The following is a 53,127-nucleotide window of genomic DNA, read 5'->3' on the forward strand; positions in this document are numbered from 1 at the left end:
TGGCCATCGTGGTGAACGTGGTGGTCCGCGTCGTCGTCGCACCCGAGTCGCCGGTCGCCGTGGGGGGCTACTTCTTGCCGGTGGGTTTGGCGTCGCCGGAGTCGGAGGAGAGGGCGGCGATGAAGGCCTCCTGGGGCACCTCGACGCGGCCGACCATCTTCATCCGCTTCTTGCCTTCCTTCTGCTTCTCCAGCAGCTTGCGCTTACGGCTGATGTCACCGCCGTAGCACTTGGCGAGCACGTCCTTGCGGATGGCGCGGATGGTCTCCCGGGCGATCACCCGGCTGCCGATGGCCGCCTGGATGGGCACCTCGAACTGCTGGCGCGGGATGAGCGTACGGAGCTTCGCGGCGATGGTGACGCCGTAGTTGTACGCCTTGTCCTTGTGCACGATGGCGCTGAACGCGTCCACCGGCTCGCCGTGCAGCAGGATGTCCACCTTCACCAGGTCGGACGCCTGCTCGCCGGAGGGCTCGTAGTCCAGCGAGGCGTACCCCTTGGTACGACTCTTCAACTGGTCGAAGAAGTCGTAGATGATCTCGGCGAGGGGCAGCGTGTAGCGCAGCTCCACCCGGTCGGCGGAGAGGTAGTCCATGCCGAGCAGGCTGCCGCGCCGGCCCTGGCACAGCTCCATGACCGCGCCCACGTAGTCGTTGGGCGTCAGCACGGTGGCCCGCACCACCGGCTCGTACACCTCGGCGATCTTGCCGGTCGGGTACTCGCTCGGGTTGGTGACGACGATCTCCTCGCCGTCGTCCGTGATCGCCCGGTAGACGACGTTGGGCGCGGTGGAGATGAGGTCGAGGTTGTACTCGCGCTCCAACCGCTCCCGGATGATCTCCAGGTGGAGCAGGCCGAGGAAGCCGCAGCGGAAGCCGAAGCCGAGCGCGCCGGAGGTCTCCGGCTCGTAGTCCAGGGCGGCGTCGTTGAGCTTGAGCTTGTCCAGGGCCTCACGCAGGTTCGGGTAGTCGGACCCGTCGATCGGGTAGAGGCCGGAGTAGACCATCGGCTTCGGGTCCTTGTAGCCACCCAGCGGCTCGGCCGCCGGCCGGGCGTTGATGGTGACCGTGTCACCGACCCGGGACTGCCGGACGTCCTTCACACCGGTGATCAGGTAGCCGACCTCGCCGACCCCGAGCGCCTCGGCCTTGACCATCTCGGGTGAGATGACGCCGATCTCGAGCAGCTCGTGCACGGCGCCGGTGGACATCATCTTGATCCGGTCGCGGGCGCTGATCCGGCCGTCGATGACCCGGACGTACGTGACGACGCCGCGGTACACGTCGTACACCGAATCGAAGATCATCGCCCGGGCGGGCGATTCGGCCTCGCCGACCGGCGGGACGAACTGCCGGACGATCTCGTCGAGCAGGTGCGGTACGCCCTCGCCGGTCTTGCCGGAGACTCGGATGCAGTCGGCGGGGTCACCGCCGATGAGGTGGGCCAGCTCCTCGGCGTACTTCTCCGGCTGGGCGGCCGGCAGGTCGATCTTGTTGAGCACCGGGATGATGCGCAGGTCGTTCTCGAGGGCCAGGTAGAGGTTGGCCAGGGTCTGCGCCTCGATGCCCTGGGCGGCGTCGACCAGCAGCACGGCGCCCTCGCAGGCGGCCAGCGACCGGGACACCTCGTACGTGAAGTCGACGTGCCCCGGGGTGTCGATCATGTTGAGCACGGCCTGCTCGCCGGTCCGCTCGCCCTCGCGGATGGTCCACGGCATGCGCACGGCCTGGCTCTTGATGGTGATGCCGCGTTCGCGCTCGATGTCCATCCGGTCCAGGTACTGCGCGCGCATCTGCCGGGGGTCGACCACGCCGGTGAGCTGCAACATCCGGTCGGCCAGGGTCGACTTCCCGTGGTCGATGTGGGCGATGATGCCGAAGTTCCGGATGCGACCGGGGTCGGTGGCACCAGGGGCGTTCGCGCCGGGATCGAGCTTCGGTGGCACAGCGGTCCGTTCTGGTCGGCTGACGTGAACAGGCCGGCGCGCCGCCGACCCCCTCCATGTTCCCACGCCGCCGGGGTACGCCCACTGCGCGGGCGACGGATCGGCCCCCGGGACGCCTCACTCCATCGGCGGCTCCACGAAGAGCGCGGCCAGCCGGGGCAGCCGGCGGCGGGCCTCGGACTCGTCGTCGAAGTCCCAGAAGTCGTTGAGGTCCGGCGTCCGGACCGGCTCGCGGTCCGTCGGCAGCTCCGACGCGGTGGCCCTGCGGTACGCGTCCCACGGCACCGCCAGCATCTGCTCGGCGGAGAACTCCTCCCCGCTGAGCGACGCGGCCCGCACCTGGGGCAGCTCGGCCAGCGAGTCGGGGTCGCCGACCGCGCGGGCGAACACCGCCCGACCCTGGGTCATCAGCCAGCCCCGGAAGTGCTCGAAACCCTCCGCCGACGCCCCACCGTTGATCAGGTACGCCGCGCCCCACAGGTCCGCCTTGTGCGAGGCGGCCAGCACTCTGACCTGGTGTTGGGCGTACCCGACGATGTCCTGCGGATCGCGCTCGGCGAGCAGCGCCACGGCCCGCGCGGCGACCGGCCCGGGCTCACCCCCACCCCCGGCGCGGGCCTGGTCGATCAGCTGCCAGAAGTCCTCGGTCCTCATGGCTTGGCAGTCTGGCAGTGTCGCCGCGCGCCGCGCACGTACCCCGGGGCAGCATGGTGGGGTGTCCTCCCCACTGCCGCCGGTGCCGTACCACGCGAGCGCGTCGCGCCCGTCGTGGCCGGAGCTGCCGGCGGCGCTGCGGGCCGCGATCGCCGACCGGCTCGGTACGCCGGTGGTCACCGCCCAGGTTGCCACCGCCGGCTTCACCCGGGGCTTCGCCGCCGTGCTGCACACCGCCGACGGCGGTCGGGCTTTCGTCAAGGCGGCACCCGCCGCCGTGCAGCCGGGCCTGGTTCAGGGGTACGCCCGGGAGGCGGCGATCCTCGACCGGCTGCCGACCGACCTGCCCGCGCCCCGCCTGCGGTGGACGCTGGACGAGGCCGGCTGGTTCGTGCTCTGCGCCGAAGCGGTCGACGGCCACCTCCCACGCCTGCCCTGGGCGCGGGCCGAGCTGGACGCCACCCTCGCCGCGTACGCCGAGGTCGCCGCCGTGCTCGCCGATCCACCGACCGGCCTGACCGCGCTCGGCCTCCCCCGCCTGGCCGACCTGGCCCGCTCGGACATCCTCTGGTGGGAGGAGGTCGCCGCGGGCCGGGAGCCGCTCCCCGCGCTGCCCGCCGCCGCCCGGGGCAGACTCCCCGAGCTGGTGGCGCTGGAGTCCCGCCTCCCCGCGTACGCGGACGGGGCGACCGGCGTGATCCACGGCGACCTGCGGGTGGACAACGTGCTCATCGGCCGGGACGGCCGGGCCTGGATCTGCGACTGGACCTGGGCCTGCACCGGACCGGCCTGGTTCGACCTGGTCACGCTGCTGCTCACCGCATCCGACGGCGGCCTGGACGTCGATCGGATCTTCGCCGCGCACCCGGCGAGCGCGGGCGCTCCCCCGGACGCGCTGGACGCCACCCTCGCCGCGTTGGCCGGCTACTACCTCACCGGGGCGGACGCGACATCGGTGACGGCCTCACCGCACCGGTCCACGCACCAGCGGTCCAGCGGAAGACAGGCCCTCGACTGGCTCGCCCGCCGGCAGGGCTGGCGGTGACCGCGCCGGCGTCCTCGCGCGGGCCGTCCCGTGGTCCACCCCGGCTTTCCGGAAATCGGGCGGTCAGCGGCCGGCGGATACCCTGGTTCGCAGGAAGCCGGGTGGACCACGGGACGGCTCCCGCACCCACTGGGCGCGGGAGTCGAGCAGGCGCGGTCGGGTGGAGCCGTTTTGGCTTGTCCCCGGGCGACCTGGTAACCTGGCTTTTCGCGCGGCGATGACTCATGTCGTCATGCCGTGCGCAAGCTGACCAACCCGAGCTATCAAGACGAGGCTGTCGCGTGGCGAACATCAAGTCCCAGATCAAGCGCAACCGGCAGAACGAGAAGGCCCGGCTGCGCAACAAGTCGGTCAAGTCGTCGCTGAAGACCGCCGTCCGGAAGTTCCACGAGGCCGCCGAGGCCGGTGACGTCGAGAAGGCCACCGCTCTCATGCAGGATGCCTCGCGCAAGCTGGACAAGGCCGTCAGCAAGGGCGTGATCCACGCCAACCAGGCCGCGAACCGCAAGTCGGCGATCGCGAAGCGCGTGGTGACGCTCTCCGCCTGACGCTTCGTCGTCAGACTGATTCGGAAAGCCCCGGACCGAGGTCCGGGGCTTCCGTGTGTCCACGAACCGGCGCGCGCCTGCGCTTCGGCGGCCGTCAGTCCAGCGGGTCCCTGCGGCGTCTGGGCCGCACCGGGTCGGGTCGGACCACCACCGGAGTCACGGCGCTCCACTCGACCCGGGCCCGGCCGACCACCGGCTCCATCTGCCGGCGGAAGCGGTCCCGCTCCTGTTCGGGTACGAGCGCGGCGGAACGGACCACCACCGCGGCCACCATGTCGTTGAGCTTGACCATCGCCGCCACCACCACGGGTAGCACCAGCACCGCCCACCAGGTGACCAGCTCCGCGAGGGCGAGCAGCACGGCCAGGGCGATGGCGCCCTCGAAGAACAGGAAGCAGAGCACCCCACCGGGGTTGACGAACCGCAGGCCGAGGAGCCGGGCGTAGAGCGGCCGGTACCGCTCCTCGTCGGCGGACACGGTGGCCCACGCCGTACGGTTCGGCCCCGTCACCGGCTGCTGCCCTGCCGGGCCGCCGCCACCGAGAAGACCGCCCGTTCCAGGGCGTACGCCCGGTCGTCCGAGCCGCCCTTGACGGCCGCGTTGCACTCCGCGGCGACCTGCATGGCGCGGACCAGTCCTTCCGGGGTCCAGCCGCGCCCCTGTCGCTGCGCCCGTTCGATCTTCCACGCCGGCATGCCGAGGCTGCTGGCGAGCTGGTAAGCGTTGCCCCGTCCGGCCGACGCCACCCGGGCCACCGTCCGCACCCCGTCGGCCAGGGCGTCGGCGATGGGCACCGGGTCGACACCGACGTGCAGGGCCCAGCGCAGCGCTTCCAGGGCGGCCGGCACGTCGCCGACCATGGTGGCGTCCGCCACGGTGAAGCCGGTCACCTCGACCCGTCCCCGGTAGTAGCGGGATACCGTCTCGGCGCTGATCCGCCCGTCGGTGTCGGCCATGAGCTGGGAACAGGCGGCGGCCAGTTCGCGCAGGTCGTTGCCGACCGCCGCGATCAGCGCCTCGGCGGCGTCGTCGGGGCACCGGCCGCCGGCCCGGCGGATCTCGTCGCGGACGAAGGCGACCCGGTCGCGGTGGCCCTTGAGCTTGGCCGCCGGAACCACCGTCGCGCCGGCCGACCGCAGCCCGTCGGCGAACGCCTTGCCCTTGGCGCCGCCCAGGTGCAGCACCAGGAGCTGCACCTCCGGGTCGGGATTCTTCGCGTACGCCAGCAGCGCGGCGACCAGGTCCTTGCGGGCGTCCTGGCCGGAGCGCAGGACGAGCAGCCGCCGGCCGCCGAACAGCGACGGGCTGAGCATCTCGGCTATCTCGCCGACGGTGAGCGCACCCGCCTGGTACTCGCGGACGTCCACCTCGGGGTCCGTGGCGCGGGCCCGTTCGACAGCTTCGGAGACCGCGCGCGTGGCGAGCAGCTCCTCGTCGCCGAGGACGAGCACAATGGGGGCGAGGCTGGCGGGGGTCACGTCGCCCATATTCGCACGGCCCACGGCGGGTACGGGCCTGCTCAATCGCCACCCGGTCGGCGCAGCCCGCACTTAGCGCAAATCCAGACATTTATCTCGGTTCACCACCTAATCCGCAAATGGCCGGGATTCTGGGTCGAGTGCGCGCAATTTCCACGCGACCGGCGGTCCCCCTCACGGTGGCCGTCCCGGCGGTACCCCTCGACGGGCCACCGCCAGGCCGTCGGCAGTCCGGATCGCCGCCACGTCGCCGTCGGTGTCGGTCCGCAGGACCCGGGCGCCGTGCCGGCTCAACCGGGACAGGAGCGCCGGGTTCGGATGCCCGTACGTGTTGCCCGTGCCCACCGGCACCAGCGCCACGGCCGGCCGCACGGCGGCGAGGAAGCTCTCGTCCTGGTACGCCGAGCCGTGGTGCGCGACCTTCAGCACGTCCGCCCGTAGCTGGCCGGGCGGCGTCCGGACCAGGACGGCGTGCTGCTCCTCGGTCTCGGCGTCGCCGGGCAGCAGGACCGAGACGCCGGCGACCGTGGCGCGCAGCACCAGCGAGTTGTTGTTCGGGTCCGAGCGGGTGCCGGCCAGCGGATACGGCGGTCCGAGCACCAGCAGCTCGACACCGCCGACCCGGTGACATGCCCCGGCGGTGGTGTCCCGCATCGTGGCCCGGCCGCCGGTCGCCGCCGCGCGGACGGCCGCCCGACCGCTCGCCGGGTCCGTCGACGGCGGGGTCAGCACGGCGGCCACCCGTCGCCCCCGGAACACCCCGGCCACCCCGCCCACGTGGTCGAGATGGAAGTGGCTGACCACCAGCAGCGACACCTCCCGGATGCCGAGCCGTCGCAGACACGCGTCCACCGCGCCCGGCTCCGGCCCGGTGTCGACCAGCACCGCCCGGCCGGGCGCGACGCGCAGCACGAGGGCGTCCCCCTGCCCCACGGCGCAGGCCACCACCACCCAGCCGGGCGGCGGCCAGCCGCTGGCGAGCAACCGGACCCCGAGAGCGCCCACCAGGACGGCGACCGCGACCACCGCCACCAACCGGCGCACCAGCGGGCGGCGCGCGGCCACCAGAAACGCGACGGTCAGCCCGGCCAGCAGCAGGGCACCGGCCGCCCCACCCGGCCACGCCAGGGTGCCGGCCGGCAGGCGGGCGCCGTGGCGGGCGATGACGACCAGCCACCAGGCCGGCCAGCTCGCCAGCCACGCGACGAACCCGGCCCCGGCCGGCCAGACCGGCGACAGCAGCGCGGCCGTCACCCCCAGCACCGTCGCCGGCGCGATGGCCGGCACCGCCAGCAGGTTGGCCGGCACCGCCACCAGGCTGACCGTGCCGGAGATTCCGGCGACGACCGGCCCGCAGGCCACCTGGGCGGCCGCCGGTACCGCCAACGCCTCGGCCAACCCGGCCGGTACGCCCCGACGGCGCAGCCCGTCGCGCCAACGCGGCGCGAGCAGCAGCAGACCCCCGGTGGCCAGTACGGACAGCGCGAACCCGGCGTCGCCCGCCAACTCGGGGTCGACGAGCACCAGCACGGTGACGGCGGCGGCCAGCGCGGGCAGCGCGGCCCGGGGTCGACCGGCGGCCAGCGCGACAAGCCCGATCGCCCCCATCGTGGCGGCCCGTACGACGCTCGGTGACGGACGCACCAGGATGACGAAGCCCACCAGCGCCACCCCACAGAGCACCCCGGCGAGCCACGGACCGGCGCGTGCCCAGCGCGCCACCAGCAGCACCGCACCCACCACGATCGCGACGTTGCTGCCCGAGACGGCATTGAGGTGCGTCATGCCGGTCGCCCGGAAGTCCTCCTCGACGGCGGGCGGCAGGCGGCTGGTGTCCCCCACCACCAGTCCCGGCAGCAGACCACCCGGGTCGTCGGGCAGCGGCGCGCAGGCCCGTTGCAGACCCGCGCGCAGGGTGCCGGCGGCGCGCTGCGCCCACGACGGCGTACCGCGCCGCTGGGGTGGACCGGTGGTCGCGAGGACCGCCGCGGTGAGGTCACCGCCGCGCGGCAGGCCGAGCCGCCCGTCGGCGGTCAGCCGCTGCCCCGGCAACAGCCCTCGCCAGCCGGGGTCGGTGGCGAGGACCAGCACCCGTACCGACGCTCGGAGCGGCTGGCCGTCGGGACCGGTCAGCCGGATCAGCTCGCCCGACACCAGCAGCATGCCGGGACGCCCGGCGGAGCGGATGGGGCGCGGATCGTCCCGCACGACGAGGTCGGCGGTGACCGGGGCGCGCTTCTCGGCAAGGGCGCGGACCGGCGGCGCGTCCCGCACGACCAGCCGGGCCGAGGTCGCCGCCGCGCCGCAGAGGACGCCGAGACCGACCGCGACGACGATCCAGCCGAAACGGCGGGCGAGAGCCCCTGGGCGACCGAGCCGACCGAGCAGGTGCAGGGTGCTCAGCGCGGTCGACACGGCTGCTCCGCCGGCCACCAGCAGCAGCGGTCGGGGGCCGAGGTGCAGTCCGGCGAGCGCGGTGAGCCAGGCGGCCACGGCCAGCCCGGCGAGCCGGAGGTCCGGTGGCGGCGGGTCGCCGACGACGGGTGCGACGTTCACACTGTCACCAGGTCCTTGAGCTGCTCATAGCGCGCGTCGCCGATGCCCTCGACCTGGCGCAGGTCACCGACGGCCGTGAACCCGCCGTGCTGGTCCCGGTAGGCGAGGATGCGCTGGGCCAGCACCGGCCCCACCCCGGGCAGCGCGTCGAGCTGGGCAGGTGTCGCGGTGTTCAGGTTCAGCGCCGCGCCGGGGGCCGGCGCACCGGCGGGGGCCGGACCGGCGGCGGGTCCGGGTGCCGGCGGGGGCGTAACCCCGACGACGATCAACTCACCGTCGGCCAGCTTGCGAGCGGGATTGAGCAGCGCCACGTCGACGCCGGGCAGCGGGCCACCGGCCTCGGAGAGGGCGTCGGCGAGTCGGGCCCCGGCCGGAACCCGCACCAGCCCGGGTTTGCGCACCTTGCCCGCGACCGTCACCACCAGCTCGCCGGACGCCGACGCGCTGGCCTGCCCGGCCACGACGGCCGAGGGGGCCTCGCCCACCGGTGGGGTGACCGGTTCCGCGTGTGGTCGGGACCGCCAGGCCCAACCGGCCGCGGCCAGCACCACCACGAGGGCCACGGCGGCCAGCGCCCGTACTCCGCGCCTGCCCGGGTCGAACGCTCCGGGGCCGGGCAGCCGCGCCATACCGCCGGGCTGATCGCCATCTGGAAGACATCCCCGCTGTGGGTCGGCGGGCACGTCCGTTGCCGACGCGTCGGCCCCCGACGGAAGCGGCGCCGCGTCGCCCGTCGCGGCGGTCAACCGGCGCAGACGCTGACGTACCGCTGTCTCCTCGTCCTCTGCCACGCCGCGACGCTAGGACGCCGGACGCCCCGACGGCCGCCTCGCTGGCCCGACCTGTGGACAACCGGGGCCTCTGTGGACAACGCCCTGATCATGCTCGCGTCTGCTACGGGAGCACGGGCCACCGACCGCCCGGAGGTAGCGCGCGTTCATGGATGAGGATTAATGTTAACGCTATCATCACCCCCCACCACCACCGCCACCTGAGGGGAACCATGGACGTGAAGAGAAGGCTGCACCGCCTGCTGGCCGCAGCGGGGACCCTGCTGGTCCTCGTCGCCGGGGCCGGCGTCTACCTGGTCACGGAGACGCCCGGCGTCGCCCGGGCGGCCGGCACCGGCCCGTGCGACATCTACGCCTCCGGCGGGACGCCGTGCGTCGCCGCGCACAGCACCACCCGGGCCCTGTACGGCGCGTACAACGGAGCGCTCTACCAGGTGCGCAGATCATCGGACAACACCACCCGCGACGTCGGCGTGCTCAGCGCCGGTGGCGTCGCCAACGCCGCCACCCAGGACACGTTCTGCGCCAACACGAGCTGCGTGATCACGATCATCTACGACCAGTCCGGCCGCAACAACCGGCTCACGCAGGCGCCTCCCGGCGGCTTCACCGGCCCGGCCCCCGGCGGGTACGACAACCTCGCCGACGCCAAGGCGGCACCGGTCACCATCGGCGGCCAGAAGGCGTACGGCGTCTACATCGCCCCCGGCACCGGCTACCGCAACAACAACACCAACGGCGTCGCGACCGGCGACCAGCCCGAGGGCATCTACGCCGTCGTCGACGGCACGCACTACAACCAGTGGTGCTGCTTCGACTACGGCAACGCGCAGACCAACGTCCAGGCCGACGAGCGCGCGATCATGGAGACGGTCTACTTCGGCGCGAACAAGCAGTGGGGCTACGGAGCGGGCGCGGGTCCCTGGATCATGGCCGACCTGGAGTGGGGCCTGTTCTCCGGGGTGAACGCGGGGTACAACAACATCGCGTCCATCAACCACCGCTTCGTCACGGCCATGGTCAAGGGCGAGCCGAACCACTGGGCGATCCGCGGCGGGAACTCGCAGTCGGGTGGCCTGACCACCTACTTCGACGGTCGGCGGCCCAACGGCTACAACCCGATGAAGAAGGAGGGGGCCATCCTCCTGGGCATCGGTGGTGACAACAGCATCACCGGTCGCGGCACCTTCTTCGAGGGCGTGCTGACCTCCGGCTACCCGACGGCCGCCACCGAGGACGCCGTGCAGGCGAACATCGCCGCTGCCGCCTACACCCCCGCGAGCGGCGGCAACCCGCAGCAGAACGCCCAGATCGTGGGCGCGCAGTCCGGTCGCTGCGTCGACGTGCCGAACGGCGCCACCACCAACGGCACCCAGGTGCAACTGTGGGACTGCATCAGCAACAGCGCCGCGCAACGCTGGACCTACACGGCCGGCAAACAGATCCAGGTGTACGGCAACAAGTGCCTCGACGCCAACGGCCAGGGCACCGCGAACGGCACCCAGGTGATCATCTGGGACTGCCACGGCGGCGCGAACCAGCAGTGGAACGTCAACGCCAACGGCACCCTCACCGGCGTCCAGTCCGGGCTCTGCCTGGACGCCAACGGCGCCGCCACCGCCAACGGCACCAAACTGATCCTCTGGGCCTGCAACGGTGGACAGAACCAGCAGTGGTCCCTGCGAAGCTGAGCGGACAGCAGTCGGGCCGTCTCCGGAGGGAGGCGGCCCGAGTGCACCGGATCAGCGGGCCTCCGGGTCGAGGCCGAGCACCGCCCGTCCCCCGTCCACCGGCAGGGTCACCCCGTTGACGAAGCTGGCGGCCGGCGACAGCAGGAACGCGACCACCTCGGCCACCTCGTCGACACGCCCGATCCGGCCCACCGGGTGCAGCCGGGTCAACTCGGCGTCGATCCACTCGGCCCGGGTGGGCTCCTGCGCGGCGAGGTACTCGGCGTGCCGCTCGGTGGCGATCGAGCCGAGCGCGACGGCGTTGGCGCGGATGCCGTGCCGTCCGTACTCGACGGCCAGCGCCCGGGTCAGCCCCTCCACGGCGGCCTTCGCCGTGGCGTACGGCAGAGCGCCCGGCACCGGCCGGCGGGCCTGGTGCGACGAGACATTCACGATCGCGCCGCCCGTGCCGGCGGCCAGGAAGCGGCGCACCGCCACGGCGGCGCCCACCACGGCCGGACGCAGGTTCAGCCCGATCAGGTCCAGCACGATGTCGGCCGACGCCGTGTGCAGGGCGGCGTCCCGGGAGATCGCCGCGTTGTTCACCCAGCCGGTCAGCGGGGCGACGCGTTCGGCCACCTCGGCGGCGTGTTCGGCCACCCGCTCGTCACCGGCGTCGCCGACCACCGCGAGCAGGCGATCGGCGGCCGGGTGCCCGGCGAGCCAGTCCACCGCCTCGGCGTCGCGCTCCACGACGACGACGGTCACGCCGGCAGTCACCAGCCGTCGCGTCACGGCCCGACCGACGCCACGGCCACCACCGGTCACCACGCACGTGCCGGCCACGATCTCAGCTCCCGGGCCGACGGTGCACGACGACACAGGCCAGACCCGGCCCGGCGTGTGCGGCGACCACCGCGCCCGCCTCGGAGACGTACGTGTCGTGCACCCGTTCGCCCAGGCGCGCGGTGAGCGCGGCGAGCAGCGCCTCGGCGCGCTGCGGCGCGGCCAGGTGGTGTACGCCCAGGTCGACGTCGTCGTCGCCGGCCGCCTCGACGGCCAGGTCGACGAGCCGGGCGACTCCCCGACTGGCGGTACGCACCTTCTCCCGCAGCACGATCGCGCCGTCCGGCATGTGCATGATCGGCTTGACCGACAGGGCGGTGCCGAGCAGCGCCTCGGCGGCGTTGATCCGGCCGCCCCGGCGGAGGAACTCCAACGTGTCGACGTAGAACCAGACGGTGGTCCGGGCCACCGCGGCGAGCGCCGCGTCGCGTACGCCGGCCAGGTCCGCTCCGGCTTCGGCGGCGATGGCGGCGGCGATGGCCGGGAAGCCGAGGCCCATGCCGGCGGAGCGGCTGTCGACGACCTCGACCCGACCGCCGAGGTCGACGGCGGCCAGGCGGGCGGCCTCGACGGTGCCGGACAGGCCGGCGGAGATGTGCACCGAGACGACGCCGTCGGCGCCGTCGTCGAGGAGACGGCGGTACGTCCGGGCGAACTGTTCGGGCGCCGGCCGGGACGTGCTGGCCGACACCCGCCGCTCACCCAGCGCGCGGGTGGCGTCGGCGGGTTGGGTCTCCACCCCCTCCAATCCCTCCGCGCCGTTGAGCACGACGGTCAGCGGGACGACGGTCAGCCGGTGCCGCAGCACCAGCTCGGGTGGGAGGTAGGCGGTGGAGTCGATGACGACCGCGACGGGCATGCCCGGCACGCTAGCCGATCACGACCCGCCGCGCCGAGGTGCGAGCGCCGACCCGGGCCGGATCGGCGCTCAGACCGCGTCGACGACGGCCGGGGCGGTGACGAGGCCGACGTTGTGGCCACGGAGCTGCCAGCCCCGGACGTCGTCGTGTCGCAGCTCGGTCCAGTGGCAGTTGGCCAGGGAGCCGATGGTGCGCAGCACCTCGGGAGGCCAGCCGAGCAGGTGGCCAACGCCCTGGCGGGAGGCGCCGCCGTGGGTGGCGAGGACCACCGTCCCGCCGGGCGTCGCGTCGGCCGCCGTCAGGAACGCGGCGGCGACCCGCTCACCGAGTTCGTGCAGCGGCTCCAGATCCGCGCCCGGCGCCGGGTCGCCGGCCCGCCAGCGCGCGTACTCGCCGGGGAAGCGCTCGGCGACCTCGGTGAGGTGCAGGCCCTGCCACCGGCCGAAGTGCCGCTCGCGCAGCCGGGCGTCGGTGCGTACCCCGAGGCCGGTGAGCGCGGCCAGCGCCGCGGCGGTCTCCGCGGCGCGGCCCAGGTCGCTGGAGACGATGGCGTCCGGACGCAGCGACGCGAGCAGCGGCGCGGCGGCGCGGGCCTGGTCGCGGCCCAGCTCGTTGAGGGGTACGTCGGTCTGCCCCTGGACGCGGTTGGCGGCGTTCCAGTCGGTGTTGCCGTGCCGCCAGACGATCAGCCGGGTCATTCGGCCGCGGCGGACCCGCTGGCGTCGGCCTCGACCAGGTCGCGGTCGACGAACGGGATGGTGGGGCAGTCCTTCCAGAGGCGGTCGAGCCCGTAGAACTCGCGCTCCTCGGTGTGCTGGACGTGTACCACGATGTCGACGTAGTCGAGCAGCACCCAGCGGCCACCCCGCTCGCCTTCGCGCCGGATCGGCTTGGCCTTCTCCGGAAGCTCCAGCAGGCGCTCCTCGATGGCGTCGACGATGGCGAGCACCTGGCGCTCGTTGGGGGCGGCGGCGAGCAGGAACGCGTCCGTGATGGCGAGCTGGTCGCCGACGTCGATGATCGCGATGTCCTGCGCCTTCTTGTCGGCGGCTGCCTGGGCGGCGGCGATCGCCAGCTCGTGCGCGCGTTCGGAAACTGTCACCGTTCTCCTTCGATCAGGCGTGCGATCCTCCAAGCGTCTCACACCCGGCGAGGTCCCGACCCGTCAGTTCTGGTCGGTTAGACGCACCAACCAGCACATACCGGACGCGATCAGGACTGATAGAGGCGTCGCTTGGCGATGTACTGCACCACACCGTCAGGCACCAGGTACCAGACCGGCTCACCCCGGGCGACCCGGGCACGACAGTCGGTCGACGAGATGGACATCGCGGGCACCTGGATCAGGCTGACCGTGTCCGCCGGGAGGTGCTTGTCGGTCAGCGCGAAACCGGGCCGGGTCACACCGACGAAGTGGGCCAGCTCGAAGATCTCGTCCAGGTCCTTCCAGGACAGGATGCGTTGCAGCGCGTCCGCTCCGGTGATGAAGAAGAGCTGGACCTTGGCGCCGTACTCGGCCTGGAGGTCGCGCAACGTGTCGACCGTGTAGGTCGGGCCGCTGCGGTCGATGTCGACGCGACTGACCTGGAAGCGGGGGTTGGAGGCGGTGGCGATGACCGTCATGAGGTACCGGTCCTCGGCGGGGCTGACCGGCTCGTCGGCCTTCTGCCACGGCTGCCCGGTGGGGACGAAGACCACCTCGTCCAGGCCGAACCGGTCCGCCACCTCGCTGGCCGCGACGAGGTGCCCGTGGTGGATCGGGTCGAAGGTGCCACCCATGATCCCGATCCGCCGGATATCTTCCTCCACCCGTTGATCGTAGGCCGGGCGTCGGAACCGCCCGTATCGGCCCGAGGGACTGGCGACACGGATACTCGCGTGCGTATACTCGTCCACGAGTATTTGGGAGGTGCGTCATGCCGAAGCGGCGCAAGGTCGGCAACCTGCTGGCGCTGGCCGTGCTCTCCGCCCTCGTCCAGCGGCCCATGCACCCCTACGAGATGGCCAGCACGCTGCGCGCCTGGGGCAAGGACCAGGACATGGAGTTCAAGTGGGGCTCCTTCTACACGGTGATCCGCAACCTGGACAAACACCAGTTGATCGCCGCCGTGGAGAGCGTGCGCGAGGGCCGACGCCCGGAACGCACCGTCTACCGGATCACCGACGCGGGCCGGGCCGAGCTGGTCGACTGGGCGCGGGAGCTGGTCGGCATGCCCATGGCGGAGCATCCCCGCTTCCGGGCCGGCCTCTCCGTGCTCGCCGCCCTGCACCCCGACGAGGCGATCGACCTGCTCCGGCAGCGACTCGACCGACTGGACGACGCGCTCCGCCGGGACCGCGAGACGCTCGACGCCCACCTGCGGGACGTCCCGCGACTGTTCCTGGTCGAGAACGAGTACGACCTCGCCATCCGGGACGCCGAGGCCACCTGGCTGCGGGCCCTGCTGGCGGAGTTGACCTCGGGAAGCTACCCGGGGCTGGACACCTGGCGGGCCTTCCACGAGACCGGCGAGATGCCGGCCGAGCTGGCCGAGCTGGCCGCAAGGACCAGCAGCGACCCCGACACCGCCGACTGACAAGACAGCTCCGGCGGGGTGCGCCAACACCCCGCCGGAGCCCTACCCCGAACCGACACCTGAGCAGGCACCCGGCCCGAAGCGGCAACCACGAGGATAACCGGGTCCCCTCCCAGGACGGTTCGTCCGCACCCACGCGACGACACCAGGGAGAAAGAGCATGACAACGGTACGAACCGCACTCGTCATCGGCGGCGGCATCGCGGGGCCCGTGGCGGCCCTCGCCCTCCACCGCGCCGGCATCACCGCCACCGTCGCCGAGGCGTACCCGGCGACCGCCAGCGGAGCCGGTGGCATCGGTGGCACCCTCGCGCTCGCGCCCAACGGCGTGGCAGCCCTGCGGGCCGTCGGCGCGGACGAGGCGGTGACGGCGATCGCCACCGGGATCCACCGCAGCGTCATGGCCGTTGGCGCCCGACGGATCGACCTGCCGATGCTGGCCGGAGTGCCGCCGCTGCGCGTGGTACACCGGGCCGAGCTGCATCGGGTGCTGCACGACCGGGCCGTCGCCGAGGGCATCACCTTCGCGTACGGCAGGCGACTGGTCGACGTCACGCAGACCGACGACGGCGTGACCGCGCGTTTCGAGGACGGCACCACGGCGACCGCCGACGTCCTGGTCGGCGCGGACGGCATCCGTTCCACGGTCCGTGACCTCATCGACCCGGCCGCGCCCGGCCCCCGATTCACCGGACTGCTCGGCTTAGAGGCGGTCGCCCGGCACGAGGTGGACGCCGAGGCGGGCACGATGACGTTCGCCTTCGGACGGCGCGGCTACTACCTGTACTGGCCCGAGCCGGGTGGCGGCACCCGCTGGGGGGCCAACCTGCCGGGGCAGCGGCCGATGAGCCTCGTCGAGGCCCGTACGGTGCCCGCGCGGCAGTGGCTGGACACGTTGCGCGCCACCTACGGCGACGACGACCCGGGCCGGGAGCTGATGGCCACCAGCTCCGCCGACGACCTCCAGGTGGCCGGCGCGTTGCAGATCATGCCGCCCGTGCCGCACTGGCACCGGGGTCGCCTGGTGCTGGTCGGCGACGCCGCGCACGCGCCGTCGAACAGCTCCGGGCAGGGCGCCTCGCTCGCCATCGAGAGCGCGGTGCAGCTCGCCCGCTGCCTGCGGGACCTACCCGACGTGACGTCGGCCTTCGAGGCGTACGTGCGGCTGCGTCGCACCCGGGTCGAGAAGGTCGCCGCCCGCGCCGCGCGGATCAACCACACGAAGGCGCCCGGCCCGGTCGCCCGGACGCTGATGCCGCTGCTCATACCGCTGCTGGTGCGCACGGCGATGGACCCGGAACGCACCATCGCCCACGAGCAGCGCTACGTCATCGACTTCGACGCCCCGGTCACGGCCGAACCCGCCCTGCGCTGAGCACGGGCGCGGGGTGGCCGCTCGGGCCACCCCGCGCTCCGACCATCGCAACCCGGGCCGCCCACCACGGCGGCCGGCCGACCTCAGGCCGAGGCGGCGGCCACCGCCGTGCGCGCCACGAGCGCCCGCCGCAGGTCGTCGTCGGCGTCGGTGACGACCCGCCGCAGGCCCGCCGTCAGGTCGTCGCGGGCCAGCAACGCCGCGGCCGCCTCCCGGGTCGGCTGCGCCACGGCGTAGCGGGGAAACGCCAGCTTCGCCACCCGGTCGGCCGTCCAGGGGGTACGACGACGAGCGGCGGCCGGCATCTCGGCGAAGTACCGCCCGACGTACGCGGCGGTCAGCTCGGGCTGCTCGGGCTGCCAGAACCCCTCCGCCGTGGCCTCGAGCAGCCGGTTGGACAGCTCGGTGTTCCGCATGAGGATCTCCCATGCCGCCTGCTTCGCCGCCGGGTCGGGCCGGGCGGCCCGGCAGTACGCGGCCTGTTCCGCGCCGGCGGAGCTGACGTCGGCCCGCGCCTCCTCGGCGATCTCCGCCTCGCCCGCCGCGCCCAGCACCACGAGCCGGCGCAGCACCGCCCACCGCAGCTCCGCGTCGACGGCCAGCCCGGCCGGTACGTCCCGGCCGGCGAGCCAGCCGACGAGCAGGTCGCTGTCGGTGGTCGCGGCGATCCAGCCCCGGGCGGCGGCGAGCTGCAACGACTCCCCCGCCGGCGCGCCATCGAGCAGACGCCGGCACGCCTCGGCGACCCGGGCCAGCGCCGCCGAACGGGCCAGCGGGTCGAGGTAACGGTCCACCAGCGACCGGCTGATGACGAGCACGTCCTCCGCGATGATCACCTCGGTCTCGACGGGCAGCGCCGCGACCATCAGGTCGACCAGGCCGGCGACGGGCCGTTCGCCGTCGGTCGCCGCGTCCAGCGCCTCGCCCCAGAGCACCGCCCGGGCAAGCGGATCGGTCAGAGAAGGCAGCACCACCGCGACCGCGTCCGCCGACGCCTCGTCGAGGCGTACCTTGGCGAAGGTCAGGTCACCGTCGTTGAGCAGCAGCACCTGGGCCGCCGGCTCGCCCGTCAACGCGCCGAGCACGGTACGACCGCCGTCGACGGCCGGATCGAGATCCACCTCCGCGCGCTGGACGACGCCGTCCGCCGCGTACCGACCCACCCCGATGCGGTGCGGACGCAGCACGGGGTGCGACGCGGGGGCGGTCTGCACCACGGCGACCTCGGTGTAACGCCCGTCGGCGTCGACGTGGACCTCGGCGCGCAACGTGTTGACCTGCGGCCGGCGCAACCACAGCTCGGCCCAACCGGACAGGTCCCGGCCGCTGGCGGCGGAGAGGCTGGTGAGCAGGTCGGCGAGGGTGGCGTTGCCGAAGCGGTGCGCGGCGAAGTGCGCGTTCAGGCCGGCGAGGAAGGCCTCGTCGCCGAGCCACGCGACCAGTTGCCGCAGCACGGCCGCGCCCTTGGCGTACGAGATGCCGTCGAAGTTGAGCAGACCCTCGTCGGCGTCGGCCACCTCCGGCGGCGCGACCGGGTGGGTGGAGGGACGTTGGTCGGCCGCGTATCCCCAGGCCTTGCGGCGCATGGCGAACGTCGTCCACGCCTGGTCGAAGCGGGTGGCCTCGGCGGTGACCCGGGTGCCCAGGTACTCGGCGAAGGACTCGTTGAGCCACAGGTCGTCCCACCAGCGCATAGTGACCAGGTCACCGAACCACATGTGCGCCATCTCGTGGGCGATGGTGGTGGCCCGAACCTCGCGCTGGGTGTCGGTGACCGCCGAACGGAACACGTAGTCGTCGCGGAAGGTGACGATGCCCGGATTCTCCATCGCGCCGGCGTTGAACTCGGGCACGAACGCCTGGTCGTACTTGCCGAACGGGTAGCGCTCGGCGAAGAGCTGGTGGAACCGGTCCAGGCACCGCCCGGTGATGTCGAAGATCTCCTCGGCGTCGGCGTCCAGGTGCTCGGCGAGCGAGCGTCGACAGTAGATCGCCAGCGGTATGCCGTCGTGCTCGGCACGGCGGACGTGGTACGGCCCCGCGATCAGCGAGAAGAAGTACGTCGCCAGCGGCGCGGTCGGGGCGAACTCCCAGCGCCCCGGGGCCGGGGTGGCGACCACCTCGGCGTTGCCGGAGACCGTCCACCGCGGCGGCGCGGTGACCGAGAGGGTGAACGGGGCCTTGAGGTCGGGCTGGTCGAACGCGGCGAAGATGCGCTGGGCATTGTCGAGGAACGACATCGCGTAGAGGTAGGTCTCGCCGTCCGCCGGATCGACGAAGCGGTGCAGCCCCTCCCCGGCGTTGGAGTACGTCATCTCCGCCTCGACGACGAGGGTGTTCGTCGTGTCGAGATCGACCAGCGGCAGCCGGTTGTCGGTCAGCGTGGCGGGGTCGACGGCCCGGTCGTTGAGGCGTACCGCGAGGAGGTTCGCCGGCCTGACCTCGGCGAAGGTCGCGGCCCCGGCGGTCGCCCGGAACCGGATCTCGACGCGGGACCGGAACAGATCGCCGTCGCCGGTCAGGTCGAGGTCCACCTGATAGGACTCGACAGTAATCGCCGCGCCACGCGCGGTCGCCTCTACACGGGTCAGGCTCGGCATCCGCTTATCCTGCCCGATGGGGATCGGCAGGCGGTCCCCACCTGGCCCCCTGCAGTGGAGGAAAGAACCATGGCGCAGCACCCCAAGGGCGATTTCGACCTCTCCCGCGCGGTCTGGCAACGGGCCGAGGGGGACACCTCCGAGAGCGCTGTCGAGGTCGCCTTCGTCGACGACCTGATCGGGATGCGCAACTCCGCCGAGCCGCAGGGCCCGGTGCTGGTCTTCACCCAGGCCGAGTGGGACGCGTTCGTGGCCGGCGCGCAGGACGGCGAGTTCGACCTCGACTGATCCGCCGTGGCACGTGCCGGTGTCCTCTTCGAGGGGGACACCGGCACCGGTCGCGCGGTGGGGGTTTCTCAGCAGGGTTAGGGCGGGTGTCAAAGCCCGTGGCTAGTCGCCGTCGCCCCAGCCCAGACCGCCCGGGCCCGGCGCGTGGTGGAAGCCGGGATGGTCGGCGACGTCGACGCAGCGCTCCCCGTCCGGGCCGACCGCGCCGCAGAACAGCCGTTCGGCCCGGTGCCAGGCATCGGCCGGCGACAGGGCCGCCGCACCGAGCGCCAACTCCGGGCGGAGCAGGCTCAGCGCCTCCGCGTACGCCACCGCCTGTTCGAGCGCGTCGGCCGCGCCCGGCGCGGTGAAGCCCAGGTGCACGGTGAAGAACCGGCGCGGTCGGGCCGGCCGGCCCGGCGGGCCGATCAGCGGCCGCCCGGCCCGGCCCGCACCCAGCGTCTCGACCGCCCGCCGCTGCCGCCAGCGCGGCGGCCTGTTGTCGTTCATACGTCCTCCCCGTGGTCGTGGACACCTCGGCCCGACGGGGTCGTCACCGTCGTCCGACGATGCCGGCCGACGACGGCCCCACCGGCAAGCCAACCAGGTTCCGCCGCCCGTGGGAGGGGCCAGCGGACGCGCTGTCGACGCGGGGATTGCGCGGCGGCCACGAGGGTAGACGTGCCCCGGCGGCGACGCGGGCCGCCGCCGGAACCTCGAGGAGGCCCGATGGCGACCATGCCGGCCGACCGCGGCCCGGACAGCACCCTCGCCCTGCTGCGCGCCGGCTACCGGTTCATCGGAGAACGCTGCGACCGCCTGGGCAGCGACGTCTTCTCAACCCGGATCCTGCTCACGCCGACCATCTGCCTGCGGGGTCGACCAGCCGCCACCCTGTTCTACGACAACGAGCGCTTCCAGCGCGAGAGCGCCATGCCGCTGCGGATTCAGCGGACCCTCACCGGTCGGGGCGGCGTGCAGGGGCTGGACGGCGCCGCGCACACCGACCGCAAGGCCATGTTCATGTCGATCATGACGCCGACGGCGATCGCGCGACTCGGGCACCTCTTCGACGCCGAGTGGCGGGCCCGGATTCCCGCCTGGGAGGCGGCCGGCGCGGTGCCGCTCTACGACGAGCTGGGCCGGCTGCTGACCCGGGTGGTCTGCGCCTGGGCCGGCGTGCCGCTGGCCACGTCGCAGGTCGACCGCCGCGCCGTCGACCTGCACGCCATGATCGAGGGCCCGGCGGTCGTCGGCCCACGGCACTGGCGGGGCCTGCTCGCCCGCCGCCGCGCCGAACGCTGGATCGGCGACCTCGTCGAACGGACCCGGGTCGGCATCCACCCGGCCCCGGCCGACAGCCCGCTACGGGTCGTCGCCGAGCACCGCGACATGCGCGGGGCGCTGCTCCCCCGCCGGATCGCCGCCGTCGAACTGCTCAACCTGCTGCGTCCGACAGTCGCCGTGGACCGGTACATCGTCTTCGCCGCGCTCGCCCTGCGCGACCACCCCGCGTGGCGACAGCGGGTCCACGGCGACGACGGGGCCACCGAGCAGTTCGTCCAGGAGGTACGCCGTTACTACCCGTTCTTCCCGATGGCCGCGGCCCGGGTCCGGCGCTCCTTCGACTGGCAGGGCCACCACTTCCCCCAGGGGCGGCGGGTGCTGCTCGACCTCTACGGCACGAACCACCACCCGGCGCTATGGCCCGAACCGGAACTGTTCCGCCCCGAGCGGTTCGCCGACCGGCGCGTGGACCCGTTCGCGCTGATCGCGCAGGGCGGCGGCGACCACAGCACCGGACACCGCTGCGCCGGCGAGTGGATCACCATCGACCTCATGAAGCGGGCGGTCACCCACCTGACCGGCGGCATGCGCTACGACGTGCCGCCGCAGGATCTGCGCCTGGACCTGCACCGGATGCCCGTCCTGCCACCCGGCCGCATGACCGTCACCAACGTCCGCCGCGCCTGAGGTCGTCGTTGTCCCGGGGGTCGGTGCTTCGCACCGGTTTGGGCGGCCGCCGTGCGGGCAGGCGCAGCGGGCGGCACACCCGCCGCGCAGCACCGCCCAGGAGGCGCGATGCCCTCTCCGGCCACCGGTGACGCCCGGCGCGCCGCGCGTCACGACACCGGCGGAACGGCCCTGCCGATGGCGTACGTCCTGCCGCTGCGCTGGCACACCGACGCCGGCCTGGACGAGCTGACCGGCTACCTGCGCCGGCTGAGCGGTCTCGTCGACGTGATCGTGGTCGACGGGTCGCCTCCGGAGCTGTTCGCCCGGCACGCGGCGGCCTGGCGGCCGCTGGTGCGGCACCTGCCGCCCGACCGGGCCCGGCGCGGGCTCAACGGCAAGGTGGTGGGGGTGCACACCGGCGTCGGCGCGGCACGCCACGAGCACGTGGTGATCGCCGACGACGACGTCCGGTACGACGAGGCCGGGCTCCACGCGGTGCACCGACTGCTGGACCGGGTCGACCTGGTCCGGCCGCAGAACTACTTCGACCCCCTGCCCTGGCACGCCTGGTGGGACACCGGGCGGACGCTGCTCAACCGCGCTCTCGGAAACGACTACCCCGGCACCCTCGCGGTACGCCGCAGCACGTTCCTCGCCATGGGCGGGTACGACCCCGACGTGCTCTTCGAGAACCTGGAGCTGATCCGTACGGTGCGGGCCCACGGCGGCGTCGAGGTCGCGCCGCCCTGGCTGTACGTACGGCGGCTGCCGCCGGACGCGGCGCACTTCCGGGGCCAGCGGGTCCGCCAGGCGTACGACGACCTGGCCCAGCCGGTCCGCCTGCTGACCGCGCTCGCGGTCGTGCCCGCGCTGGCCGCGGCGGTCGCGTCCCGCCGGCCCCGGCTGCTGCTCGGCATGACGGCCAGCGTCGTCGCCCTGGCCGAGGCGGGTCGCCGCCGCGCCGCCGGTGCCACCGTCTTCCCACCGACCACCACGCTGGCCGCCCCGCTCTGGCTGCTCGAACGCGGCATCTGCAGCTGGCTTGCGATAACCCAGCGCCTGCTGAAAGGCGGCGTCAGCTACGGCGACACCAGAATCCGCACCCCAGCCCACCGCCACGAAGTCCCCGCGATCTTGCACTTTCTGCTGGGACAGAAGCCGCGTTAGCCGACAGGTCAGCAACAGGAAGTGCAAGATCGCGGGGAGATACGGCGACGGCTCGCAGCCACCGGGGTGGCCGCGAGCCGTCGTAGACGTCGGTGACTTCAGGAACTGACCTGCTGGCGGGCCTGCTGTGCCTGGTCCTTGACGTCCTGGGCGGCCGAGCGGCCGTCGTCCTTGACCGCGTGCACCGCGTCCTGGGCGGTGGACCTCACCGACTCGGCGGCGTGCTGGGCCGGCTCACGCAGCTCGTCCTTGAGTTCGCTGGCAACCTCGCCCAGCTTCTCCTTGACGACTGCGCTGTGCTCGCCGACCTTCTCCTTGACCTGCGCGGCCGCCTGCTGCTCCCGGCGGGACGCCGGAATCAGCGAGGAGGCCAGCCAGCCCACGCCGAAGGCGATCAGACCGGCGGCGAGCGGGTTGCCCTGCGACTTCTCCCGGATCACGCGGGGCGCGCTGTGGGCCGCGTCGCTCACCGAGGAGGCCGCCGACTGCGCGGCGTCGCTGACGCTGGACGCCGCCGACGACGCGCGGTCACCCACCGAGTGGGCGGCGTGGCCGGTGCCGTGGCCGAGGTCGGAAGCGGTTCCCATGACCTTGTCCCTCACATTCTGCAGCGCGGAGCGGGCCCGCTGCTTACGGTCGTCGACGATGCGGCTGGGGCTGACCTTGTACGCCAACGCGTCCACGTCGGAGCTGAGGCTGTTGCGGGTGGCTTCGATCTCCCGGCGGATCTGGTCGGGGTCGGTGCTCATCGGGTGACTCCCTCCGGGTGGGGCTTGAGCGCGTCGGGGATCCGCTGCACGCTGTCGTTGGTCTGCTTGAGCCCGCGTACGTGCTGGGCGTTCTTCTTCGCCGCCGAGTAGAGGACGGCGGCGACCACGGCCCAGACCACGGCCACGATCAGCGCGGCGAGCCCGGAGTCCATGACGTTGTCCAGGAACTGCCAGATGGCGATCGAAACGAAGAGGGCCACCATGTAGCCGCCGAAGCCGGCACCGCCGAAGAGGCCCGCGGCCTTGCCGGCCTTCTTGCCCTCCTGACGGATCTCGGCCTTGGCCAGCTCGACCTCCTGGCGCATCAGCGTCGACAGGTCGGTGGTGACCTGACGCATCAGGTCACCGAGCGAACTGCCCTTCACCTCGGCCGCGGTGTGCGGGGCACCCGCGTCGGGGTGGTAACCGGAATCCAGTCCGGACCCCTGCGTCGGCATGCTCATGCCGCCGCCTCCCTTCGGATGACTCGGCGCCTCACGGGCGGGGGCTGCCGCTGGACGGCACGCCCGGCAGCGGGTCGGTCTGGGTCACCGGCGGCAGCGGCTGACCGGTGCTCGCCGGCTCGGTGTAGCCGCCCTGGCGGGCCGGATCGCGGTAGCCGTCCGGCGTCGGGTCGGTGTAACCGCCGGAGGTCGGCTCGGTGTAGGTGCCCGGGGTCGGGTCGAGGTAACCGCCGGCCGGGGTGGCGTCCGCGGCCGTGCGGGGCGTCGGCGGCGGGGTGGGGATCACGGCGGTGCGCTCCGGGTCGTACGCGCCCGCGCCGCGGTAACCCGCGGAACCGTTGCCGGAGTCGTCACCGGAGGCCGAGATGCCCTTGGTCAGGCGGCCGGCCAGCACACCGAGCACCGCCGCGCCGACCAGGAAGGTGCCCGGATTACGCCGCGCGTAGTCGCGTACCTCATTGATCAGGTCGCCGGGCTGGCGCTCTTCGAGCCAGCCGGCCACGCCGTGCACCCGGTCGGCGGCCTGGCGGGCCAGCTCGCTCACCGGACCGGCCTGGCCACCCTGCTCGGCCATCGAGCGCATCTCATCGGCGATCGACCGCAGTCCGCCGGCCGCGCGGCGCTGCTGCTCACCGGTCTGGCTGGCGAGCTGGCTGCGGGCCTCGCCGTAGAGGTTGCGGGCCTGCCGGACGGCCTCACGGCCGACCTCGGTGCCCTGCTCCTTGGCGGTCTGGGCGACCGCGCCACCGGCGTGCGCCGCCTCGGACCCGACGTGCCGGGCCTGCTCGCGGACGCCGCCGCCGTTGGTGGACTCCTGGCCGTACGTGGTGGAGGTGGGTGACAGATCGTAAGTCATGATTTCCCTTCCGCTCGGAAGTGTCGTCGCGGTTGTTCTGGGGGAGGCGGCCGTGTCGCCGTGGCCGCTGACAACTCACCTACCCGGCGTTTTGGCTTCCATACCTGTTCGTGCATTTCTCTGCGCGAGCGTCGGGAGGGACTTCAAAATGGAGGATCGCGGGGCTGCGTCACGTCGCCGCTGCGGACAGCGACGTTCGCGGGACCGGGAGATCCACGAAAGGGGCACCGATGGCACGAGACGCGCGGGGTGGCCGACCTGCCGCGCCCCGACTGCGGGTGCAGGTCGCCGCGCTGGTCGTGGCTGGGGTCTTCCTGCTGATCGGTGTCCTCGGCTACATCCCCGGCATTACCACCGACTACAGCGATCTGGCCTTCGCCGGGCACCACTCGGACGCCAAACTGCTCGGCGTGTTCCAGGTCTCGATCCTGCACAACGCCGTACACCTGCTGTTCGGGCTGGTGGGTCTGGTGTTGGCCCGCAGCGTCGCCGGCGCGCGGGTCTTCCTGGCCGGGGGCGGCGCGATCTACCTCGCCCTGTGGCTGTACGGCCTGGCGATCGAGGCGATCGACGAGGAGGGTGGCGCGAACATCCTGCCGGTCAACGGCGCTGACAACTGGCTGCACCTCGCCCTCGGCTTCGGCATGCTGGCCCTCGGCCTGCTGCTGTCGAACGAAGCCGGGACCGGCGGACGCCTCGACACCCCAATCGACCGCCCCTGAGCTGCTACTTCGCGCGGATGCTCACCGGTACCTGGTGCAGCGCGGCTCGACCGGAGTCCAAGCCGGTCACCGTCGCGCACGCCGAGGCCGGGGCCTGACGCCGCCCGCGCGCCCATTAGCCGTTAGGAAGGGCCCCTTTCTATACACCAGGCGTTAAGAAGGTGCCCTTCCTTACGTCTCAGGCAGCGACCGGGAGCCGTTTGGCGAAGCAGACGCTGTACGGGTTGCCCACGTACTCGCCGTACACCGGGATCGGTTCGTAGCCGCACGAGGTGTACAGCCCGACGGCCGCCGGCAGGTACGTGCCGGTCTCCAGGCAGACCACGGTGTGCCCCTGCTGGAACGCGCACTCCTCCAGGGCGGCGAGCAGTTGCCGAGCGATGCCCCTGCCCCGGTACGCCGGCCGCACGTACATCCGCTTGACCTCGCCGGTGACGGCGTCGAGCGACTGGAGTCCGCCACAGGCGACCGCCCGACCGCGCACCACCACGGCCAGGTAGCGGATGTCGTCGTGGGTGACGGTGACCTGCCCGTCCAAACCGCCGTCAGCGACGCGCAGCTCACGCTGCTGGGCGACGACCAGGGCGGCGATTTCGGGATCGATGGCGGGCCGCGACTCGATCAGCATCACCCGACGCTAAGCGGGATTGATTTCGCGGAGGTTTCCGGCAATCAACCCGATCACGGAGCGCAACCGGCTACTCGGCGTCATCCTCGATGTCGTCGTCGCCCATGTCCGCGCCGATCTCGTCCGCGTCGATCTCGTCCTCCGGGCGCACCCGGCGGGCCTTGCGCGCGGCGAGCCGCTCCGCCGCCGACGCCCGGTTCGACTTCTCCTCCAGGCGGACGTCGGTGCCCCGGTTACCGGGCACGAACTCCACGCCCGCGTAGAGCGTCGGCTGCCAGTCGAACTCGCGCTCACCGATCCGGACCAGGTCACCGGGTTCGGCGCCGGCCTTGGCCAGCTTGTCCTCGACACCGAGGCGGGCCAGCCGGTCGGCGAGGTAGCCGACCGCCTCGTCGTTGTCGAAGTTGGTCTGCTTGACCCACCGCTCAGGGCGTACGCCCCGGACGGTGAACGAGCCGTCGGCCTCGGCCGTGATGGTGAAGCCGGCGTCGTCCACCGCCATCGGCCGGATCACGATCCGGGTCGGCTCGGCCGGCGGGGCCGCCTTGCGCTCCGCCTCGACCAGCTCGGCCATCGCGTACGTCAGCTCCTTGAGCCCCTCGCGGGTGGCCGCGGAGACCTCGAACACGCGGTAGCCGCGCTCCTCCAGGTCCGGGCGGACGATCTCGGCGAGGTCCCGGCCGTCCGGCACGTCGACCTTGTTCACGGCCACCAGCCGGGGGCGGTCGGTCAGGCCGCCGTACTGGCTCAGCTCGGCCTCGATGGCGTCGATGTCGGCGACCGGGTCGCGGCCGGGCTCCAGGGTCGCCGAGTCGATGACGTGCACCAGCACCGCGCAGCGCTCGATGTGCCGCAGGAACTCCAGACCCAGGCCCTTCCCGGTGGCCGCGCCCGGGATCAGGCCCGGCACGTCGGCGACGGTGAAGGTGTGGTTGTCCATCCGGACCACACCGAGGTTGGGCACGAGGGTGGTGAACGGGTAGTCGGCGATCTTCGGCTTCGCGGCGGAGATCACCGAGATCAGCGACGACTTACCGGCCGACGGGAAGCCCACCAGGCCCACGTCGGCGACGCTCTTCAGCTCCAGCACGATGTCCAGCTGGTCGCCGGGCTCGCCCAGCTCGGCGAAGCCGGGCGCCTTGCGCTTGGCGTTGGCCAGCGACGCGTTGCCGCGCCCGCCGCGCCCGCCCCGGGCCACCTCGAAGGTGGTGCCGGCGCCGACCATGTCGGCCAGCACGGTGCCGTCGGTGGTCTGGACCACAGTGCCGTTGGGCACCTTGAGCACCAGGTTGTGGCCGTTGGCCCCGTCCCGGTTCGACCCGGCGCCGCCCTTGCCGTTGTCGGCCTTGACGTGCGGGTGGAAGTGGAAGTCGAGCAGCGTGGTCACCTGCGGGTCGACCACCAGCGACACGCTGCCGCCGTGGCCGCCGTTGCCGCCGTCCGGCCCCCCGAAGGGCTTGAACTTCTCGCGGTGGATCGAGACACAACCGTGCCCACCATCGCCGGCCTGCAGATGCAGGACGACCCGGTCAACGAACGTCGCCACGGCGTCAATCCTTCCAGCGAGGGTCGACCCCGCACGTCGAAAAAGCCGAGCGGGCCGGGACCCGGAGGTCCGCGGCCCGCTCAGCGAAGAGAACTACTGCTGCGGAACGATGCTGACGGTCTTGCGACCGCGCTTGGTGCCGAACAGGACCGAGCCGGCGGCCAGGGCGAACAGCGTGTCGTCGCCGCCACGGCCGACCAGGTCACCGGGGTGGAACTTGGTGCCACGCTGCCGGATGAGGATCTCACCGGCGCTGACGACCTGACCACCGAAGCGCTTCACGCCAAGTCGCTGGGCCGCGGAGTCACGACCGTTACGCGAGCTGGACGCACCCTTTTTGTGAGCCATTGGAGGACGACCTACTTCCCGCTGGAGATGCCGGTCACCTTGACCTGGGTCAACGGCTGGCGGTGACCCTGGCGCTTGTGGTAGCCGGTCTTGTTCTTGAACTTGTGGATCCGGATCTTCGGGCCCTTGGTGTGCGCGGCGATCTCGCCGGACACCGCGACCTCGGCAAGCTTCGCCGCGTCGGTCACCAGGTCGTCACCGTCGACGAGGAGCACCGCGGTGAGCTTCACCGCGTCACCGGGGGCACCGGTGAGCTTCTCGACCTCGATCACGTCGCCCTCGGCGACCTTGTACTGCTTGCCGCCGGTCTTGACGATCGCGTACATCGGAGGCGGACTCCCTGTCGTTGAGGCTGCTGACTGGTCGTCCCCGCGGCGGCTCGCCGGGTAGCAGTGCACGGCGGCGCGGGCACGCGGGAACTCGGCACACCAAAGGTGGGCCGTAGGCAAGAGTACGCCATCGCTGGCATGGACCCCAAACCGGCCCGCCCTGGTTACCGGGCGCAGAGCTGATCGAGACGCTGCTGGAGCCGGTCCAGCTCGGTCTCGTCGATCGACTCGACGTCGACGCCGAGGGCGGCGACCTCCGTGCCGAGGTCACTGAGCAACGTCCTGAGCTGCGCGTCGGTGGCCTGAGCCCTCTGCTCCCGCAGCGCGGTCCGCCAGCCGGCCAGGGCCGCCTGCGCCCGGGTCCGGGCCGCGTCGGCCGTCACGGTGTCACCCGCGCCCACCGCGGCGACCATCTGGCCCAGCTCCTCGACGTATTCCCGGACGGCGGTGGTCCCGGCCCGCCGCGCCTCGGCACAGACCCGGGCGTCACCGCCCGTCGCGCCACCGCCCAGCGGCGTAGCAGCCGGACCCGTCGGCGCGGAACCCCCGGTCGGGCCCGCACCACCCGAGCGGTCGTCGGAGCAGCCCGCCGAAGCCAGGAGTACGGCTACCAGCAGGGTACGAGCGAGCAGGCGACGCATCTTCTTCTCCTGACCGGGGCCGAGCGTTCCCGCGTCGGGGTGACCCGAGCGGCGAGGTCCCTCCCCGTCACATTGCCGGGAAAGGGACCTCGTCAAACACCGGGCCGGTCAGCCGTCAGAGACGGGCGGGCCGGTCAGCCGTTCAGGGACGGCGGGCCGGTCAGCCGTCAGAGACAGGCGGGCCGGTCAGCCGTTCAGGGGCGGGTCCGTCGGCGGGCGCCACCCCGACGGGAACGACGACGTCCGGTGCCACCCTCGGCGGCCTCCTCGTCGCCGTCGGCGTCGGCGAGAGCGTCCGGGTCGTCCGCCGCGGCCAGCCGGGCCGACTCACCCCGCTGGCTGTCGGACACCGCCGGAGCGGCCTCCGTCTCCGTCTCGTACCGGGACAGGTCGTACCCCATGGTGTCCTGGTAGTCGGCGTGCGGTTCGGCGTGGTTGTCGGTGTCGACGACCTCGATGACGGCGCGCTCGGCCGGGGCGCTCTTGCGCGCCCGGCGGCGGGAGGACGGCGTGCCGTTCTCCGCGGCCGGGGCGGCCGCGGCGGCCGGCGCCGACGACGCGACGGCCTTGACCTTCTCCGCGGCCCCGCCGGTGCGCGGCTTCTCCGGCACCGGCTCGGTGTGGATGATGACGCCCCGGCCCTTGCAGCAGTCGCACGTCTCGCTGAACGCCTCGAGGAGGCCCGCGCCGATCCGCTTGCGGGTCATCTGCACCAGACCGAGCGAGGTGATCTCGGTGACCTGGTGCTTGGTGCGGTCCCGACCCAGGCACTCGGTGAGCCGGCGCAGCACCAGCTCCCGGTTCGACTCGAGCACCATGTCGATGAAGTCGATCACCACGATGCCGCCGATGTCCCGCAGCCGGAGCTGGCGGACGATCTCCTCCGCCGCCTCCAGGTTGTTGCGGGTGACCGTCTCCTCCAGGTTGCCGCCGGAGCCGGTGTACTTGCCGGTGTTCACGTCGACGACCGTCATGGCCTCGGTCTTGTCGATCACCAGCGAACCGCCGGACGGCAGGAACACCTTGCGGTCCAGACCCTTGATGATCTGCTCGTCGATCCGGTACTCGGCGAACACGTCGTTGGTGCCGACGTGCCGACGGACCCGGTCGACCAGGTCCGGGGAGACGTGCGACAGGTACGACTCGACCATGCCGTACGACTGCTCGCCCTCGATGACCAGCTCGCGGAAGTCCTCGTTGAACAGGTCCCGGACCACCCGGATGACCAGGTCGGGCTCCTCGTAGAGCAGCACCGGGGCGCCACCCTCGGCGGCCTTGGCCTGGATGTCCTCCCACTGCGCCTGCAACCGCTTGACGTCGCGGGCCAGCTCGTCCTCGCTGGCGCCCTCCGCGGCGGTACGGACGATCACGCCGGCGCCGTCCGGGACCAGCTTCTTGAGCACGTCGCGCAGCCGCTTGCGCTCGGTGTCCGGCAGCTTGCGGCTGATCCCGGACGCGTTGCCGTTGGGCACGTAGACCAGGTGCCGACCGGAGAGCGCGATGTGGCTGGTCAGCCGCGCGCCCTTGTGCCCGATCGGGTCCTTGGTGACCTGGACCAGCACCGAGTCGCCGGAGCGTAGCGCCTGCTCGATCGAGCGGGCCCGCCCCTCCAGCCCGGAGGTGTCCCAGTTGACCTCGCCCGCGTAGAGCACCGCGTTGCGGCCCCGGCCGACGTCGACGAACGCCGCCTCCATGCTGGGCAGCACGTTCTGGACCTTGCCCAGGTAGACGTTGCCGGCCATGGTGCCGGAGGAGTTGCGGGTGACGTAGTGCTCGACCAGCACCCCGTCCTCCAGGACGGCGATCTGGGTACGGTCGCCGCGCTGCCGGACCGCCATCACCCGGTCCACCGCCTCCCGGCGGGCCAGGAACTCCGACTCGCTGAGGATCGGCGGCCGCGTACGGCGCTGCTCCCGGCCGTCCCGGCGACGCTGGCGCTTGGCCTCCAGCCGGGTCGAGCCGGACACGCCCTGGACCTCGTCGACCGTACGACGGGGTTCGCGGATCTTGACCACGGTCGGCACGCCGTCGTCGGCGGCCGCCCCCTCGGTGTCACCCGCGCCCCGGCGACGACGGCGACGGCGACGGCGGGTCATCCCGTCCCCGCCCTCGGACTCCTCGTCCTCGTCGCCCTCGCCCTCGGCCTCGACCTCGGCGGTCTCCTCCTCGGCCTGCGCCGCCTCGTCGGACTCCTCGTCCTCGGCGTCGTCGGCGCCACCCTTGCCCCGGCCCCGACCACGGCGACCACGGCGGCGGCGACGGCGCGCGGCGGCGCTGTCCTCGTCGTCCTCGTCCGCCTCGGTGGCCTCGTCGGCCTCCTCGGTCGGCTCCTCCTCGGCCTCGACGGCCTCGATCGGCTCCACCGGCTCCGCGTCGCGGCGGCCGCGCCGCCGACGACGGGAGGGCTCGGCCTCGACGGCCGGCTCCTCGGCGACCGGCTCGGGCTCGGCCGGGCGGGTCACCGGCACGGCGTCCGGCTGAGGCGCCATGAACAGCACGGTGGGCGCGGAGAGCGCTGCGCGACGACGGCGGGTCTTCGGCGGCTCGGCCTCGATGGCCTCGGCCGGCTCGATCGGCTCGTCCGTCACGTTGGCCACGGCGACACCGGGCGGGACATCCCCGAACGCCTGCTCGGCCGCGCCCGGCGGGGTCTGCGCCTCGTCCAGCTCGGCTTCGGCCTCCCGCAGGTCGGACTCGGCCGGCGTCTCGTCGGCCGGGACGGGCTCGGGCTCGGTGACGGCGGCCGGCTCCGACTCGACGGCCGGCTCCGACTCGACGGCAGCGGCGGGCTCCGGCTCGGTGACGGCGGGCGTCGCCTTCTTCCGCCGGGTGCGGGTCACCTTGACCGGGGGAACGACCTCGGGGGACGACAGCTCCGCGCTGGCCGCGACCAGCGGCTCCTCGGCGGTCGTCTCGACCGGAGCGGCCTTGCGACGGCGGCGGGGGGTTTTCGGAGGGACGTCCAGGTCACCGGAGATCGGGGCGAAGACCTCCGCCTGCGGCGACTCGACGGCGCCGATCCCACCGGTGGACGCCTCGACGGGCGCCTCGGCCTGCTCCGGCTGGTTGAGCGGGGCGGCCCGACGCCGGGTGACCCGGGCCCGTCGCGGCTTCGCGGCGGGCTCGGCGCTCTCGGCCCCGGTCTGCTGCGCGCCGGTGGCTTGCTCGGTGCCGGCGGTGCTGTCGGTGTTGCTCTGGTCAGCGGTATCCCCGGCCGGCTGTGAACCGGTCCGTTCGCCGCCCTCGGGCTCGTTCTCGAGCATGGACGTTCTCCAGTTCTGGCTGCCCCGGGCGCGGGTGAGCGCTGCCACGCAGGGTCGCCGCAAAAGTGTTTCCGCCGGGCGCGCGTGGTGCGCGACCGCCGAAGTCTGCCTGCAAGAGCGCTGACCGTCGGTCAGTGCCCAACGATGGCTGCCCCGCCGCGGTCCGCATCCAACGGATCCACGATCGCACCCTGCGCGGTCAGCGTGCCCTGAGCCAGCCGGGTCACCCTCGGCGAGACCGGCGGCTCCAGGTCGGCCACCACGCGGAGGCCGGAAAGGACGTCATCGGGCCGTACGGACGGAGTGACCTGCCGTACGACCAGTTCGAGTATCGCACACGGTACGGCCGGCGCCCCGGAAGGCGTCTGCGTCGGGGGTAGGACATCGATTGATATGACTGCCGCGCGGGCGTCGAAGGTGCGTCGCCCCTGCTTGGTCATCCGCTCGACCAGAACCTCGTCGGCGGCGGTGAACGCGTCCACGGCGGCGCGCAGGGTCGCCGTGTCGACCTCGGGCAGCTCGATGTGCCAGTGCGACGCCTCGATACGGTCGGCCAGGCTGCCACCCTCGGCGATCACCACCTCCAACACGTCCAGCCCGGGCGAGAGCGCGGCGTCGAGCGCGGCGCGCAGCGCCTCCGGGTCGACCGGGGCCTGAAGGCCGATCTCCAGGTACTCCGCCTCGCTGGCGACCCCGGTCGGAGCGGCGCTGGCGTAGGAGATCTTCGGGTGCGGGGTGAAGCCCTGGGAGAACGCGATCGGTACGGCGGCGCGACGCAGCGCGCGCTCGAAGGCCCGGGCGAAGTCCCGGTGCGAGGTGAACCGCAGCGGCCCGCGCTTGGCGTACCGGATGCGGGCGCGCTGGACGACCGGCGCCTGCCCACCCTCCGGCTGGTTTCTCTTACTGATCGTCTCGCTCCTCGAAACTCAGCACCTCGTTGATCATGAAGTTATTGTCGACGACACGCCGTGGTGCGGGCAACAACTTCATGATCGACGCGAGCGACCCACTGGGGTCGGTCAGGGGGCGGGGGTCTTCAGGGGGGTGATCGGCGTCAGGGGGAGGAGTTTCTTGCCCGTCGGGCCGATCTGGATCTCGGTGTCCATGGAGGGGCAGACGCCGCAGTCGAAGCACGGGGTCCACCGACAGTCGTCCTGCTCGAACCCGCTGACCGAGTCCTGCCAGTCCTGCCAGAGCCAGTCCTTGTCCAGGCCCGAGTCAAGGTGGTCCCAGGGCAGGACCTCCAGCTCGTCGCGCTGGCGGGTGGTGTACCAGTCGAGGTCCACCCCGAACGCGGGCAGCGTCTCGGCCGCCGCGTCCACCCAGCGCTGGTACGAGAAGTGCTCGCTCCACCCGTCGAACCGGCCGCCGTTCTCCCAGACCCGGCGGATCACCGCGCCGACGCGGCGGTCACCCCGGGAGAGCAGGCCCTCGATCAGCGACGGCTCGCCGTCGTGGTAGCGGTAGCCGATCGCCCGGCCCAGCGAACGGTCGGCGTTGATGGCCTGCTTGAGGATCTTGAGCCGGTGGTCGATGACCTCCGGACGGTCCATCGAGGCCCACTGGAACGGGGTGTGCGGCTTCGGCACGAACCCGCCGATCGAGACCGTGCAGCGGATGTCCTTGGAGCCGGTCGCGGCCCGCCCGGCCCGGATCACCTCGTGGGCCATCTCGGCGATCTCGAGGACGTCCTCGTCGGTCTCGGTGGGCAGGCCGCACATGAAGTAGAGCTTCACCTGCCGCCAACCGTTGCTGTACGCGGTGACGACCGTGCGGATCAGGTCTTCCTTCGACACCATCTTGTTGATGACCTTGCGGATCCGCTCCGACCCGCCCTCCGGGGCGAAGGTCAGACCGGTACGCCGCCCGTTGCGGGACAGCTCCTGCGCGAGGTCGATGTTGAAGGCGTCCACCCGGGTCGACGGCAGCGACAGCGACACGTTCGTGCCCTCGTACTGCTGGGCCAGGCCCGAGCACATGTCGCCGATCTCGGAGTGGTCGGCCGAGGAGAGCGACAGCAGGCCCACCTCGTTGAAGCCGGAGAACTCCAGGCCCTCACGCACCATCTGCCCCACGGTGGTGATCGACCGCTCCCGCACCGGGCGGGTGATCATGCCGGCCTGGCAGAAGCGGCAGCCCCGGGTGCAGCCCCGGAAGATCTCCACGGCGTACCGCTCGTGCACCGTCTCGGCGAGCGGCACGAGGGGCTTCTTCGGGTACGGCCACGCGTCCAGGTCCATCGTCGTGCGCTTGTGCACCCGGAACGGCACATCCGCCCGGTTCGGCACGACCCGCTGGATCCGCCCGTCCGGCAGGTAGTCGACGTCGTAGAAGCGCGGCACGTAGACGCTCTCGGTGCGGGCCAGCCGCAGCAGCAGTTCGTCGCGGCCACCCGGGGAGCCCTCGGCCTTCCACTCCCGGACGATCGCGGTGATCTCCAGGACGGCCTCCTCGCCGTCGCCGAGCACCGCGGCGTCGATGAAGTCGGCGATCGGCTCCGGGTTGAACGCGGCGTGCCCACCGGCCACGATCACCGGGTCGGCGTCGGTACGGTCGGCGGCCAGCAGCGGAATGCCGGCCAGGTCGATCGCCGTCAGCATGTTGGTGTAGCCCAGCTCGGTGGAGAAGGAGATGCCGAACACGTCGAACTTGCGCACCGGCCGGTGCGCGTCGACGGTGAACTGCGGCACGCCGTGCGTGCGCATCAGGCTCTCCAGGTCGGGCCAGACCGCGTACGTCCGCTCGGCGAGGGTGTCGGGCAGCTCGTTGAGCACCTCGTAGAGGATCTGCACACCCTGGTTGGGCAGGCCCACCTCGTACGCGTCGGGATACATCAGCGCCCAGCGCACCGTCGCGGCGTCCCAGTCCTTGACGACCGCGCCCAGCTCACCGCCGACGTACTGGATCGGCTTGGAGATCTGCGGGAGCAACGGCTCGAGCCGGGGCCAGATCGACGGCTCCGAGTTGGAGTCGTCGCCCGAATTGGTCGCGGCCGCGCGCGGCGTCGTGGACGGGGCACTCATGATGCCCAAGGGTACGCGCCCGCTCGGAGGTGACCGCGCGCACGCCACGATGCCGGCCGACCGGCCGACCCGAGCCCCGCGCCGGCCGACCCGAGCCCCGCGCCCGGTGCCCGGGCGGCGGTGGTGGCGGCACGGTACTAACCTCGGACCGGCGCGAGAGGAGATTGCCGCGATGCCGGAGCCCCAGCCGGGAGCACGGCCGGCCGACGGGCGCACCCCTGGCCCGAGGCCGGACGACGCTCCGGCGGTCGCCGACGAGTCGACCTCCCCACCCGTACCCCCGAATCAGCCGGCCGCCCCCGACGGCCCGGAACCCCCGGTCGAACCGACCGCCGCCGCCCCGGCGGAGGCGGCGACGCCGGAGCCCGCGGCGAAGCCGGACCCGACGGCAAAGGAGCCGGCGGCCGAGCCGGACCCGACGGCGCAGAAGCCGGCGGCCGAGCCGGACCCGACGGCGCAGAAGCCGGCAGCCGGGCCGGACCCGACGGCGAAGGAGCCGGCGGCCGAGCCCGAGCCGGCCGACAAGCCCGAGCCGCACCCGACTTCCCCGGCGCCCGCGGCCGAGACCAGGCCGGCTGCCGGGCCCGAACCCACGGCCCGCGAGCGCGTGGGTGGCGGCCCCGACTCCCCCGCCGCGCCGCCCGCGCCCCGGTGGAGCGGATCCGCGCCGGTTCCGCCTGCGCTGCCGCGTCGGCGCGCCTGGGGGGAGTCGGCCGAGCCGACCCCGCCGCCGTTGCCGGAGCAGCCGCTCGAGCACCGCACCCCGGTCGACCCGTGGGCCGGGGTGGACACCGGCGGCTGGGACCTGCCGTCCGCCGAGCTGCCTCCGCTGCCGCCGACGCTGGGCTACCCGGTCCCGCCGGCCACCCGGCAGTGGTCCGGGCCGCCGGTCGGCGCGCATCCCGTCTCACCGCCGCCGGTCGGGACGCACCCTGTCTCGCCGCCGCCCCACCACCAACCCGCCGGCCACCCACCGCCGGCCTACCTGCCGCCGGTCGCCTACCCGCCACCGCACGCCCGACCTGCCCCGCCGCATCCACCCACCGCCGCCGGGCCCGCCGCGCCGGTCCGCCCGGCGCCGCCGGCCCGGGTGCCGAAGCAGCGCCGGGGGCGGGGTCCGACCGCGCCGCCGCCGCTCGGGGAGGCCCCCAAGGGGTACCCGCCCCCTCGACCACGGCGCCGCCGGCGTCGCTGGCCGTGGCTGCTGCTGCTCAGCCTGGCCTGCTGCTGTGGCTGCCCCGCCTACTACGGCCTGCCGATCTCGTCCCAGTACCCGGCCAGCGCCGCGCTGCCCGAGCAGGTCGCCGACCTGAGCCTGCGGCAGGACGACGGCAGCTCCGAGACGGCCAAGCAGTTGGAGAAAGAGGTACGCCAGGAGCACCTGCTGGCCGAGGACACCTTCGCGGGCGTCTACCGGACGGCGGACGGCAAGCAGGTGACGGTCTTCGGCGGCACCGGCTTCCGGCTGACCCCCGAGGCGGACGCGGACGAGGAGATCACGCGGCTCGGTGAGCGCTACGCGCTGGAGGCCCCCGAGACGGTGCGGACCGGCGTACGGGGTCGGTACGAGCGCTGCGCGATCGGTCGACCAGCCGGGGGCGACGTGGTGGTGTGCACCTCGGTCGACCACGGCAGCATCGCCACCGGGGTGTTCACCCGGCTCTCCGTCTCGGACAGCGCGACGTTGCTCGACACCCTGCGCACGCAGATCGTCCAGCCCAAGCAGGGCTGAGTCGCATCCGGGCCGCCGCTCGCGGGCATCCGGACGGCCTGGGCGGGGTCAGACCTCGCTGGCCGGGTCGGTGTCGGCGCGCTTCGGCGCGTACCGGGGGATGTACTCCTGGCCGGTGAGCTTCTGGATCTCGCTCATCACCTCGTCGGTCATCTGCCGCAGCGAGGTGCGATCGTCCGGGCGGCCGGTGAAGTCCAGCGGCTTGCCGAACTTCACGGTGATCTTGGCAGTGCCGGGGCGGGGTACCCGCGCCCCGATCGGCTGCGCCTTGTCGGTGCCGACCGTGCCCACCGGGATGATCGGCACACCGGCGGCGACCGCCAGCCGGGCCGCCCCGGTCCGACCCCGGTAGAGCTTGCCGTCCGGGGAACGGGTGCCCTCCGGGTAGACCACCACCAGGTCACCGCCCCGCAACGCCGGGATGGCGGCGTCGAAGGCGGACAGCGCGGCGCGCCCACCGGCCCGTTCGACCGGGATGGCGCCCAGACCGGTGAGGACGAACTTCGAGAACGCGCCCTTCGCGCCGGTGCCGGTGAAGTACTCGGACTTGGCCCAGAACGCCAGGTGCCGGGGCACCACCGTGCCGAGGAACAGCTCGTCCGCCACCGAGAGGTGGTTGCCGGCGAAGATCGCGCCGCCGGTCTCCGGCACGTGTTCCAGACCCTCCACGGTCGGGCGGAACGCCAACCGCAGCGCGGGCGCCACGGTGAGCTTGCCGATGGTGTAGAGCAGGGGCACTGGTCCTCCGGCAGATGAGGTGCGAGCAGGCGGTGTCACGGTAGCGGACGCCCCCACACCCCACCGACGGAGGTGGGAGGCGTCCGCGTCCCGACAGTGCTGGGTGCAAGGAAGGGCCCCTTCCTATACACCAGGCGTTAGAAAGGGGCCCTTCCTTACACCCGACGGACAGTGACCGTCACCCGCTCGCCCTCGCCGACCTCACCGGCGAAACCGTCGAGGCCCTCGGCGAAGTCGACCGAGTCGGCCAGCACCTCACCCGACACGAACTCCAGGTACGCCCCGACCGCGGCGCGCACCTCGTCGGACGCCGACACCGCCACCACGATCCGGTCCGAGACGTCCAGGTCGGCGTCGCGGCGGGCCTGCTGCACCACCCGCACCACGTCGCGGGCCAGGCCCTCGGCGGCCAGCTCGGGGGTGACCTCGGTGTCGAGCACCACCACGCCCTCGCCACCGGGCAGCGGCGCGGAGTGCTCGGCGTCGGCGGCCACGAGACGCAGCTCGTACTCGCCCTCGGCCAGGGTGATGCCGGCCGCCACCGGCGCGCCCTCGACCAGCTCCCAGTCACCCGCCTTAACCGCCTTGATCACCTGCTGGACCTGCTTGCCGACGCGCGGGCCGAGCGCCCGGGGCACCACGGTCAACACCTGCTCGCAGTACGCGGACAGCTCGGCGCTGAACTCCACCGCCTTCACGTTGACCTCGTCGGCGATCAGGTCGGCGAACGGGCGCAGTTGCTCGGCCACCGGGGACGCCACGGTCAACGTCGACAGCGGCAGCCGTACGCGCAGCCCCTTGGCCTTGCGCAGCGACAGCGCCGCCGAGGCGACCGCCCGCACGTTGTCCATGGCCGCCACCAGGTCGTGGTCGGCCGGGAACTCCTCGGCGGACGGCCAGTCGGTCAGGTGCACCGACCGCTCGCCCGTCAGGCCACGCCAGATCTCCTCCGCGGTCAGCGGCGCGAGCGGCGCCACCACCCGGCAGAGCGTCTCCAGCACGGTCGACAGCGTGTCGAAGGCGTTGGCGTCACCCGACCAGAACCGGTCCCGGGACCGGCGCACGTACCAGTTGGTCAGCGCGTCCAGGTAGGACCGGACGGTGGCGCACGCGCCGGAGATGTCGTACGCGTCCATCTGCGCGCCGACCGTCGACACCAGCTCGTTGGTCTTGGCCAGGATGTACCGGTCGAGCAGGTGCGTCGAGTCGGTGCGCCGCCGCGCCTGGTACCCGTCCGCGTTGGCGTAGAGCGAGAAGAAGTACCAGACGTTCCACAGCGGCAGCAGCACCTGGCGTACCGCGTCGCGGATCAGCGTCTCGGTGACCGCCATGTCCCCGCCGCGCAGCACCGGCGAGGACATCAGCATCCAGCGCATCGCGTCCGACCCGTACGAGTCGAAGACGTGGTAGACGTCCGGGTAGTTGCGCAGGCTCTTGGACATCTTGCGCCCGTCCGAGCCGAGCAGGATGCCGTGGCTCAGGCAGTTGCGGAACGCCGGCCGGTCGAACAGCGCGGTGGCCAGCACGTGCATGGTGTAGAACCAGCCGCGGGTCTGCCCGATGTACTCGACGATGAAGTCACCCGGGTAGTGGTGCTCGAACCAGTCCGCGTTCTCGAACGGGTAGTGCACCTGGGCGAACGGCATCGACCCGGACTCGAACCAGCAGTCCAGCACCTCGGGCACCCGGCGCATCATCGACTGACCGGTCGGGTCGTCCGGGTTGGGGCGGACCAGGTCGTCCACCGCCGGCCGGTGCAGGTCGGTCAGGCGTACGCCGAAGTCCCGCTCGATGTCGGCGAGCGATCCGTAGACGTCCAGGCGCGGGTAGTTCGGGTCGTCGGACTTCCACGCCGGGATGGGCGAGCCCCAGAACCGGTTCCGGCTGATCGACCAGTCCCGGGCGTTGGCCAGCCACTTGCCGAACGAGCCGTCCTTGATGTGGCCGGGCGTCCAGTTGATCTCCTGGTTCAGCTCGACCATCCGGTCCCGGAACTGGGTCACCGCCACGAACCACGACGACACCGCCTTGTAGACCAGCGGGGTGTCGCACCGCCAGCAGTGCGGGTACGAGTGGGTGTAGGTGTCCTGCCGCAGCACCACCCCCCGCTCCTTCAGCTCCCGGATCACCGGCTTGTTGACGTCGAAGACCTGCTCACCCTGGTACGGCGGGACCAGCGCGGTGAACCGCGTGTGGTCGTCCACGGTGACGATGGTGGGGATGCCGGCGGCGTTGCAGACGTTCTGGTCGTCCTCGCCGAACGCCGGGGCGAGGTGCACGATCCCGGTGCCGTCCTCGGTGGTGACGAACTCCGCCCCGAGCACCTGGTACGCGTTGTCGCCCGCCTGCTCGACGAGGAAGTCGAACAGCGGTGTGTAACGGCGTCCGACCAGGTCCCGGCCGTACACCGTGCCGACCTGCTCGTACCCGTCCAGCTCCTTGGCGTACGCGCCGAGCCGCGCCGCCCCCACGACGAACCGCTCCCCGTCGCGTTCGAGCACGGCGTACTCGATGTCCGGGCCGACGGCGAGTGCCAGGTTCGACGGCAGGGTCCACGGCGTGGTGGTCCAGACACCCAGCTTGACCGGCCCGCGCAGCAACTCCGGGGCGGAGTCGTCGGCGGTCAGCCCGAACCACACGGTCAGCGTCGGGTCGTGCCGGTCCCGGTAGACGTCGTCCATCCGGGTCTCGGTGTTCGACAGCGGCGTCTCACAGCGCCAGCAGTACGCCAGCACCCGGAAACCCTCGTAGATCAGACCCTTGTCGTGCAGGGTCTTGAAGGCCCACATGACGCTTTCCATGTAGTCCAGGTCGAGGGTCTTGTAGTCGTTGGTGAAGTCGACCCAGCGGGCCTGCCGGTTGATGTACCGCTCCCAGTCCTGGGTGAACTCCAGCACCGACGTGCGGCAGGCCTCGTTGAACCGGGCCACGCCCAGGTCGATGATCTCGGCCTTGCTGGTGATGCCGAGCTGCTTCTCGGCCACCACCTCGGCGGGCAGGCCGTGGCAGTCCCAGCCGAAGCGCCGCTCCACGTGCCGGCCGCGCATCGTCTGGTAGCGCGGCACCACGTCCTTGACGTACCCGGTGAACAGGTGGCCGTAGTGCGGCAGGCCGTTGGCGAACGGCGGGCCGTCGTAGAAGACGTACTCGTTCTTGCCGTCGGTACCGGCGGGGCGGGCCTCGATGCTGGCCTCGAAGGTCTTGTCGGCCGTCCAGTGCTCCAGCACCCGGCGCTCGACCGCGGGCAGGTCCGGGCTCGCCGGGACACCGGCGGCGGGGTCGTGCAGTGGATAGGCCATCGCCTGTCGCTCTCCTCGCAGCTCACTCAACGTGGGTCTGCGAGGACGAACCGTCCGGGGTACGCCGACAACGACGCTCCCCGGGTGGCCCGCGGTACCACCCCGCTTGGCGGTCAGGATCGACCGCCCGCTCATTGGCCGGCTGTGACGGGCCGGACCCGTCCGGTTCTACTGGGCCGGTCACCCGGCTGTTCTTCCGGAGGCTCACCGGTGATGGCCGGGTCATCGCCTTACGGCCTCCAACGATACAAGACCCACCCAGCCCCCCGCCCCCGACTAATCCCCCACCCCACCCCACCCCCACCCCCGCCCACCCCCGGTGATCAAGAGGTTTGCGTCAAATTCGCGCCGGATCCTGACGCGAATCTCTTGATCACCAGGGCGAGGCTCCCGGGGTGGGTGGGGTCAGGGGGTTGGGAGGGTGGTGGTCCAGAGGGAGGCGCCGTCGCGGTCGCGTAGGTGCACCGTCAGGGCCCCGGATTCGCCGTCGATCTGGACCTCGCCGAAGTGCTGGAAGCCCTCGGCCGGGGAGGTGTTCGCGCGCGGCGGGGCGTGCACGAAGACCGCCTGCGGTCCGAACGTGCCGTCGAGGGCGTTCGGGCCGAACGCGCCGGCGTGCGCCGGGCCGGAGACGAACTCCCAGAACGGCGTGAAGTCACCGACCGCCGCACGGGACGGGTCGTAGTGGTGCGCGGCGGAGTAGTGCACGTCGGCGGTGAGGAAGACCATGCCGGTCACCCCGGCCCGGTGGGTCGCCCGCAGCACCTCGGCGAACTCCAGCTCACGCCCGACCGGCGCGCCCGGATCGCCCTGCGCGACACCCTCCTGCGCGCCCGGACCGTCTGGCACCACGACCCCGATCGGCAGGTCGTTGGCGATCACCTTCCAGGTCGCCGTGGAGCGCTTCAGCTCCCGGATCAGCCACTCCCGCTGCTCGCGGCCGAGCAGACCGCGCTTCGGGTCGGCGTACGTGTTGCCGTCGTTGGGGTCCTTGTGCGTCCGCATGTCCAGCACGAAGACGTCCAGCAGCGGCCCGTACGAGATCCGCCGGTACAGCGGCCCGTTGTCCGGCACCGGCAGCCACTCGTGGAACGCCTGGCTGGCCCGCGCTGCGAGCACGTCGACCCGCTGCTCGGTGTAGCGCGGGTCGTCCAGGATCTCCCCGGGATACCAGTTGTTGAGCACCTCGTGGTCGTCCCACTGGTTGATCTGCGGCACCGCCGCCGCGAACTCCCGCAGGTGCTCGTCGAGCAGGTTGTAGGCGAACTGCCCCCGGTACTCGGTCAGCGTCTCGGCGACCTTGCTCTTCTCCGGGGTGATGAGGTTGCGCCAGATCCGCCCGTCGGGCAGCGTCACCGACTCCACGAGCGGGCCGTCCGCGTAGACCGTGTCGCCGCTGCACAGGTAGAAGTCCGGACGGACCGCGCGCATCGCCCGGAAGATCGACAGCCCGCCGAAGTTCGGATCGATCCCCCAGCCCTGCCCGACGATGTCCCCGGTCCAGACGAACCGCACGTCCCGGCGGCGGTGCCGGCCCGGCGCGGTGGTGAACGAACCGGTCAACGGCTCGCTGACCACCCCGTGCCGGTCCAGGCTCTCCACCCGCACCCGGTAGTGCAGCCGCTCGGCGTCCGGCAGGCCCCGCAGCCGGACCTTGCCGGTGAAGTCCGCGTTCGGGCCCAGCACCGGGCCACGGAGCTGCCGCGCGCCACGGAAGTCGGGGCGGCGGCTCAGTTCGACAAGCATCCGGCCCGGACGGTCGGCCCGCGTCCAGACCAGCGCCGAATCCGCGGTCACGTCGCCGCTCTGCACCCCGTGGGTGAGCACGGGGCGTCCGGCCGGACGCCAGGCCGGAGCGGCGTTCGCGCCGGCACCGCCCAACAGGGCGCCGCCGGCGACTCCGGCCCCGGCCACCAGGCCAGCCCGCAGCAGGGTACGTCGATCAAGCTCGGTCATGCTTCCTCCCGGTGATGGGTTGACCCCGTGGGTGTACCGGGCGCAGATGACCGCGGCCGGCGGTCCGGGTGACCGGCGACCGAACGCCTGTTGTCCGAAGGGCACGACCCGGCGGCCAGCGCGGCTTGACCCCGGCGAGAGGCTCGCGCAGACTTCGCCGGTGCGTCCGCTCAGCCATGACGAATTTCAGGCCATGCGTCGATTCCCCGCGCTCGACGGCCTGCGGGCCGTGGCGGCCGTGATGGTCTTCGCCTTCCACTTCGGCGGTCCGTCCTGGGCCTGGTTGACCGGCTGGATCGGCGTACACCTCTTCTTCGTGCTCTCCGGCTTCCTGATCACGACGCTGCTGTTGCGGGAGGAACACCGCTACGGTCGGGTCTCGCTGCGCGCCTTCTACCTGCGGCGGTTCTTCCGGATCATGCCGATGTACCTGCTCGTGCTGTTCCTGACCTGGGGGCTGGCCCGGCTCAACGGCACCGCCGACGCGGTCGAACGCTCGATGCGCTACTACCTGCTGCTGCTCAACGAACTCCTGCCGGCGAACACCCCTTACCTGCACTCCTGGACGATCGGGATCGAGCAGAAGTTCTACCTGCTCTGGCCGGCGATCGCCTTCGTGCTGGTGACCGGCGCCTTCCGGCGCCGGCTCGCGGTGACCCTCGCGCTCCTCGTGCTCCTCGTCGCGCTGATCCCGCCGCAGATCGGCTGGCTGAGCTGGCCCATCCACTACGTGGCGATCCTGCTCGGCTGCCTCACGGCCGTGCTCATGCACCACCCACGCGGCTTCGCCCTGTTCCGGCCGCTGACCCACCCGGTCACCGCCAGCGTGGTGATCGTGGCCTTCGCCGCGGTGCAGGTGGCCGTGCGGTACTGGCCGGCCCGCTTCGGCCAGGAGGCGCTGATCGGCTGCTACGCGGCGGCGGCCGCGCTGCTGCTGCCGGCGCTGCTGTCGCGCAGCGTCCTGGCACGTGTGCTGGGGCTGCGGCCGCTGGTGTTCGTGGGCGAACGGTCGTACTCGATGTACCTGGTCCAGTCCATCGCGGCGTGGGCGGCGGTCGGGCTGCTGCCCGCGGTGGGTCGGCACAACACCACCATCTTCGTGGCCGCCGTGGTGGTGGCGTTGGTCCTCGCGGACGTGCTCTACCGCTGGGTCGAGCTACCGATGATCAAGGTGGGTCGCGAGCTGGCCGCCCGGGTGTCGCGACCCGTACCCCGCGACCAGGACCGCCCGTCCGGTGACGTCGACGGCGTCGTCCGGATCCCCCGCCCCCGCGAGGTGCTCCCGGACACCGTCCCCGCGACCCGCGGCTGACCCCCTCGACGTGACCGGGCTCATAGCCCCGGTTGTCACAGCGCGACCGGTCGGACCGTCGTAGCGGTGTCGAACCGATCAAGGAGGTTGCCGTGCAACGGATGAAGCTTTTCGAGGTCGCGCCGCAGGGATACCAGGCCGTGTCAGGTCTGGAGAAGTACGTCCAGGCGAACGTCGACCACACCGTGCTGGAGCTGGTCAAGCTGCGGGCGTCGATACTGAACGGCTGCGCGTACTGCGTGGACATGCACAGCCGCGACGCCCTCGCCGCCGGCGAGTCGAGCCGGCGGCTGTTCGCGGTGGCCGCCTGGCGGGAGGCGCTGTCGTTCTTCGACGAGCGGGAGCAGACCGCGCTGGCGCTCACCGACGCGGTGACCCGGCTCGGCGAGCACGGGGTGTCGGACGAGGTGTGGGACGCCGCCGCGAAAATCTGGTCGGAGAAGGAGTTGGCCGATCTGGTCCTCGCGATCGCCACAATCAACGTGTGGAATCGCATCGCCGTGACGACGCACACGGAGCCCCCGGCGCAGGTGTGACGACCGAGGCGGCAGAGGCGGCCGGTGCGCTCCAGGCGCACCGGCCGATGCTGCTCGGGCTCGCCTACCGGCTGCTCGGCAGCCGGCACGACGCGGAGGACGTGCTCCAGGAGGCGTACCTGCGCTGGCTGGGCGTGGACCGGTCGACGGTGACCGAGCCCCGCCGCTACCTGTCCCGGGTGGTGACCCGGCTCGCGTTGGACCGGCTGCGGACCCGGCAGGCGGCCCGCGAGACGTACGTCGGACCGTGGCTGCCCGAGCCGGTGCCGACCGAGCCCTCGCCGTTCGGCCCGCTGGACCGCGCGGAGCTGCGGGACTCGCTGTCCACCGCGCTGCTGCACGTGCTGGAACGGCTCACGCCGCCGGAGCGTGCCGTGTACGTCCTGCGCACCGCGTTCGACCTGCCGTACGCCGAGATCGCGGAGATCCTGGACCGGACCCCGCAGGACTGCCGTCAGCTGTACCACCGGGCGAACACGCACGTACGCCAGGAGGACCGCCGCTTCACGGCCAGCCGGTCCGAGCGTGAGCGGTTGCTGGAGGCGTTCCTCGCCGCCGCCCGGAACGGGGACCTGGCGACGCTCACCCGTCTGGTGGCCGCGGACGTCACGGCGTGGAACGACGGTGGAGGTCGCGTCCGTTCCGCGCGCAACCCGGTGCGCGGTGCGGACCGGGTCGCCCGGTTCTACGCCGGGATCTACGGCCCACGCCGCGAGTGGACGGCGCGGCGGGTCGAGTTGAACGGCGAACCCGCCATCCTGCTCACCCGCGGCGACGGCGGCCGCTACACGATGACCGTCACCGCCGCCGCCGGTCGGATCACCGGGATCTACGTGGTGGGCAATCCGGAGAAGCTACCCCCGGCCGCCTGAAATCGTGAGGTCGTCAGCCCAGCTCGGGGAACCAGAGCGCGATCTCGCGCTTGGCGCTGTCCGGCGAGTCGGAGGCGTGCACCAGGTTCTCCCGGTTGGAGAGCGACAGGTCACCGCGGATGGTGCCGGCGGCGGCCTTGCGGCCGTCGGTCGCGCCGACCAGCCCCCGGACCACGTCGATGACCTGGTCGCCGGAGAGGACCAGGGCGACCAGCGGACCGCCGGTCATGAAGTCCTTCAGCGGCGGGTAGAACGCCTTGTCGACGTGCTCGGCGTAGTGCGCGTCCGCGAGCGCGGCGTCCATGGTCCGGTGCACCATCGCGTCGATCCGCAGCCCTTTGCGCTCGAAGCGGGAGAGGAGCTCGCCGACCAGGCCGCGGCGGACCGCGTCGGGCTTGATCAGCACGAGGCTGCGCTCTTCCGGGCTGTCGTTGGACACGCTGGGTTCCTCCTGTACGCGCAGAACGCTTGGGCTCGGTACGGTCAGCGTAGCGACCCGGTCCCGGCGCCGGCGCGGCGGCCGGTCTTTCCACCGGTGGCCGATCCGGCCTAGCCTGGCCCTGACCCCCGGGAGGTCCACTGTGGCGAATGGCGGGAACCGGCCCATCGCGCCGGTACGCAAGCTGGTCGGCACGGTGCTCGGCACCGTGGCCACCTTCGTCGTCCTCTTCGGGCTGGGCATGACCAGCTGGGCCATCGTCGCGCTCGGCGTCGCCCTGCTGGTGCTGGCGATCGCGCTGGCCACCGTGAAGGGCGGCGGGCGCACCTGGGTGGTCGGCGTGGCGCACGTGCACAGCGCCTCCGAACCACCCACCCAGTACGCGTTCGGCCGGTGCGAGCTGCAACTGGTCATCGACGCGCCCGGCCTGCCGCCCCGATCCAAGAAGATCATCGAGCCGCGGGTGCCGGTCTCCAAGTGGCCGTCGTTGGGCCAGACCCTGCCCATCCGGGTCGCGCTCGACGACCAGCGGCACGTCAAGGTCCTCTGGGACGAGGTGCCCACCCACGCCGAGACCGCCGCGGCCGTCGCGGACCTGCCGCCCGAGTTCGGCGACCTCGACCCCGGCGACGAGGTGCTGATCGAGCAGGACGCCCCGCCCTGGGCGGACCGCGCGCCCGACGACGACTTCCGGGACGCGCGCGGCGGCGACCCGTTCGGCCCCGACCCGTTCGGCGACCCGCGCGGCCCCGATCCGTTCCGCGACCCGCGCGGCGGCGACCCGTTCCGCGACCAGCGCGGTCCCGACCCCCTGCGCGACGACCGGTCCGTCGTATCCGACGAGCGCGAGCCGGTGGTGGTGAGCCAGGCCCCGGGCGGCCCGGTGGTCCTCGAAGGCGTCGTCGTCGACAAGCAGCCCGGCGCGGGACTGCCCCGCCGGGCCACGCCCGCACCCCGGCCCCCGGCCGAGGAGCACTTCGACCAGCCCGGCGTCGACCCTGCCGACCCGGACGACGTCCGTGCCGCCCAGTCCGACGACGACCCCGTGGACGCGGAAGCGCAGGCCCGGTCCGCACCGAGCGCGGACCGGCCGACCGACGCCCCGCCGACGCAGCGGACCGGCCCGCTCGCTACCGACCCGCTGGACCCGCTGGACCTGCCGCTGGACGACCCGACCCCGGCGGGAGCGGCCCGCGAGACCGTCACCGCCGAGGCCCTGGACGAGGCGATCTTCGGGTACGACGGAGCGTCGGCGGCGGACCCGGCCGGTCCCATCAGCGGCGTCGGACTGACCCTGCTGGTCACCGACCTGGCCCGATCGCTCGGTTTCTACCGGGACATGCTCGGCTTCTCCGAGGTCGACCAGGGCACCGGCAACGCGGTGCTTGCCTTCGGCTCGACCCGGCTGGTGCTGCGCGAGGTGACCGGGGCGGCGCCCATCAGTCGCCGGCTCGTGCACGTCAACCTCGAGGTGGACGACATCGAGGCGGCGTACGGACGGCTGCGCGGATCCGGTGTCCGCTTCACGTACGCCCCACGCGTGGTCAACCGGGGCAGCAGGCTGGAGGTGTGGGCGGCGGCCTTCCGGGACCCGGACGGCCACGGCATCGCCCTGACCCAGTGGCGCGAACGCGCCGACGCCTGACCCGACCCTCGGGGGTCAGCCGAGGATGACCCGGCGGACGTGCAGCGCGTACGCCCAGACCAGCGCGAAAATGATGCCCAGCACGAGCAGCGACCAGTGCAGCAGCCCGGCCAGCATCAGCAGGCCCTGCAACACGGTGCCGGCGTGCCAGGCCCAGGGACGCCGCATCATGCCGGCCAGCAGGATGGCGGCCACCGCCAGGGCCACCACCACGGCGATCGCCGCGCCGCCCAGGTCACCGCCGACCACCCGGATCGGTTGAATGGCCAGCAGCAGCACCAGCGCCTCCAGGCCGAGCGTTCCCGCGCCGAGACCCCGTACGGCCGCCTGCGGGTTCCGCAGGCCGGAGCGCCGTACCTGCCCGGCCTCCGGCTCCCCTGCCGTCGATGCGGCTGTGTCCTGGTCCGGAACGCTCCGACCGCGGTCCGGACCGGTCGCGTCGTCGGTGGCGCACGGGTCGCGGTCGAGGTCGGTCGCGTCGGTGGCGCGGTGGTCGCGGTCCAGGTCGGTCGCGTCGGTGGCGCGGGGGTCGCGCTCGGGGCCGGTCATCGCTTCAGGAGCCGGCGGGCGTCGGCGACCGTGACCACCGAACCCGTCACCAGGACACCGACGCCGCTGAGCTCACCGGGTACGTCCTCCTCGGCCAGCGCGACCGCCAGCTCGATCGCGTCCGGCACCTCCTCGGCCACCTCGACGCGCTCCTCGCCGAAGATCTCGACGGCGAGCGCGGCGAGCTCCTTCGTCGGCATCGCCCGTGGCGAGCTGTTGCGGGTGACCACCACGACGTCGGCCACCGGCTCCAGCAGCTCCAGCAGGCTGCTCGCGTCCTTGTCGGCGAGGACGCCCACCAGCGCCACCAGCTTGCTGAACGCGAACTCCTCCTGCAGCGCGGTCACCGTCGCGGCCATACCGTGCGGGTTGTGCGCGCCGTCCAGCAGGACGGTCGGAGCGCTGCGGACCCGCTCCAGCCGGCCCGGGGAGCTGGCCGTCGCGAACCCCTCCCGGACGGCCTCGACGTCCAACTGACGGCGGGCCCCGGCACCGAGGAACGCCTCCACGGCGGCGAGCGCCACCGCCGCGTTCTGCGCCTGGTGCGCGCCGTGCAGGGGGATGAACACGTCGTCGTAGACGCCACCGAGGCCCTGCAGCTTGAGCACCTGCCCGCCGACGGCGACCGCCCGGCTCAGCACGCCGAACTCGGCGCCCTCACGGGCGATGGTGGCGCCCACCTCGGAGCAGCGTTCGAGGAGGGGACGCGCGGCCTCCTCCTCCTGCGCCGCCGAGATCACGGTGGCGCCCGGGTGGATGATGCCGGCCTTGGCCAGCGCGATGTCCTGGAGCGTGTCGCCGAGCCACTCGGTGTGGTCCAGGCCGATCGGCGTGATCACGCAGACGCCGGCCTGGATGACGTTGGTGGCGTCCTCGGCGCCGCCGAGACCCACCTCGACCACGGCGATGTCGACGGGCGCGTCGGCGAACGTGGCGAACGCCAACGCGGTCGTCATGTCGAAGTACGTCAGCGGCTCGTCCGAGCGCGCGTCGACCAGCTCGGCCAGCGGCTTGATCTCCCCGTAGACCGCGGCGAAGCGCTCCTCGCTCACCGGTTCCCCGTCCAGGCTGATCCGCTCCCGGACGGTCTCCAGGTGCGGACTCGTGTACCTGCCGGTGTGCAGCCCGAACGCCCGCAGCAGCGAGTCGATCATCCGTGCGGTGGACGTCTTGCCGTTGGTGCCGGTGAGGTGGATCGACGGGTACGCCCGCTGCGGACTCCCGAGCAGGTCGAGCAGCGACTCGATGCGGTCCAGCTCGAACACCATGCGGGTGAAACCGCGGGCGTTCAGCTCAGCTTCGGCGGCGGCGAAATCGGTACGGTCGGTCACGAGGTAAGCGTCTCCAGAGCGGCGTCGATCCGGACCAGGTCGGCCTCGGCGGTGGCGAGCCGGTCGCGGATCTTCGCGACGACCGGCTCGGGGGCCTTGCCGATGAAGGCCGGGTTGTCGAGCTTCGCCCGGGCCTGCGCGACCTCCTTCTGGGCGGCCGCGCGGTCCTTGGTCAGCCGGGCCCGCTCGGCGGCCACGTCGATCGACCCCCGGGTGTCCAACGCGACACCTACCGCGCCGGGCATGGCCAACGTCGCGCTGGCCTGGAAGTCGTCACCGGCGGGGTCCAGCCGAACCAGCGACCGGATCAGCGGCTCGTGGGCCGCGATGCCGGCCCCGGCCAGCCCGTCCAGGCGGGCCGCGACCCGCTGCGTCGGGCGTAGCCCCTGGTCGGAACGGAACCGGCGGATCTCGGTGACGACCCGCTGCACGGCGGCCAGCTCGACCTCGGCGGCGTCGTCGATGAGCGACCGGTCGGCCACCGGCCAGGCGACGGCCTGCACCGTCTCGCCGCCGGTCAGCGCGAGCCACAACTCCTCGGTGACGAACGGGATGACCGGGTGCAGCAGCCGCAGCAGCTGGTCCAGGACGTGGCCGAGAACCCGGCGGGTCACGTCGGCCCGCTCACCGCCCTCGGCGAGCACCGGCTTGCTCAGCTCGACGTACCAGTCGCAGACGTCGTCCCAGGCGAAGTGGTAGAGCAGGTCACACACCTTGGCGAACTCGTACGCCTCGAACTGCTCGTCGACCTCGGCGGTGACGTGCGCCAGCCGGGACAGGACCCACCGGTCGACGGTGGAGAGCTGCTCGACGGGCGGCAGGTCGCCGGTCGTGTGCGCGCCGTTCATCAACGCGAACCGGGTGGCGTTCCAGAGCTTGTTGCAGAAGTTACGCGAGCCCTGGCACCACTCCTCGCTGACCGGCACGTCCTGGCCGGGGTTCGCGCCCCGGGCCAGGGTGAACCGGGTCGCGTCGGCGCCGTACCTGTCGATCCAGTCCAGCGGGTCGACCACGTTGCCGAACGACTTCGACATCTTCTTGCCGAACTGGTCGCGCACCATGCCGTGCAACGCGACCACGTCGAAGGGCGGCCGGCCGTCCATCGCGTAGAGGCCGAACATCATCATCCGGGCGACCCAGAAGAACAGGATGTCGTACCCGGTGACCAGCACGCTGGTCGGATAGAACTTCGCCAGGTCCGGGGTCTCTTCCGGCCAGCCCAGGGTGGAGAACGGCCACAGGCCGCTGGAGAACCAGGTGTCGAGGACGTCCTCGTCCTGGTGCCAACCCTCGCCGGTCGGCGGCGTCTCGTCGGGGCCGACGCAGACGATCTCGCCGGCCGGGCCGTACCAGACCGGGATGCGGTGCCCCCACCAGAGCTGGCGTGAGATGCACCAGTCGTGCATGTTGTCGACCCAGGCGAAGTAGCGCTTCGCCAGCTCGGCCGGCTCGATACGGACCCGACCGTCGCGCACCGCGTCACCGGCGGCCTGCGCGAGCGGGGCGGTGTTGACGAACCACTGCAGCGACAGCCGCGGCTCGACCGTCGTCTTGCAACGCGAACAGTGACCGACGGCGTGCACGTACGGGCGCTTCTCGGCGACGATCCGGCGCTGTTCGCGCAGCGCCGCGACGATCGCCGGCCGCGCCTCGAACCGGTCCAGCCCTTCGAACGGGCCGGGCACGGTGATCACGCCGCGCTCGTCCATGACGGTCAGCGCGGGCAGGTCGTGCCGCTGGCCGATCTCGAAGTCGTTCGGGTCGTGGGCGGGGGTCACCTTGACCATGCCGGTGCCGAAGGACGGGTCGACGTGCGCGTCGGCGACGATCGGGATCCGTCGGCCGGTGAGCGGCAGCTCGACCTCGGTGCCGATCAGGTGCTGGTAGCGCTCGTCGTCGGGGTGCACCGCCACGGCGGTGTCGCCGAGCATCGTCTCGGCCCGCGTGGTGGCCACCACGACCTCGTCGCTGTAGCGGATCGAGATCAGCTCACCGTCGTCGTCGGTGTGCTCGACCTCGATGTCCGACAGTGCGGTCAGGCAGCGCGGACACCAGTTGATGATCCGGTTGGCCCGGTAGATGAGGCCGTCGTCGAAGAGCTTCTTGAAGATCGTCTGGACCGCGCGGCTCAGGCCGGCGTCCATGGTGAAGCGCTCCCGCTCCCAGTCGACGGAGTCGCCGAGGCGGCGCATCTGGCCGAGGATCTTGCCGCCGGACTCGGCCTTCCACTGCCAGACCCGCTCGACGAACTTCTCCCGACCGAGGTCGTGCCGCGACAGGCCTTCGGCGGCGAGCTGACGCTCGACCAGGTTCTGGGTGGCGATGCCGGCGTGGTCCATGCCGGGCAGCCACAGCGCCTCGAAGCCCTGCATCCGCTTGCGCCGGGTCAGCGCGTCCATGAGCGTGTGCTCGAACGCGTGGCCCATGTGCAGCGAGCCGGTGACGTTCGGCGGCGGGATGACGATGGTGAAGGGGGGCTTGTCGCTGTCGGCGGAGGCCCGGAAGTGCCCAGCGGCTACCCACTGCTCGTACCGCCGCTGCTCTACCTCGCCGGGCTGGTACTGGCCGGCAAGGGTCGGGGCGTCGGGGCGTTGGGCATCCAGTCTCTCGGTCACCCGACAAGTCTACGAAGGGCTTCTGCGGACCTGACGTGCGCCACCTGTCGTTCGCGTACGGTGTCGGCTATGTCCGACGCACATCTCACCGAGCGGTCACTCGACCACGGCCGCGAGCCGGTCGAACTGACCGAGGAGCCGATCCAGCTGAGCACTCGGGACACCGGCGGCGATCCCGACGAGCGGTCCGGTGGCTGGTCCCGCCGCCGCCGGATCGGCTGGACGGTCGCCCTGGTCGTCGGCCTCGCGGGCGCGGGTGTGCTGGGGGTCGGCGGGTGGCGTGTGGCGCAGCAGAAGGACACCCGGCTGACCTCGCCCGAGCGGGTGGCGGGGTTGACGCGGGACGACAGCGAGCGCGCCAAGAGCACGGCGGACTACCTGCGCAGCGGCCTGGCCGCCGACATCGACCTGGACCGGAGCTTCGGCACCGTCTACCGCGACCCCGCCGACGACAAGCGCGCGGTCCTGGTCTTCGGCGGCACGACGCTGCTCTGGCAACCCGAGCGCGACCTGGACAGCCTCTTCGGCCTGATGTCCGACGAGACCGGGGCGGTGACGGGGCTGCGTAAGGTGCCTGCGGGCAAGCTGGGTGGAGTGATGAAGTGCGGCAGCACGAGCGGTGAGGGCGGCGACTTCGCGGTGTGCGGTTGGGCCGACCACGGCAGCGTCGTGATGGCGATGTTCCCCGGCAGGTCGGTGACCGACGCGGGCGCCCTCCTGGGCGACCTCCGCAACGAAATGCAATCCCGAACCTAACCCCTCCGCACACTCCCGCCAGCCGTCTCCAGACCCCCTTCCCGGAAGGGGGCGCGGGACAGGGGGGCGCGGGGGTGGGTTTTTTTGGGGGGGAATGCAGGAATGGCCACCCCGATAGGGGTGGCCATTCCTGAAAGATTGTCCGGCGGTGTCCTACTCTCCCACACCCTCACGAGTGCAGTACCATCGGCGCTGGAGGGCTTAGCTTCCGGGTTCGGAATGTGACCGGGCGTTTCCCCTCCGCCATGACCGCCGTAACTCTATGAACATATCAACCATCACCAACACGGGTGGGTGTTTGTTCAGAGTTGCACAGTGGACGCGTAGCAGCTTAGTAGTCAAGTCCTCGGCCTATTAGTACCGGTCAACTGAACCCGTTACCGGGCTTACATTTCCGGCCTATCAACCCAGTCGTCTAGCTGGGGGCCTTACCCCACCAAAGG

Annotated in this window: 46 protein-coding genes and 2 rRNA genes; 15 read left to right on the plus strand and 33 right to left on the minus strand. The window is 72.4% G+C overall.

What is annotated here, in order from left to right:
- Positions 1-67 precede the first annotated feature (67 nt).
- Positions 68-1,945, minus strand: coding sequence for a translation elongation factor 4 (lepA, locus tag AB0J36_RS25745; RefSeq protein WP_357134533.1), 1,878 nt, complete (start codon positions 1,943-1,945; stop codon positions 68-70).
- Positions 1,946-2,062: 117 nt separating this feature from the next.
- Entirely contained in the window at positions 2,063-2,599 is a 537-nt protein-coding gene (locus tag AB0J36_RS25750) for a DUF4240 domain-containing protein (RefSeq protein ID WP_357175659.1), read from the minus strand.
- A gap of 61 nt (positions 2,600-2,660) precedes the next feature.
- Here AB0J36_RS25750 and AB0J36_RS25755 point away from each other — a divergent pair, with 61 nt between their 5' ends.
- Entirely contained in the window at positions 2,661-3,644 is a 984-nt protein-coding gene (locus AB0J36_RS25755) for a phosphotransferase (RefSeq protein ID WP_357175662.1), read from the plus strand.
- Positions 3,645-3,925: 281 nt separating this feature from the next.
- Positions 3,926-4,192, plus strand: coding sequence for a 30S ribosomal protein S20 (gene rpsT / locus AB0J36_RS25760; RefSeq protein ID WP_355053192.1), 267 nt, complete (start codon positions 3,926-3,928; stop codon positions 4,190-4,192).
- A gap of 94 nt (positions 4,193-4,286) precedes the next feature.
- Here rpsT and AB0J36_RS25765 read toward each other — a convergent pair whose 3' ends face one another.
- From AB0J36_RS25765 to AB0J36_RS25780, 4 genes are all read right to left on the minus strand, one after another.
- Positions 4,287-4,703: a hypothetical protein gene (locus tag AB0J36_RS25765; RefSeq protein WP_357134528.1), complete on the minus strand. Its 417-nt coding sequence runs from the start codon at positions 4,701-4,703 to the stop codon at positions 4,287-4,289.
- Positions 4,700-5,680, minus strand: coding sequence for a DNA polymerase III subunit delta (gene holA, locus AB0J36_RS25770; RefSeq protein ID WP_357134527.1), 981 nt, complete (start codon positions 5,678-5,680; stop codon positions 4,700-4,702). The genes AB0J36_RS25765 and holA overlap by 4 nt, the downstream gene beginning before the upstream one ends.
- 165 nt (positions 5,681-5,845) lie before the next feature.
- Positions 5,846-8,227 (minus strand): ComEC/Rec2 family competence protein, encoded by a 2,382-nt coding sequence (locus tag AB0J36_RS25775; RefSeq protein WP_357398958.1) that lies wholly within the window; start codon positions 8,225-8,227, stop codon positions 5,846-5,848.
- Positions 8,224-9,018, minus strand: coding sequence for a ComEA family DNA-binding protein (locus AB0J36_RS25780; protein ID WP_357398954.1), 795 nt, complete (start codon positions 9,016-9,018; stop codon positions 8,224-8,226). The genes AB0J36_RS25775 and AB0J36_RS25780 overlap by 4 nt, the downstream gene beginning before the upstream one ends.
- A 212-nt stretch (positions 9,019-9,230) precedes the next feature.
- Between AB0J36_RS25780 and AB0J36_RS25785 the strand changes: the two genes are divergently transcribed.
- On the plus strand, positions 9,231-10,709 hold the full coding sequence (locus tag AB0J36_RS25785) for an arabinofuranosidase catalytic domain-containing protein (protein WP_357398952.1): 1,479 nt from the start codon (positions 9,231-9,233) through the stop codon (positions 10,707-10,709).
- 51 nt (positions 10,710-10,760) lie between these two features.
- Here the strand turns inward: AB0J36_RS25785 and AB0J36_RS25790 are convergent, their stop codons facing one another.
- The 5 genes from AB0J36_RS25790 to nadD all read right to left on the minus strand — a co-directional run bounded on the left by AB0J36_RS25790 (position 10,761) and on the right by nadD (position 14,203).
- Complete coding sequence (locus AB0J36_RS25790) at positions 10,761-11,537, minus strand: SDR family oxidoreductase (RefSeq protein WP_363661203.1); 777 nt, start codon at positions 11,535-11,537, stop codon at positions 10,761-10,763.
- Position 11,538: 1 nt separating this feature from the next.
- A complete protein-coding gene (locus AB0J36_RS25795; protein WP_357175677.1) occupies positions 11,539-12,393 on the minus strand; it encodes a DegV family protein in 855 nt (284 codons plus the stop codon).
- Positions 12,394-12,462: 69 nt separating this feature from the next.
- On the minus strand, positions 12,463-13,092 hold the full coding sequence (locus tag AB0J36_RS25800) for a histidine phosphatase family protein (RefSeq protein ID WP_357175680.1): 630 nt from the start codon (positions 13,090-13,092) through the stop codon (positions 12,463-12,465).
- A complete protein-coding gene (rsfS, locus tag AB0J36_RS25805; protein ID WP_355053184.1) occupies positions 13,089-13,496 on the minus strand; it encodes a ribosome silencing factor in 408 nt (135 codons plus the stop codon). Before rsfS ends, AB0J36_RS25800 begins: the two co-directional genes overlap by 4 nt.
- Before the next feature lie 110 nt (positions 13,497-13,606).
- Positions 13,607-14,203 (minus strand): nicotinate-nucleotide adenylyltransferase, encoded by a 597-nt coding sequence (gene nadD / locus AB0J36_RS25810; RefSeq protein ID WP_357134515.1) that lies wholly within the window; start codon positions 14,201-14,203, stop codon positions 13,607-13,609.
- A 107-nt stretch (positions 14,204-14,310) separates the two neighbouring features.
- Between nadD and AB0J36_RS25815 the strand changes: the two genes are divergently transcribed.
- Positions 14,311-14,970, plus strand: coding sequence for a PadR family transcriptional regulator (locus AB0J36_RS25815; protein WP_357175683.1), 660 nt, complete (start codon positions 14,311-14,313; stop codon positions 14,968-14,970).
- 160 nt (positions 14,971-15,130) lie between these two features.
- On the plus strand, positions 15,131-16,345 hold the full coding sequence (locus AB0J36_RS25820; protein ID WP_357134511.1) for an FAD-dependent monooxygenase: 1,215 nt from the start codon (positions 15,131-15,133) through the stop codon (positions 16,343-16,345).
- Between the two features lie 83 nt (positions 16,346-16,428).
- Here AB0J36_RS25820 and pepN read toward each other — a convergent pair whose 3' ends face one another.
- Complete coding sequence (pepN, locus tag AB0J36_RS25825; RefSeq protein ID WP_363661201.1) at positions 16,429-18,945, minus strand: aminopeptidase N; 2,517 nt, start codon at positions 18,943-18,945, stop codon at positions 16,429-16,431.
- Positions 18,946-19,014: 69 nt separating this feature from the next.
- On the opposite strand from pepN, the gene AB0J36_RS25830 reads away from it, so the two are divergent.
- Positions 19,015-19,233: a DUF397 domain-containing protein gene (locus AB0J36_RS25830; protein ID WP_355053179.1), complete on the plus strand. Its 219-nt coding sequence runs from the start codon at positions 19,015-19,017 to the stop codon at positions 19,231-19,233.
- Between the two features lie 102 nt (positions 19,234-19,335).
- Here the strand turns inward: AB0J36_RS25830 and AB0J36_RS25835 are convergent, their stop codons facing one another.
- Complete coding sequence (locus tag AB0J36_RS25835; protein ID WP_357134506.1) at positions 19,336-19,722, minus strand: hypothetical protein; 387 nt, start codon at positions 19,720-19,722, stop codon at positions 19,336-19,338.
- A 219-nt stretch (positions 19,723-19,941) separates the two neighbouring features.
- On the opposite strand from AB0J36_RS25835, the gene AB0J36_RS25840 reads away from it, so the two are divergent.
- Together AB0J36_RS25840 and AB0J36_RS25845 are read left to right on the plus strand one after the other, a co-directional pair.
- Positions 19,942-21,186 carry a cytochrome P450 gene (locus tag AB0J36_RS25840; protein ID WP_357397615.1) on the plus strand — a complete coding sequence of 415 codons (1,245 nt, stop codon included), beginning with the start codon at positions 19,942-19,944 and terminating at the stop codon, positions 21,184-21,186.
- Positions 21,187-21,294: 108 nt separating this feature from the next.
- On the plus strand, positions 21,295-22,335 hold the full coding sequence (locus AB0J36_RS25845; protein ID WP_357397617.1) for a glycosyltransferase: 1,041 nt from the start codon (positions 21,295-21,297) through the stop codon (positions 22,333-22,335).
- Positions 22,336-22,433: 98 nt separating this feature from the next.
- On the opposite strand, the gene AB0J36_RS25850 is transcribed toward AB0J36_RS25845, so the two are convergent.
- The 3 genes from AB0J36_RS25850 to AB0J36_RS25860 are packed head-to-tail and all read right to left on the minus strand — an operon-like array spanning position 22,434 to position 24,404.
- Positions 22,434-23,084: a DUF3618 domain-containing protein gene (locus AB0J36_RS25850; protein WP_357397620.1), complete on the minus strand. Its 651-nt coding sequence runs from the start codon at positions 23,082-23,084 to the stop codon at positions 22,434-22,436.
- Positions 23,081-23,548, minus strand: a complete 468-nt coding sequence (locus tag AB0J36_RS25855; RefSeq protein ID WP_357397623.1) for a phage holin family protein — start codon at positions 23,546-23,548, stop codon at positions 23,081-23,083. The genes AB0J36_RS25850 and AB0J36_RS25855 overlap by 4 nt, the downstream gene beginning before the upstream one ends.
- A gap of 31 nt (positions 23,549-23,579) precedes the next feature.
- Positions 23,580-24,404, minus strand: coding sequence for a hypothetical protein (locus AB0J36_RS25860; RefSeq protein WP_357397626.1), 825 nt, complete (start codon positions 24,402-24,404; stop codon positions 23,580-23,582).
- Positions 24,405-24,634: 230 nt separating this feature from the next.
- On the opposite strand from AB0J36_RS25860, the gene AB0J36_RS25865 reads away from it, so the two are divergent.
- Positions 24,635-25,126 carry a DUF4383 domain-containing protein gene (locus AB0J36_RS25865; RefSeq protein ID WP_357397628.1) on the plus strand — a complete coding sequence of 164 codons (492 nt, stop codon included), beginning with the start codon at positions 24,635-24,637 and terminating at the stop codon, positions 25,124-25,126.
- A gap of 178 nt (positions 25,127-25,304) precedes the next feature.
- On the opposite strand, the gene AB0J36_RS25870 is transcribed toward AB0J36_RS25865, so the two are convergent.
- The 8 genes from AB0J36_RS25870 to AB0J36_RS25905 form a co-directional block, all read right to left on the minus strand.
- Positions 25,305-25,754 carry a GNAT family N-acetyltransferase gene (locus tag AB0J36_RS25870; RefSeq protein ID WP_357134495.1) on the minus strand — a complete coding sequence of 150 codons (450 nt, stop codon included), beginning with the start codon at positions 25,752-25,754 and terminating at the stop codon, positions 25,305-25,307.
- 70 nt (positions 25,755-25,824) lie between these two features.
- Complete coding sequence (gene obgE / locus AB0J36_RS25875) at positions 25,825-27,300, minus strand: GTPase ObgE (protein WP_357397631.1); 1,476 nt, start codon at positions 27,298-27,300, stop codon at positions 25,825-25,827.
- Positions 27,301-27,393: 93 nt separating this feature from the next.
- Positions 27,394-27,648, minus strand: coding sequence for a 50S ribosomal protein L27 (gene rpmA, locus AB0J36_RS25880; protein ID WP_043966727.1), 255 nt, complete (start codon positions 27,646-27,648; stop codon positions 27,394-27,396).
- 11 nt (positions 27,649-27,659) lie between these two features.
- Positions 27,660-27,974: a 50S ribosomal protein L21 gene (gene rplU, locus AB0J36_RS25885; RefSeq protein ID WP_007464063.1), complete on the minus strand. Its 315-nt coding sequence runs from the start codon at positions 27,972-27,974 to the stop codon at positions 27,660-27,662.
- A 167-nt stretch (positions 27,975-28,141) separates the two neighbouring features.
- Entirely contained in the window at positions 28,142-28,618 is a 477-nt protein-coding gene (locus tag AB0J36_RS25890; protein WP_357134492.1) for a hypothetical protein, read from the minus strand.
- A 194-nt stretch (positions 28,619-28,812) separates the two neighbouring features.
- On the minus strand, positions 28,813-31,881 hold the full coding sequence (locus AB0J36_RS25895) for an Rne/Rng family ribonuclease (RefSeq protein WP_357397638.1): 3,069 nt from the start codon (positions 31,879-31,881) through the stop codon (positions 28,813-28,815).
- A gap of 131 nt (positions 31,882-32,012) precedes the next feature.
- The gene (locus AB0J36_RS25900; RefSeq protein ID WP_357175718.1) at positions 32,013-32,732 is read right to left on the minus strand and encodes a TIGR03936 family radical SAM-associated protein; all 720 of its coding nucleotides are present in this window, start codon (positions 32,730-32,732) and stop codon (positions 32,013-32,015) included.
- A 168-nt stretch (positions 32,733-32,900) separates the two neighbouring features.
- Entirely contained in the window at positions 32,901-34,904 is a 2,004-nt protein-coding gene (locus AB0J36_RS25905) for a TIGR03960 family B12-binding radical SAM protein (protein WP_363661202.1), read from the minus strand.
- Positions 34,905-35,076: 172 nt separating this feature from the next.
- Here AB0J36_RS25905 and AB0J36_RS25910 point away from each other — a divergent pair, with 172 nt between their 5' ends.
- A complete protein-coding gene (locus tag AB0J36_RS25910; protein WP_357397641.1) occupies positions 35,077-36,636 on the plus strand; it encodes a hypothetical protein in 1,560 nt (519 codons plus the stop codon).
- Between the two features lie 48 nt (positions 36,637-36,684).
- Here AB0J36_RS25910 and AB0J36_RS25915 read toward each other — a convergent pair whose 3' ends face one another.
- The 3 genes from AB0J36_RS25915 to AB0J36_RS25925 form a co-directional block, all read right to left on the minus strand.
- Positions 36,685-37,374 carry a lysophospholipid acyltransferase family protein gene (locus tag AB0J36_RS25915; protein ID WP_357134485.1) on the minus strand — a complete coding sequence of 230 codons (690 nt, stop codon included), beginning with the start codon at positions 37,372-37,374 and terminating at the stop codon, positions 36,685-36,687.
- A 155-nt stretch (positions 37,375-37,529) separates the two neighbouring features.
- On the minus strand, positions 37,530-40,673 hold the full coding sequence (ileS, locus tag AB0J36_RS25920) for an isoleucine--tRNA ligase (RefSeq protein WP_357397645.1): 3,144 nt from the start codon (positions 40,671-40,673) through the stop codon (positions 37,530-37,532).
- A 405-nt stretch (positions 40,674-41,078) separates the two neighbouring features.
- The gene (locus AB0J36_RS25925; RefSeq protein ID WP_357175694.1) at positions 41,079-42,629 is read right to left on the minus strand and encodes an alkaline phosphatase D family protein; all 1,551 of its coding nucleotides are present in this window, start codon (positions 42,627-42,629) and stop codon (positions 41,079-41,081) included.
- 193 nt (positions 42,630-42,822) lie between these two features.
- On the opposite strand from AB0J36_RS25925, the gene AB0J36_RS25930 reads away from it, so the two are divergent.
- The 3 genes from AB0J36_RS25930 (at position 42,823) to sigJ (ending at position 45,349) form a co-directional block, all read left to right on the plus strand.
- The gene (locus AB0J36_RS25930; RefSeq protein ID WP_357397648.1) at positions 42,823-43,941 is read left to right on the plus strand and encodes an acyltransferase; all 1,119 of its coding nucleotides are present in this window, start codon (positions 42,823-42,825) and stop codon (positions 43,939-43,941) included.
- Between the two features lie 92 nt (positions 43,942-44,033).
- Positions 44,034-44,477 carry a carboxymuconolactone decarboxylase family protein gene (locus AB0J36_RS25935; protein ID WP_357175700.1) on the plus strand — a complete coding sequence of 148 codons (444 nt, stop codon included), beginning with the start codon at positions 44,034-44,036 and terminating at the stop codon, positions 44,475-44,477.
- Entirely contained in the window at positions 44,474-45,349 is an 876-nt protein-coding gene (gene sigJ, locus AB0J36_RS25940) for an RNA polymerase sigma factor SigJ (RefSeq protein ID WP_357397649.1), read from the plus strand. Before AB0J36_RS25935 ends, sigJ begins: the two co-directional genes overlap by 4 nt.
- 13 nt (positions 45,350-45,362) lie before the next feature.
- On the opposite strand, the gene ndk is transcribed toward sigJ, so the two are convergent.
- Positions 45,363-45,788 carry a nucleoside-diphosphate kinase gene (gene ndk, locus AB0J36_RS25945; RefSeq protein WP_357134476.1) on the minus strand — a complete coding sequence of 142 codons (426 nt, stop codon included), beginning with the start codon at positions 45,786-45,788 and terminating at the stop codon, positions 45,363-45,365.
- Between the two features lie 142 nt (positions 45,789-45,930).
- Between ndk and AB0J36_RS25950 the strand changes: the two genes are divergently transcribed.
- Entirely contained in the window at positions 45,931-47,433 is a 1,503-nt protein-coding gene (locus AB0J36_RS25950; RefSeq protein WP_357175706.1) for a VOC family protein, read from the plus strand.
- A 15-nt stretch (positions 47,434-47,448) separates the two neighbouring features.
- Here the strand turns inward: AB0J36_RS25950 and AB0J36_RS25955 are convergent, their stop codons facing one another.
- The 3 genes from AB0J36_RS25955 to AB0J36_RS25965 are packed head-to-tail and all read right to left on the minus strand — an operon-like array spanning position 47,449 to position 51,928.
- Positions 47,449-47,982, minus strand: a complete 534-nt coding sequence (locus tag AB0J36_RS25955; protein ID WP_357175709.1) for a DUF4233 domain-containing protein — start codon at positions 47,980-47,982, stop codon at positions 47,449-47,451.
- Positions 47,979-49,313: a folylpolyglutamate synthase/dihydrofolate synthase family protein gene (locus AB0J36_RS25960; protein ID WP_355053152.1), complete on the minus strand. Its 1,335-nt coding sequence runs from the start codon at positions 49,311-49,313 to the stop codon at positions 47,979-47,981. The genes AB0J36_RS25955 and AB0J36_RS25960 overlap by 4 nt, the downstream gene beginning before the upstream one ends.
- Positions 49,310-51,928, minus strand: a complete 2,619-nt coding sequence (locus tag AB0J36_RS25965) for a valine--tRNA ligase (RefSeq protein WP_357397650.1) — start codon at positions 51,926-51,928, stop codon at positions 49,310-49,312. The genes AB0J36_RS25960 and AB0J36_RS25965 overlap by 4 nt, the downstream gene beginning before the upstream one ends.
- A gap of 69 nt (positions 51,929-51,997) precedes the next feature.
- On the opposite strand from AB0J36_RS25965, the gene AB0J36_RS25970 reads away from it, so the two are divergent.
- Positions 51,998-52,684, plus strand: coding sequence for a hypothetical protein (locus tag AB0J36_RS25970; protein WP_357134468.1), 687 nt, complete (start codon positions 51,998-52,000; stop codon positions 52,682-52,684).
- A 140-nt stretch (positions 52,685-52,824) separates the two neighbouring features.
- On the opposite strand, the gene rrf is transcribed toward AB0J36_RS25970, so the two are convergent.
- Positions 52,825-52,941, minus strand: a 5S ribosomal RNA gene (rrf, locus tag AB0J36_RS25975).
- Positions 52,942-53,018: 77 nt separating this feature from the next.
- A 23S ribosomal RNA gene (locus tag AB0J36_RS25980) occupies positions 53,019-53,127 on the minus strand; the annotation flags it as partial.

Source organism: Micromonospora sp. NPDC049662 (assembly GCF_040675055.1).
Classification (GTDB): domain Bacteria; phylum Actinomycetota; class Actinomycetes; order Mycobacteriales; family Micromonosporaceae; genus Micromonospora.

Bases quoted from the DNA above. Each gene is read 5' to 3' on its own strand.
- AB0J36_RS25750 (WP_357175659.1), bottom strand. From the start codon at position 2,599: ATGAGGACCGAGGACTTCTGGCAGCTGATCGACCAGGCCCGCGCCGGG.
- holA (WP_357134527.1), bottom strand. From the start codon at position 5,680: ATGGGCGACGTGACCCCCGCCAGCCTCGCCCCCATTGTGCTCGTCCTC.
- AB0J36_RS25785 (WP_357398952.1), top strand. From the start codon at position 9,231: ATGGACGTGAAGAGAAGGCTGCACCGCCTGCTGGCCGCAGCGGGGACC.
- AB0J36_RS25795 (WP_357175677.1), bottom strand. From the start codon at position 12,393: ATGCCCGTCGCGGTCGTCATCGACTCCACCGCCTACCTCCCACCCGAG.
- AB0J36_RS25800 (WP_357175680.1), bottom strand. From the start codon at position 13,092: ATGACCCGGCTGATCGTCTGGCGGCACGGCAACACCGACTGGAACGCC.
- AB0J36_RS25815 (WP_357175683.1), top strand. From the start codon at position 14,311: ATGCCGAAGCGGCGCAAGGTCGGCAACCTGCTGGCGCTGGCCGTGCTC.
- AB0J36_RS25820 (WP_357134511.1), top strand. From the start codon at position 15,131: ATGACAACGGTACGAACCGCACTCGTCATCGGCGGCGGCATCGCGGGG.
- pepN (WP_363661201.1), bottom strand. From the start codon at position 18,945: ATGCCGAGCCTGACCCGTGTAGAGGCGACCGCGCGTGGCGCGGCGATT.
- AB0J36_RS25830 (WP_355053179.1), top strand. From the start codon at position 19,015: ATGGCGCAGCACCCCAAGGGCGATTTCGACCTCTCCCGCGCGGTCTGG.
- AB0J36_RS25835 (WP_357134506.1), bottom strand. From the start codon at position 19,722: ATGAACGACAACAGGCCGCCGCGCTGGCGGCAGCGGCGGGCGGTCGAG.
- AB0J36_RS25840 (WP_357397615.1), top strand. From the start codon at position 19,942: ATGGCGACCATGCCGGCCGACCGCGGCCCGGACAGCACCCTCGCCCTG.
- AB0J36_RS25845 (WP_357397617.1), top strand. From the start codon at position 21,295: ATGCCCTCTCCGGCCACCGGTGACGCCCGGCGCGCCGCGCGTCACGAC.
- AB0J36_RS25850 (WP_357397620.1), bottom strand. From the start codon at position 23,084: ATGAGCACCGACCCCGACCAGATCCGCCGGGAGATCGAAGCCACCCGC.
- AB0J36_RS25855 (WP_357397623.1), bottom strand. From the start codon at position 23,548: ATGAGCATGCCGACGCAGGGGTCCGGACTGGATTCCGGTTACCACCCC.
- AB0J36_RS25860 (WP_357397626.1), bottom strand. From the start codon at position 24,404: ATGACTTACGATCTGTCACCCACCTCCACCACGTACGGCCAGGAGTCC.
- AB0J36_RS25865 (WP_357397628.1), top strand. From the start codon at position 24,635: ATGGCACGAGACGCGCGGGGTGGCCGACCTGCCGCGCCCCGACTGCGG.
- AB0J36_RS25870 (WP_357134495.1), bottom strand. From the start codon at position 25,754: ATGCTGATCGAGTCGCGGCCCGCCATCGATCCCGAAATCGCCGCCCTG.
- rpmA (WP_043966727.1), bottom strand. From the start codon at position 27,648: ATGGCTCACAAAAAGGGTGCGTCCAGCTCGCGTAACGGTCGTGACTCC.
- rplU (WP_007464063.1), bottom strand. From the start codon at position 27,974: ATGTACGCGATCGTCAAGACCGGCGGCAAGCAGTACAAGGTCGCCGAG.
- AB0J36_RS25890 (WP_357134492.1), bottom strand. From the start codon at position 28,618: ATGCGTCGCCTGCTCGCTCGTACCCTGCTGGTAGCCGTACTCCTGGCT.
- AB0J36_RS25895 (WP_357397638.1), bottom strand. From the start codon at position 31,881: ATGCTCGAGAACGAGCCCGAGGGCGGCGAACGGACCGGTTCACAGCCG.
- AB0J36_RS25905 (WP_363661202.1), bottom strand. From the start codon at position 34,904: ATGAGTGCCCCGTCCACGACGCCGCGCGCGGCCGCGACCAATTCGGGC.
- AB0J36_RS25910 (WP_357397641.1), top strand. From the start codon at position 35,077: ATGCCGGAGCCCCAGCCGGGAGCACGGCCGGCCGACGGGCGCACCCCT.
- ileS (WP_357397645.1), bottom strand. From the start codon at position 40,673: ATGGCCTATCCACTGCACGACCCCGCCGCCGGTGTCCCGGCGAGCCCG.
- AB0J36_RS25925 (WP_357175694.1), bottom strand. From the start codon at position 42,629: ATGACCGAGCTTGATCGACGTACCCTGCTGCGGGCTGGCCTGGTGGCC.
- AB0J36_RS25930 (WP_357397648.1), top strand. From the start codon at position 42,823: ATGCGTCGATTCCCCGCGCTCGACGGCCTGCGGGCCGTGGCGGCCGTG.
- AB0J36_RS25955 (WP_357175709.1), bottom strand. From the start codon at position 47,982: ATGACCGGCCCCGAGCGCGACCCCCGCGCCACCGACGCGACCGACCTG.
- AB0J36_RS25970 (WP_357134468.1), top strand. From the start codon at position 51,998: ATGTCCGACGCACATCTCACCGAGCGGTCACTCGACCACGGCCGCGAG.